Source organism: Rhizobium sp. ERR 942 (genome assembly GCF_007828395.1).
Taxonomy (GTDB): domain Bacteria; phylum Pseudomonadota; class Alphaproteobacteria; order Rhizobiales; family Rhizobiaceae; genus Rhizobium; species Rhizobium dioscoreae.
The window spans coordinates 1-55,867 of the sequence record NZ_VIUA01000009.1; the positions used below are offsets into that span (position 1 = coordinate 1).

General features: G+C 58.4%; 60 protein-coding genes (1 of these 60 cut by a window edge). 16 read left to right on the top strand and 44 right to left on the bottom strand.

Translation table 11 applies throughout. The annotated features are described in order from the left end of the window. Positions 1-152: 152 nt before the first annotated feature. The 6 genes from FBZ97_RS28915 to FBZ97_RS28940 form a co-directional block, all read right to left on the bottom strand. A complete protein-coding gene (locus tag FBZ97_RS28915) occupies positions 153-761 on the bottom strand; it encodes a general stress protein (RefSeq protein ID WP_145323080.1) in 609 nt (202 codons plus the stop codon). A gap of 25 nt (positions 762-786) precedes the next feature. Further along, entirely contained in the window at positions 787-1,065 is a 279-nt protein-coding gene (locus FBZ97_RS28920) for a PepSY domain-containing protein (RefSeq protein WP_145323264.1), read from the bottom strand. Between the two features lie 223 nt (positions 1,066-1,288). Beyond that, entirely contained in the window at positions 1,289-1,543 is a 255-nt protein-coding gene (locus tag FBZ97_RS28925) for a hypothetical protein (RefSeq protein WP_145323082.1), read from the bottom strand. 63 nt (positions 1,544-1,606) lie between these two features. Beyond that, entirely contained in the window at positions 1,607-2,107 is a 501-nt protein-coding gene (locus FBZ97_RS28930; RefSeq protein ID WP_113388654.1) for a ferritin-like domain-containing protein, read from the bottom strand. 65 nt (positions 2,108-2,172) lie between these two features. Beyond that, entirely contained in the window at positions 2,173-2,355 is a 183-nt protein-coding gene (locus FBZ97_RS28935; RefSeq protein WP_113353112.1) for a hypothetical protein, read from the bottom strand. Positions 2,356-2,441: 86 nt separating this feature from the next. After that, positions 2,442-3,740: a divalent metal cation transporter gene (locus FBZ97_RS28940; protein WP_246661893.1), complete on the bottom strand. Its 1,299-nt coding sequence runs from the start codon at positions 3,738-3,740 to the stop codon at positions 2,442-2,444. Positions 3,741-3,973: 233 nt separating this feature from the next. On the opposite strand from FBZ97_RS28940, the gene FBZ97_RS28945 reads away from it, so the two are divergent. Continuing rightward, positions 3,974-4,189: a hypothetical protein gene (locus FBZ97_RS28945; RefSeq protein ID WP_069614249.1), complete on the top strand. Its 216-nt coding sequence runs from the start codon at positions 3,974-3,976 to the stop codon at positions 4,187-4,189. A gap of 26 nt (positions 4,190-4,215) precedes the next feature. Here FBZ97_RS28945 and FBZ97_RS28950 read toward each other — a convergent pair whose 3' ends face one another. After that, the gene (locus FBZ97_RS28950; RefSeq protein ID WP_145323084.1) at positions 4,216-5,079 is read right to left on the bottom strand and encodes an alpha/beta hydrolase; all 864 of its coding nucleotides are present in this window, start codon (positions 5,077-5,079) and stop codon (positions 4,216-4,218) included. Between the two features lie 59 nt (positions 5,080-5,138). Beyond that, positions 5,139-6,221 carry a DNA topoisomerase IB gene (locus FBZ97_RS28955; protein ID WP_113353110.1) on the bottom strand — a complete coding sequence of 361 codons (1,083 nt, stop codon included), beginning with the start codon at positions 6,219-6,221 and terminating at the stop codon, positions 5,139-5,141. Between the two features lie 257 nt (positions 6,222-6,478). Here FBZ97_RS28955 and FBZ97_RS28960 point away from each other — a divergent pair, with 257 nt between their 5' ends. The 3 genes from FBZ97_RS28960 (at position 6,479) to FBZ97_RS28970 (ending at position 9,503) form a co-directional block, all read left to right on the top strand. Further along, positions 6,479-7,396 (top strand): hypothetical protein, encoded by a 918-nt coding sequence (locus FBZ97_RS28960; protein WP_113353109.1) that lies wholly within the window; start codon positions 6,479-6,481, stop codon positions 7,394-7,396. Positions 7,397-8,183: 787 nt separating this feature from the next. Beyond that, positions 8,184-8,549, top strand: coding sequence for a hypothetical protein (locus tag FBZ97_RS28965; protein WP_145323086.1), 366 nt, complete (start codon positions 8,184-8,186; stop codon positions 8,547-8,549). Positions 8,550-8,984: 435 nt separating this feature from the next. Beyond that, positions 8,985-9,503, top strand: a complete 519-nt coding sequence (locus tag FBZ97_RS28970; protein ID WP_113353107.1) for a sigma-70 family RNA polymerase sigma factor — start codon at positions 8,985-8,987, stop codon at positions 9,501-9,503. Between the two features lie 151 nt (positions 9,504-9,654). Here the strand turns inward: FBZ97_RS28970 and FBZ97_RS35140 are convergent, their stop codons facing one another. The 3 genes from FBZ97_RS35140 to FBZ97_RS28980 form a co-directional block, all read right to left on the bottom strand. Next, positions 9,655-9,990, bottom strand: a complete 336-nt coding sequence (locus tag FBZ97_RS35140; protein ID WP_348642383.1) for a DUF6714 family protein — start codon at positions 9,988-9,990, stop codon at positions 9,655-9,657. A gap of 189 nt (positions 9,991-10,179) precedes the next feature. Continuing rightward, positions 10,180-10,692 carry an NUDIX hydrolase gene (locus FBZ97_RS28975; protein ID WP_113421061.1) on the bottom strand — a complete coding sequence of 171 codons (513 nt, stop codon included), beginning with the start codon at positions 10,690-10,692 and terminating at the stop codon, positions 10,180-10,182. A 30-nt stretch (positions 10,693-10,722) separates the two neighbouring features. Then, complete coding sequence (locus FBZ97_RS28980; protein ID WP_113421062.1) at positions 10,723-11,733, bottom strand: LacI family DNA-binding transcriptional regulator; 1,011 nt, start codon at positions 11,731-11,733, stop codon at positions 10,723-10,725. A gap of 183 nt (positions 11,734-11,916) precedes the next feature. On the opposite strand from FBZ97_RS28980, the gene FBZ97_RS28985 reads away from it, so the two are divergent. The 10 genes from FBZ97_RS28985 to FBZ97_RS29030 all read left to right on the top strand — a co-directional run bounded on the left by FBZ97_RS28985 (position 11,917) and on the right by FBZ97_RS29030 (position 23,261). Continuing rightward, positions 11,917-12,945 (top strand): ABC transporter substrate-binding protein, encoded by a 1,029-nt coding sequence (locus FBZ97_RS28985; protein WP_113353103.1) that lies wholly within the window; start codon positions 11,917-11,919, stop codon positions 12,943-12,945. A gap of 90 nt (positions 12,946-13,035) precedes the next feature. Next, entirely contained in the window at positions 13,036-15,273 is a 2,238-nt protein-coding gene (locus FBZ97_RS28990) for an iron ABC transporter permease (protein ID WP_113388684.1), read from the top strand. After that, a complete protein-coding gene (locus FBZ97_RS28995) occupies positions 15,270-16,334 on the top strand; it encodes an ABC transporter ATP-binding protein (protein WP_113421063.1) in 1,065 nt (354 codons plus the stop codon). Before FBZ97_RS28990 ends, FBZ97_RS28995 begins: the two co-directional genes overlap by 4 nt. 37 nt (positions 16,335-16,371) lie before the next feature. Next, positions 16,372-17,172: an inositol monophosphatase family protein gene (locus FBZ97_RS29000; RefSeq protein WP_145323088.1), complete on the top strand. Its 801-nt coding sequence runs from the start codon at positions 16,372-16,374 to the stop codon at positions 17,170-17,172. Positions 17,173-17,316: 144 nt separating this feature from the next. Continuing rightward, a complete protein-coding gene (gene ugpB, locus FBZ97_RS29005; protein WP_145323090.1) occupies positions 17,317-18,639 on the top strand; it encodes a sn-glycerol-3-phosphate ABC transporter substrate-binding protein UgpB in 1,323 nt (440 codons plus the stop codon). Positions 18,640-18,706: 67 nt separating this feature from the next. After that, entirely contained in the window at positions 18,707-19,588 is an 882-nt protein-coding gene (gene ugpA / locus FBZ97_RS29010; protein ID WP_113353099.1) for a sn-glycerol-3-phosphate ABC transporter permease UgpA, read from the top strand. A 9-nt stretch (positions 19,589-19,597) separates the two neighbouring features. Continuing rightward, positions 19,598-20,446 carry a sn-glycerol-3-phosphate ABC transporter permease UgpE gene (ugpE, locus tag FBZ97_RS29015; RefSeq protein WP_113353098.1) on the top strand — a complete coding sequence of 283 codons (849 nt, stop codon included), beginning with the start codon at positions 19,598-19,600 and terminating at the stop codon, positions 20,444-20,446. Next, positions 20,446-21,498 (top strand): sn-glycerol-3-phosphate import ATP-binding protein UgpC, encoded by a 1,053-nt coding sequence (locus FBZ97_RS29020; protein WP_113421067.1) that lies wholly within the window; start codon positions 20,446-20,448, stop codon positions 21,496-21,498. Before ugpE ends, FBZ97_RS29020 begins: the two co-directional genes overlap by 1 nt. Positions 21,499-21,639: 141 nt before the next feature. Then, positions 21,640-22,257, top strand: coding sequence for a DUF47 family protein (locus FBZ97_RS29025; RefSeq protein WP_145323268.1), 618 nt, complete (start codon positions 21,640-21,642; stop codon positions 22,255-22,257). Then, a complete protein-coding gene (locus FBZ97_RS29030) occupies positions 22,257-23,261 on the top strand; it encodes an inorganic phosphate transporter (RefSeq protein WP_145323093.1) in 1,005 nt (334 codons plus the stop codon). The genes FBZ97_RS29025 and FBZ97_RS29030 overlap by 1 nt, the downstream gene beginning before the upstream one ends. A 32-nt stretch (positions 23,262-23,293) precedes the next feature. On the opposite strand, the gene FBZ97_RS29035 is transcribed toward FBZ97_RS29030, so the two are convergent. The 12 genes from FBZ97_RS29035 to FBZ97_RS29090 form a co-directional block, all read right to left on the bottom strand. Beyond that, positions 23,294-23,479: a hypothetical protein gene (locus FBZ97_RS29035; RefSeq protein WP_113353094.1), complete on the bottom strand. Its 186-nt coding sequence runs from the start codon at positions 23,477-23,479 to the stop codon at positions 23,294-23,296. A gap of 358 nt (positions 23,480-23,837) precedes the next feature. Then, entirely contained in the window at positions 23,838-24,221 is a 384-nt protein-coding gene (locus tag FBZ97_RS29040; protein ID WP_145323095.1) for a response regulator, read from the bottom strand. Continuing rightward, a complete protein-coding gene (locus FBZ97_RS29045; protein ID WP_145323097.1) occupies positions 24,218-25,204 on the bottom strand; it encodes a PAS domain-containing protein in 987 nt (328 codons plus the stop codon). Before FBZ97_RS29045 ends, FBZ97_RS29040 begins: the two co-directional genes overlap by 4 nt. Before the next feature lie 703 nt (positions 25,205-25,907). Beyond that, positions 25,908-28,187 carry a xanthine dehydrogenase family protein molybdopterin-binding subunit gene (locus FBZ97_RS29050; protein ID WP_145323099.1) on the bottom strand — a complete coding sequence of 760 codons (2,280 nt, stop codon included), beginning with the start codon at positions 28,185-28,187 and terminating at the stop codon, positions 25,908-25,910. 2 nt (positions 28,188-28,189) lie between these two features. Further along, the gene (locus tag FBZ97_RS29055; RefSeq protein ID WP_113353090.1) at positions 28,190-29,206 is read right to left on the bottom strand and encodes a xanthine dehydrogenase family protein subunit M; all 1,017 of its coding nucleotides are present in this window, start codon (positions 29,204-29,206) and stop codon (positions 28,190-28,192) included. Continuing rightward, positions 29,206-29,823, bottom strand: coding sequence for a (2Fe-2S)-binding protein (locus tag FBZ97_RS29060; protein WP_113421072.1), 618 nt, complete (start codon positions 29,821-29,823; stop codon positions 29,206-29,208). Before FBZ97_RS29060 ends, FBZ97_RS29055 begins: the two co-directional genes overlap by 1 nt. Before the next feature lie 128 nt (positions 29,824-29,951). Beyond that, positions 29,952-31,148 carry an epoxide hydrolase gene (locus FBZ97_RS29065; protein ID WP_145323101.1) on the bottom strand — a complete coding sequence of 399 codons (1,197 nt, stop codon included), beginning with the start codon at positions 31,146-31,148 and terminating at the stop codon, positions 29,952-29,954. A 108-nt stretch (positions 31,149-31,256) separates the two neighbouring features. Continuing rightward, complete coding sequence (locus FBZ97_RS29070) at positions 31,257-31,553, bottom strand: DUF982 domain-containing protein (protein ID WP_113421074.1); 297 nt, start codon at positions 31,551-31,553, stop codon at positions 31,257-31,259. A gap of 121 nt (positions 31,554-31,674) precedes the next feature. Further along, positions 31,675-33,666 (bottom strand): protein-L-isoaspartate(D-aspartate) O-methyltransferase, encoded by a 1,992-nt coding sequence (locus tag FBZ97_RS29075; RefSeq protein WP_145323103.1) that lies wholly within the window; start codon positions 33,664-33,666, stop codon positions 31,675-31,677. Positions 33,667-33,776: 110 nt separating this feature from the next. Beyond that, positions 33,777-34,028: a glycine zipper family protein gene (locus FBZ97_RS29080; protein ID WP_095437759.1), complete on the bottom strand. Its 252-nt coding sequence runs from the start codon at positions 34,026-34,028 to the stop codon at positions 33,777-33,779. A 35-nt stretch (positions 34,029-34,063) separates the two neighbouring features. Further along, positions 34,064-34,537, bottom strand: coding sequence for a hypothetical protein (locus tag FBZ97_RS29085; protein ID WP_113421077.1), 474 nt, complete (start codon positions 34,535-34,537; stop codon positions 34,064-34,066). A gap of 55 nt (positions 34,538-34,592) precedes the next feature. Continuing rightward, positions 34,593-35,198 (bottom strand): DUF892 family protein, encoded by a 606-nt coding sequence (locus tag FBZ97_RS29090; RefSeq protein WP_246661894.1) that lies wholly within the window; start codon positions 35,196-35,198, stop codon positions 34,593-34,595. 201 nt (positions 35,199-35,399) lie between these two features. Here FBZ97_RS29090 and FBZ97_RS29095 point away from each other — a divergent pair, with 201 nt between their 5' ends. Next, positions 35,400-36,281 carry an alpha/beta hydrolase gene (locus tag FBZ97_RS29095; RefSeq protein WP_145323105.1) on the top strand — a complete coding sequence of 294 codons (882 nt, stop codon included), beginning with the start codon at positions 35,400-35,402 and terminating at the stop codon, positions 36,279-36,281. A 168-nt stretch (positions 36,282-36,449) separates the two neighbouring features. Here the strand turns inward: FBZ97_RS29095 and FBZ97_RS34555 are convergent, their stop codons facing one another. The 13 genes from FBZ97_RS34555 to FBZ97_RS29155 form a co-directional block, all read right to left on the bottom strand. Next, positions 36,450-36,605: a hypothetical protein gene (locus FBZ97_RS34555; RefSeq protein ID WP_156090772.1), complete on the bottom strand. Its 156-nt coding sequence runs from the start codon at positions 36,603-36,605 to the stop codon at positions 36,450-36,452. 197 nt (positions 36,606-36,802) lie between these two features. Beyond that, a complete protein-coding gene (locus FBZ97_RS29100; protein WP_113388635.1) occupies positions 36,803-37,078 on the bottom strand; it encodes a cytochrome C oxidase subunit IV family protein in 276 nt (91 codons plus the stop codon). A gap of 7 nt (positions 37,079-37,085) precedes the next feature. Beyond that, positions 37,086-37,724: a cytochrome c oxidase subunit 3 gene (locus FBZ97_RS29105; RefSeq protein WP_113421078.1), complete on the bottom strand. Its 639-nt coding sequence runs from the start codon at positions 37,722-37,724 to the stop codon at positions 37,086-37,088. Then, positions 37,717-39,387 carry a cbb3-type cytochrome c oxidase subunit I gene (locus FBZ97_RS29110; RefSeq protein ID WP_145323107.1) on the bottom strand — a complete coding sequence of 557 codons (1,671 nt, stop codon included), beginning with the start codon at positions 39,385-39,387 and terminating at the stop codon, positions 37,717-37,719. Before FBZ97_RS29110 ends, FBZ97_RS29105 begins: the two co-directional genes overlap by 8 nt. Then, positions 39,384-40,325, bottom strand: a complete 942-nt coding sequence (gene coxB, locus FBZ97_RS29115) for a cytochrome c oxidase subunit II (protein ID WP_246661895.1) — start codon at positions 40,323-40,325, stop codon at positions 39,384-39,386. Before coxB ends, FBZ97_RS29110 begins: the two co-directional genes overlap by 4 nt. Next, positions 40,322-41,128: an SCO family protein gene (locus tag FBZ97_RS29120; protein WP_113388631.1), complete on the bottom strand. Its 807-nt coding sequence runs from the start codon at positions 41,126-41,128 to the stop codon at positions 40,322-40,324. The genes coxB and FBZ97_RS29120 overlap by 4 nt, the downstream gene beginning before the upstream one ends. Then, complete coding sequence (locus tag FBZ97_RS29125) at positions 41,125-41,526, bottom strand: hypothetical protein (protein WP_113388630.1); 402 nt, start codon at positions 41,524-41,526, stop codon at positions 41,125-41,127. Before FBZ97_RS29125 ends, FBZ97_RS29120 begins: the two co-directional genes overlap by 4 nt. Further along, positions 41,526-42,578 carry a hypothetical protein gene (locus tag FBZ97_RS29130; RefSeq protein ID WP_113421081.1) on the bottom strand — a complete coding sequence of 351 codons (1,053 nt, stop codon included), beginning with the start codon at positions 42,576-42,578 and terminating at the stop codon, positions 41,526-41,528. The genes FBZ97_RS29125 and FBZ97_RS29130 overlap by 1 nt, the downstream gene beginning before the upstream one ends. Further along, positions 42,575-43,108, bottom strand: a complete 534-nt coding sequence (locus FBZ97_RS29135) for a cytochrome c (protein WP_113421082.1) — start codon at positions 43,106-43,108, stop codon at positions 42,575-42,577. Before FBZ97_RS29135 ends, FBZ97_RS29130 begins: the two co-directional genes overlap by 4 nt. Further along, positions 43,105-43,665 (bottom strand): DUF3341 domain-containing protein, encoded by a 561-nt coding sequence (locus FBZ97_RS29140; RefSeq protein ID WP_113396536.1) that lies wholly within the window; start codon positions 43,663-43,665, stop codon positions 43,105-43,107. Before FBZ97_RS29140 ends, FBZ97_RS29135 begins: the two co-directional genes overlap by 4 nt. Next, positions 43,658-44,995 carry an NrfD/PsrC family molybdoenzyme membrane anchor subunit gene (gene nrfD, locus FBZ97_RS29145; protein ID WP_113396535.1) on the bottom strand — a complete coding sequence of 446 codons (1,338 nt, stop codon included), beginning with the start codon at positions 44,993-44,995 and terminating at the stop codon, positions 43,658-43,660. The genes FBZ97_RS29140 and nrfD overlap by 8 nt, the downstream gene beginning before the upstream one ends. After that, positions 44,992-47,943 carry a TAT-variant-translocated molybdopterin oxidoreductase gene (locus FBZ97_RS29150; protein ID WP_145323111.1) on the bottom strand — a complete coding sequence of 984 codons (2,952 nt, stop codon included), beginning with the start codon at positions 47,941-47,943 and terminating at the stop codon, positions 44,992-44,994. Before FBZ97_RS29150 ends, nrfD begins: the two co-directional genes overlap by 4 nt. 4 nt (positions 47,944-47,947) lie before the next feature. Then, positions 47,948-48,616, bottom strand: a complete 669-nt coding sequence (locus tag FBZ97_RS29155; protein WP_113396533.1) for a cytochrome c3 family protein — start codon at positions 48,614-48,616, stop codon at positions 47,948-47,950. Positions 48,617-48,815: 199 nt separating this feature from the next. On the opposite strand from FBZ97_RS29155, the gene FBZ97_RS29160 reads away from it, so the two are divergent. Then, positions 48,816-49,019, top strand: coding sequence for a hypothetical protein (locus FBZ97_RS29160; protein WP_069614275.1), 204 nt, complete (start codon positions 48,816-48,818; stop codon positions 49,017-49,019). A 169-nt stretch (positions 49,020-49,188) separates the two neighbouring features. Here the strand turns inward: FBZ97_RS29160 and FBZ97_RS29165 are convergent, their stop codons facing one another. The 8 genes from FBZ97_RS29165 to FBZ97_RS29200 form a co-directional block, all read right to left on the bottom strand. Further along, the gene (locus tag FBZ97_RS29165) at positions 49,189-49,686 is read right to left on the bottom strand and encodes an NUDIX hydrolase (protein WP_113396532.1); all 498 of its coding nucleotides are present in this window, start codon (positions 49,684-49,686) and stop codon (positions 49,189-49,191) included. A gap of 151 nt (positions 49,687-49,837) precedes the next feature. Continuing rightward, positions 49,838-50,338: a ferritin-like domain-containing protein gene (locus tag FBZ97_RS29170; RefSeq protein WP_145323113.1), complete on the bottom strand. Its 501-nt coding sequence runs from the start codon at positions 50,336-50,338 to the stop codon at positions 49,838-49,840. Positions 50,339-50,543: 205 nt separating this feature from the next. Further along, a complete protein-coding gene (locus FBZ97_RS29175; RefSeq protein ID WP_113421084.1) occupies positions 50,544-52,943 on the bottom strand; it encodes a membrane-bound PQQ-dependent dehydrogenase, glucose/quinate/shikimate family in 2,400 nt (799 codons plus the stop codon). 65 nt (positions 52,944-53,008) lie between these two features. Next, positions 53,009-53,287 (bottom strand): DUF2934 domain-containing protein, encoded by a 279-nt coding sequence (locus tag FBZ97_RS29180; protein ID WP_113388624.1) that lies wholly within the window; start codon positions 53,285-53,287, stop codon positions 53,009-53,011. Between the two features lie 160 nt (positions 53,288-53,447). Continuing rightward, a complete protein-coding gene (locus tag FBZ97_RS29185; RefSeq protein WP_145323116.1) occupies positions 53,448-54,020 on the bottom strand; it encodes a cysteine hydrolase in 573 nt (190 codons plus the stop codon). 27 nt (positions 54,021-54,047) lie between these two features. Then, complete coding sequence (locus tag FBZ97_RS29190) at positions 54,048-54,293, bottom strand: hypothetical protein (protein WP_113396529.1); 246 nt, start codon at positions 54,291-54,293, stop codon at positions 54,048-54,050. Between the two features lie 40 nt (positions 54,294-54,333). Continuing rightward, the gene (locus FBZ97_RS29195; protein ID WP_145323117.1) at positions 54,334-55,134 is read right to left on the bottom strand and encodes an SDR family NAD(P)-dependent oxidoreductase; all 801 of its coding nucleotides are present in this window, start codon (positions 55,132-55,134) and stop codon (positions 54,334-54,336) included. A gap of 14 nt (positions 55,135-55,148) precedes the next feature. Then, positions 55,149-55,867: the 3' portion of a zinc-dependent alcohol dehydrogenase gene (locus FBZ97_RS29200; protein ID WP_113421086.1), read on the bottom strand. It continues 451 nt past the right edge of the window; only the last 719 of its 1,170 coding nucleotides appear in the window; its start codon lies beyond the right edge, outside the window; its stop codon occupies positions 55,149-55,151.

Below are 55,867 nucleotides of genomic sequence, written 5' to 3' on the forward strand. Positions count from 1 at the left end.
CGCCCCTTGCGCCCGCCTGGCACAAACGGCTCGATCCGAGACCACTGTTCCGCACTGAGCCTATCGATATCCATGACCGACCTCCAAAAGTCAGCTTTGAATCTGATTTGCTCCTAATTGGGAATCCCAAACCCTTAATTCGTCACCACAGCCTAGAGGCGGTGCGCGCGATTGCGCTCGCGCTCGGCCAGGATCTGTTCCGACGTGTAAGGAGGTGCCGATTCGTCAAAGCCGGTCCATCCTTGCTCCACATAGCTCGCGCGCCGTTGTGCAATGTCGACCGGACGAGACGCGGCAAGGATCGATTGAGCCTGCGCTACGCGACTGTCTTCGACATGAGCAGCGACCAGCGATCCGCCGCGACGAATACCCTCTGCATAGAAATGCGCATCCTCTTCGGGAATGCCTTCCGTGATCATCGCGCCAATAATCCCCCCCACCGCTCCACCGGCCACAGCGCCCGCTATTGCACCGGCGGCCGTCGCAGCAAGCCAACCGGCTGCAACGACCGGTCCCACTCCGGGAATGGCGATCATGCCGAGACCGGCGAGCAGGCCCCCGGCTCCACCTGCAACGGCTCCGATGCCAGCACCGGTGCCGGCGCCTTCCGCGCCATAGCTGCCTTGCCCTTCGACATCGACGCCATCGGCCTTGTTCGTGATGATGCTGATCTCGTCAGACGCGACACCGGCATCCTCAAGGGTCTTTACGGCCGTGCGGGCATTATCATAGCTGTCATAAAGTCCAGTAACCGTCTGCATTGGATGCTTCTCCCTTTGTTGTGGATTATTTCGCCATTGTAACGTTACCCTGGAAATCCAGGGAGATGCCGACTGGTCTGCCATCCTTGTCGGCGCTTGCACGCCAGACGCCCTGGCTATCGAGCTTCAGATCACGAATATTCCTGTATCCGGCGTTTTCGAAGCGCGATTTCGCCTGCTTCTGACTGAAGCTGTTTTTGCCGGCGATCGGAGCCCCGGGATTGCGGTCAGTGTTGACGGCGGGCGTTGTCTGCGATGTGGTTGGTTTCTCACTTTGCGCGAACGATCCCGTCGCAAAAGCCATCGCGACAAATGTGATGCTGAGACAAATGTGATGCTGATAAGCTTGTTCATGTTCAAACCTTTCGTTACTGCCGATGCGAACCACGCGAAGGGCCCATTGTTCCCGCAATTCAGTGGGAGATGGATTTCAGGCAAAGAGCGGCGCGATTGCTCCTCGCCATGCACGGCAGGGCTGAAATAATCTGATTGCAACAACTGGCGACCAGCGGCTCGCCCGGATATAGTCAGGTTCCCTCATCCTTGAGAGCCAGGTACGTGATCTCCATTTTCAGAGTGAGCCGCACTACCGGAATCTTGTCACTCCTGGCGACTTCGACAGCAAGGCATTCGCCGTTCTTGTTCGGGATACCATCCAACGCCATCTCCGCCAGTATTCGCTTCGCCTCATCAACGGCTGATATGAGATCCGGGAGATCTTGGCCCTCGTCATCATCAAGCACTGTCTCGCAATCTTTCGTTGCGAAATAAAAGTTCGTCATGTTCGACCTCAGGCGGTGCGCTGCCAGGGGCAACGCACCGAAGAAGAAGTGCCGGCTGTAGTCCTATGCCGCCTTTTTGGCTTTTGCATTGGCCGCTGTTTCCGCCAGCTTCGTCAACTTCTGATCCGTCGCCTTTTCTTCCGCGAGCGTCTGCTGGAGAAGAGGTACCGCATCCTTCAGGCCGAGCTGCTTGGCCCATTCGATCAAAGTGCCATAGCGGGCGATCTCGTAATGCTCGACGGCCTGCGCCGAGGAGATCAGACCTGCATCGAGTGCCGGAGTTCCCTTGAACTCTTCGATGATTTCGTCAGCTTCCGCGATGATGCCCTGGATCGCTTCGCAGGTCTTGCCGCGCGCTGGCTTTCCAAGGAGCTCGAATACCTGTTCCAGGCGTTCGACGTGACCTTGGGTCTCATCGCGATGGTGGAGAAAGCCGTCCTTGCCTTCCTGCGCTTGCGCTGCGCGTGCCATCTTCGGCAGGGCCTTGAGGATTTGCTTTTCCGCGTAATAGATGTCTTTCAGCGTTTCCAGAAAGAGGTCGTTGAGTGTCTTTTCGGATGCCATGGATGTCCTCCATCGAATAAGGATTGAAAGGAAGTCCGCCATGCGGACCTCCCTAGCGAGCTCTATCAGGAATTCTTGTGGCTTTGCTGGCCAGCCTTCACATGCTGTTCGTGGCTACCGCCACGGGTGCCGCCCGACTGCTCGTTACGAGACGAAGCGTGCTTCGTGTTGGTATCCTTGTCGGCGTTCTTGTGGCTCTGCTGGCCGGCTTTGACGTGCTGTTCGTGGGACCCACCTTGGGAAGCCATGATGTTTCTCCTCTTGTTTGATTGCGAGACCTTCATTGGTCTCGCGGCTTCAAACAGGCTTTGGACATGTTGGTTCCCAGCAGCGATCAAAAAAACGCAGTTGCCGCCATTCCTATCACGGCAACGAACATCGCTAGACACGCCGCCCAGCCGACAGCACGCAGGGCCCTGCCGATGACGAACTGTTTCATGACATCGCGATTGGAAGCGATCAGCATGAGGATCACCATGACGGGAACGGCGACCACGCCGTTGATCACCGCACTCCAGAACAAGGCCTTCATCGGCGGGATGGGGGTGAAGTTCAAAAGCATGCCAACGATAGTCGCCAGACCGACGGTCGTGTAGAAAGCCTTGGCCTCGCTGGGGTCGCGAGATAGGCCGACTTTCCAACGAGCCGCCTCGCCAATCGCATACGCAGCTGAACCTGCAAGAACGGGCACTGCCAAAAGACCGGTCCCCATAATGCCTATTGCAAAGATGATCTTGGCAAACGGTCCGGCCAGTGGTTCGATCGCTTTCGCCGCGTCGACGGAGCTTTCGATATTCGTTGAGCCTGCTGTGTTAAGGGTCGCGGCGGTCGTCGTGATGATCGCGAGTGCGACGATATTGGAAGCGGCCATGCCAACGAGCGTATCCAGTGTGATCCGTGTATTTGCCTTCTCCGCCTCCGCCGGATGCTTGACGAGAGGTTCTTCACGAGGCTTCTCCTTGAGGTCCTCGGCTTCTTGAGATGCTTGCCAGAAGAAGAGATAGGGGCTGATGGTGGTTCCGAAGATCGCGACGATCATTGACCAGTAATTCGGATCCGCCTTGATGGTTGGGAGCAGGAGACCGCGGCTAAAGGCCAACCAGTCGACACGCACCACAAAGAGGGTCGCAATGTATGACAAGAGCGCCAGGCTCAACCATTTCAGGACGGCGACGTAACGCTTGTACTTCAGGAGGACCTGCAGAAGGATGCAGATCACGCCAAAAGCCGCGACGTAAATGAGCGAATTGCCATTCAACAGCAAATGTGCCGCATCCCCCATCGCGCCGAGATCGGCGCCGAGATTGATGACATTGGCAATCAGGAGCGGAACGGTGACACTGACGCCCACCCAGCGCGGATAACATTTCACCATGCTGCCCGCCAAACCTCGGCCCGTCGTTCGGCCAATGCGGGCACTGATCATCTGCACCGTCACCATCAGCGGATAGGTGAACACCAGCGTCCAACTCGCGAGGTAGCCGAACTGCGCTCCGGCCTGTGAGTAAGTCGCGATCCCGCTTGGGTCGTCGTCCGAGGCGCCGGTGACCAGGCCTGGTCCCAGGATTTCCAACAGACGTGGTTTTGAAGATTCGACGACAGAGCTTTTGTCGTCCATCTGATAGCCGCTCATGACTGCCTCCTGCAGAACCGGACCGCGCATCTTGTCGGTCGCGGTGCGAACAAACCGTGCTTATTGATCATTTGTTCCCGGACACGCAGCCCGCGCGAAAGCAATCCAATTTCAAAAGCTTGGAAGGGGCGGCACGATCAATTCCTGCTTGCTCCTCGCAATATCTTCTCCGCGCGGGAACCTTCTGCATCCAGATCGATTTGATCTACAACGCAACTAAGGAGACCGCGCATATGGAAAAGCAACGGCGCTTCGAGCGACGTCGACCGTTAAGAGGCTCAGCATATACGCTCACCGATTTTCAGAAAAAGTATGACCTCGACGACCGCAGCGCCGAAGATCTCTTCATCCGCTTCGGTCCATCCTCGATCGAACTTGACCTGCTGATGGCCGCAAAAGGGCGGAAGCCGTCTTTTGACGAGCTAACGAAAGAAATGCCGCAACAATAGATAAGGACCGGGCGGAAAATCCTACGTCAGGACGCCTTGAGGAAGTGCAGCAGCGCGCGTGCAAGATGCATGGGGTTCTCCTCCGCTACATGGTGTCCGCTCTCGATGCCATGACCCGAGACATTGGTCGCCCACGATCGCCAAATTTTTCTCGGATCGCCGAAGAAATACTCGAGATCGTCACGTGTCGACCATAAGCAAAGCAACGGGCATGCAATTTTTTTTCCGGCTTTGCGATCCTGCCATTCGTCTTCGCGATCGACTGTCAAGCCAGCCCTATAATCTTCGATCATTCCATGAACGACGGCCGGATCATGGATCGCCGCCATGAGATCCTGATAGGCTTCCTCCCCCATGAACTCAGGTGTGATCGCCTTGTACCAGCCTCTTGGATCGGCATTGATCGCCTGTTCCGGTTTGTCTGGTTGAGCAAAGAAGAACCAGTGATACCAATCGCGCGCGAACCGCCAATCCATCCGTTCGAGATGTTCGATAATGGGGATACTGTCGATCACGACGAGTTTCGTGATGATCTCGGGATAATCCATGGCGAGCCTGAAAGCGACGTAGCTTCCACGATCATGGCCCGCGACGGCAAAGCTGCGATGGCCCAATAGCTGCATCAAGCTGACGCAATCGAGCGCCTTTGCCCGCTTTGCCGAGTGCCGGCTATCGTCTGTGTCAGGTGGTTGAAAGGATTTCCCGAACCCTCGGAGATCGGGACAGACGACGGTGAAATTCGGCGACAGCAAGTCCGCCACCTGGCCCCACGTCATGTGCGTTCGCGGATGCCCGTGCAGCAGAAGCAGGGGCGGTCCATTGCCTCCATACCGAACCCGTAAACTGCCAGGTCCGACATTCACGGTCTCGACTGCCATACCGTCAAACAATTCTCGCCTCCCATGCTCAGTCCGCCGATCACCTCATCCAAGAGGATGCGGACTCCCTTTTAAAGGCTGACATCCCTCGCCGCCCGTCTTTGAAGCCACCGCAATACGCGGATCTCCTCCATGTCCATCCAATTTAAAAGCCGCTCACTGCGTGTTTGAATCTTAAGCACATCACCGAGGCGCTCATTCCGGAAATCCTCGAAGACCGCGGGATGAATATAGGATGTCTTACAAACCGCGCGCGTATTGACGAGCATTGCTGCGACAGCATCGACCACCTGATTAAGCTGCCGCGTGATCGCGCTTTCCGACGATTCGACCTTGAGAGGAGCCAGCGCCGAGACTGCCAAACAGGTCGCGCCCCACGTCCTGAATTGGCGCGAGGTGAAATCACTTCCCATGGTTTCCCTGATATACGTATTGACATCTTGCGACGAAATCTGGCGACAACCACCGTCATCGCAGACATACTGAAAAAGTTGCTGACCTGGCAGTTCCTGCAAACGTCGCACGACATTGGCGATACGCCGGTCGCTATGAACCAGATTCCATTCTTTACCTGATTTTCCCTTGAAGCGGAATTTGACCGTCCCGCCCTCCACCCGGACATGACGGCTCTTCAACGTCGTCACTCCATAGGACTGGTTCTCTTCGGCATAGGCGGTGTTGCCGATGCGAATATAGAGGTTATCGAGTATCCAGATCACCGTGGCCAAAGCCTTTTCCATCGTCAAGCCGCGCGAGCGCAGATCGACGTCGACGCGCTGGCGAATTTCGGGAAGGGTATCGCCGAAATCGGCGAGACGATCGAACTTCGCGCGGGCACGCTCGGACTGCCATTCCGGATGATAGCGATATTGTTTGCGACCCCGGGCATCGAAACCGACAGCCTGAAGATGAGACAACGGATTGGTTGAGATCACAACATCCGTATAGGCGGGAGGAATGGCCAAGGCATTCAGGCGAGCGATCTCATCTCGATCCCTAATCCTTATTCCGTTTGGAAGGTAATAGACGAATCCGTTCCTTCCGGGCTTTCGGGTGATGCCGTCTTCGAGATTGCCAATGTAGATCAGTCCGGAATGGAGCTTTGCTTCGGCAGCCGCGGCAGCGGCTTCGACTTTGGCGACTATCTGGTTCATGGGCCGTTAACTCCCATCCGGCGTCGCGGTTCCCGGAGCGCCTTATGTCGTGACGGGAAACTGCATCGATCCCGGAGAAAATCCATCAAACGGGTGAGTGATCATCTGGAACAAACAATGTCGACCGCCGTTGCAATAGGCGTGAGTTTCACGTTTGGAGGATATTCAACATGGGTCGAGGTATTCTGCTCTGGCTTCTCGGCATCCCGCTGCCAATCGTCATTCTTCTCGTTCTCTTCACGCGATAGGAGGTGCGGATGTCCTCTGTCGAAGAAGTACCCGCGGGAACCGTCCCAGTCGAGTCGTCCAAGCCGGCCATCGTCTGGGGCCCGATCATCGGTGGCGCGCTCGCAGCGACCGGCATTGCTCTTATCCTTCTTCTCCTCGGATCCGGGGTCGGCTTGACGATGGTTTCACCGTGGTCCAGCCAAACCAGCTCAGCGGCGACGGTTGGTATAACCGCCGCGATCTGGCTGATAGTGGTTCAATGGCTATCATCCGCGATCGGCGGTTACATCACTGGCAGGCTGCGTACGAAATGGGTGGAGATACACTCCGATGAGGTCTTTTTCCGTGACACGGCGCATGGATTTCTAAGTTGGGCGCTGGCAACAGTGTTCGTGGCTGGATTTCTAGCGTCTTCGCTAACATCGCTGGCGGGCGCGTCAGTCGATGCCGCGGGTAAGGTCGCGCAGACCGCGGCGGATGTTAGTGCCTCTGCTGCACCAGCGACGAAGACGGACGCGACAGCTTACTTTACCGACGCCCTGCTTCGGCCCGCAAAGGTTTCAGACCGTGCCCAATCCGATGATCGCGCAGCAGCGGCAGAAATCTCACGCATCCTCCTGCAAGGGGCGGCCAGTGGAGAAATTCCCGATAGCGATAAGTCCTATATGGCAGCAATTATCTCCGCGCGTGCTGGCCTTTCTGAGGCCGATGCGCGCAACCGCGTCGATACCGTGCTTAAACAGATCGATGACGCGAAGTCAGCTGCGAAAGAAGCGGCTGACAAGGCTAGGAAGGCGGGCGCGACGACCGCACTGGTCGGTTCTCTTTCGCTCCTGGTGGGCGCTTTCATCGCCTCCGCAGCTTCGGCCCTCGGCGGCCGGCAGCGTGACGAAGAAGAAGACCTGGTCGTTACAACCCGCGGCCGGGTCTCTGAAGTAAAACGGTAAGTTAACACGTACCTAATGAACAAGGTTCATTACGGTCAAACAAGTCGATCGCCACGAACGGAGCCTGAGATGCCCAAACGGAACGATTCTCCTGCAGTTCAATCCCTCTCGAACGAACGCGAGGAGCAGCAGCAGCAAGCAACGCAAAACGAACTCGAAAGGGGCCTTGAGGACACATTCCCGGCGTCCGATCCTGTTTCTGCGACCCATACAGCAGTCTTACCGAAGCATGCCTCCTCAGAAGCCTCCGAAAGAGGCAGGGCGCGGCATCATGTTGATGCATTTGAAGACAGACTTCCTATCACTTCAGACGGGCACGTAACGACAGGCGACGGAGCCGGTGACAAAGGTGCCGCAAAAACCGAGGTTCGTGCGCTTTACCGAGCAGCGCGCCAAGCGAGTCGAACTGATCCGGCGCCAACTGCGCGTGACGCTTCCGTCCCTTTGCCAGATGGCGCCGGTCTGCTAAGCGAGTTCAAGCATAGGATTCGCGAGCGACCGATCGCGACAATAGTTGCGGCCGCGGTGATAGGGTTTGCGTGTGGCATGACACGCTAACCAATTCGATCATCAATAACGCCGCCGAGATACCGGTGGATTGAGGATGACGCGCAATAACTGAGGTGCCTCAGGTGAATGGGTCTGGCTGGAAGAAGTAAGTGCCATCAATGTCGCCAAGCTGATTAGGGATTTGCTCGATCCTATCACCGGCACTCCGGTGTTCGTCGACGTTGGGCAAGGACTGTTGCGGTAGCAGAGTCTTATTTGCCACAAGGGAGAGTACCAGATGAATCAGAATGACAGCCTCGAGGATACAGCTAAACTCGAAACCCATCACCAGGCAGAGATCGGCCCTCGCGAGAAGCTCCAGCTGCGATTGCTGGAGCTACGAACCGAAATTGCAATCGTGCGAATTCGACTGCTGACGATTAAATATCGGGCAAGGAATGTCGCCTGGAGTGGAATCCGATTGGTTGATGCCTCTGCGCATGACCAACTTGGAGCTTATCCATGGCTGAAGTTATCCGCAGCATCACTGGCGGCCTTCATAACAGGGCGCGTCCTTCGACGGCTACCTCTCAGCCTCATGATGATCGCGGCAAGACCGCTCCTTGCGACAGCCGTTGGGTCTGCTTCGAGGCATATCCGCTAAGCGGATTAGCGCCTACATTACCGATCGTCTCATTTCGCTTTCGGATCATTCGTAGATGAATTGACAATTATAAAGCCCGCCATTGCGATCGAAACAAGACCAAAGTCACAATCGAATATATCTTGTGAAGACAACTCGCGAAGCAGATTCGCCATATCTTCAAGTCAGCGAATAATGCTGATTGACCACCAAGAACAAGGCGATGCTGCGGCGATTCCTATCGTCTTTCTAGCTGCAAATACGATGATGCGATGTCTTTTGTGAACACTGCACTGATATCAAACCTAGATGGGAAAACATGCTGGGTCGTGATCGGAAAGGACAAGCTCTCTGTAATTATCCGAACATAGTTTTGTCTGCTTGCGTACGGAAAATATGAAAGGGGAACAAGCTAGGCGAGTAAGCATTGCAGATTTATCCAGGAGGATAAATCAAATGCTCATAACCGCATGTTCCACATTGCAGGACGAAGTTGTCGCCCTGCTGCCAGCCTTGCGCAACTTTGCCCGACGGTTCGTTTTTAGCGAGACCGATGTCGACGACCTCACGCAGGAGACTGTCGGCAAAATGCTTGCCCATCTCGATAGCTTCACTCCGGGAACCAAGCTCAGGAGCTGGGCATTCACCATTATGCGAAACACCTACATGACCGAATACAAGCGCCAAAAACGGGTCCAGCTTCGTAATAGTGATGATGGACTTTTCGAAATTCCAGTAGCAGGCCGCCAGCAGCTCTGCATTTATACGGCCGACGTCCGTTCTGCCTTAGCTCGCCTTCCCACATATCAACGAGACGCACTTCTTATGATTGTCGATGGTTTGTCATATGACGATGCGGCGAGACTTTCCGGGTGCGAGATCGGGACGATTAAAAGCCGCGTGTCACGCGCACGCGCGACCTTGGTTAAAATCCTCGGCGAGAATTCGATACGTAGTGCCGCCTCGATCCAGTAAGATCCTTTGTGACCTGCGCGCGAATGGAGCTTGGGTTCACCTCCGGAGACTGAGAGAACCGAGCGCGATGTCTGGACAGTCCGTCGTGTCGACAACAGCACATTTGCTGGATGGTTCCGCCTGTCTCTAGAAAGGAGGGGGCAGAGATTGGCTATGGGCTACGACCAGGCGCATGAGGCAAGGAATATGCTTCCTGATACGCGGGCAAATGACATCGCATCCCCTTGGCATCGAAAAACGACGGGCTGCTGGAGTGCTTGTTGAGAATCTCTGGGGCGATCGCGGTCCAGCCGCCCTTCTCATCATCGGCCCGACATGCGGCACGAACCTCGTTGCTCGCGTAATCGTCAAGCGCCTGCATCTTACCAGGGCCCTTGTCCAAGGTGGCTCCCGCAAACGCATCTCTTATGGCGGCTCTCACCTTCTTTGGGAGATCAGACACCGGTTTGATCAAAGGAGGCGCCCGTTCAATGGTGCGCTCCGTCACCGTGCGATGTTGGCCAAGCTCCGCGTTCGGTGCCCTCAAACTGGAGCCCGGTCAACGAACCTTCCGGCCTCCGCGAACCTGAACACTAGAAATCGTTCAGGTTGATTGCGGGCGAGAACAGTCCGAAGTCTATGTGATCAGGTGTTGGCCAGGACCTGTGGTTCTGAAGTTTCTGATTTCCAACGTTTATTATCGCTGAGGCCTAAAGTTGATGAGCAGAGATTTGAGCTCAATTTCACGTACGCGTCTAGCCGCCTCGTCGAGGCTGACCCAATCGATCCGCCGCTGGCCTCGCTCCTTGAACTCATTCCGGATTTCTTTCACTTCCACTTGAAACAGGTCAACGACGCATGGCACGACTTTTCCGTCGTCAAGTTCTTTCAGATAGGTGTATCGGCCGATCGGCGCTCTTCTCACCTTGCCGCGGACACCAGCTTCCTCCCATGCTTCGATGGCGGCTGCCTCGTGAGGCTCCTTGCCTTTCATGGGCCAGCCTTTCGGCACGATCCAGCGCCCGCTTTCACGCGAGGTAATCACCAGAACTTCGATCTCGTCACCGCCCTCCTTGTAGCGAAAACAAAGCGCGCCATATTGGTTTCGAAACGCACTGGAAAACAGCCGTTCCGGCGTGCGTGCCAGCTGTTGCAGCAGGTGCTTTGATTTGGGGAATGTTGGCTTGCCGCTGTCTTTTTTTGATGTCATATCATTCAACTTATCAGCCTATCCAGCGCCCTATCCTCCTCTAACCGAGCCTCGCCACGCCAATTCGGCGTGCAATGTTACGGAATGGCCCTCGAGCCTGTCCGATGACGGGCTCTCGCCCAGCCATGTCACAGCCTGTCGTGCGATTGCCACGACGGGCTGAGCAAAGGTCGTCAAATCATAGGACGACCATGAGGCCTGCTCAATATCGTCGAAGCCGACGACGCAGAGCTGATCCGGGATCGAAAGCGAAAACTGGTGCCGTGCCGCGTCCATGAGGCCGCAGGCCAGCAGATCGGTTGCACAAAACACCGCGTCCGGTCGTTCGCTTAGGGTCAGCAGCCGCTGCGCGACGACCTTGCCAGCCTCGTATCCGGTCCAGCCATATCGTTCGACGATCACATCCAGTCCATGGGCCTTCGCCGCCGCGATGAAACCGGCCTCACGCGCCATCAAACTCGGCGTGCCGGCTTCCGAGTTCGCGAACGCCAGCCTGGTGCAGCCGGCGCGAACGAAAGCGGTCACAACGCGCCCTGCCGCCTCGCGATCGTCGAGATTGATCCGCAACGGTCCCGGTTGATCGTCGTCTCTGTTGATCAGAACGAGGCGCTGGCCGTTTCTCAGGCAGAGCTGGGTGATCGACTTGTCGGGCAGGCCTGAGAGAATGATCGATGCATCCGCCCTATATCGGATCGCCTGCTGAAGCGCGCGATCGACGCTGCCGTCGGAGCGGTCGGTATTGACGAGCATGGCGACCTTGCCGACGATCTGCAGCTGCTGTGTCAGCTCGCGCAGCAATGCAGACCGATAAGGTGTCGCCACCTCCGAGACAATCAGACAGACGATGCCGCTTTCATTGCGCATCAGCCCGCGGGCGAGATGATTGACGTGATATCCAAGCTCCTCCGCCGCCCGCAGAACCTTTTGGCGGGTGGCCTCCGAAACGCTCGCCCCTGGCGTGAATGCGCGAGAAACCGCCGAGCGCGAAACACCCGCCCGCCGCGCAACTTCCTCGGCACTGACAAAATCTCGTTGCGACACACCGCCTCTCCTCTTCCATCCAAACTCCATCATAGTTTGCAATCGCGTGCAATATGGTGATCTCGGTGGTTTTGTGAAACTTTTATGACAGCGGTAGTTGACAGTGTGAGATAACCAATGCAGCATTTGCACGCGCTTGCAAAAAGCGCTCGGCGTGGAGGCGCCGTAAAGTAGGAGGACATCATGCGATTGGTCAACATGGCCGCGACAGCCCTTGCCGCGGGAATTTCGCTTATTGCCTGGTCGGCGCATGCCGCGGGCGATTTGAACGTGATCTGCTCGGCGGATCCCGAAGTTTGCGACCTGATGAAGGGGCTCTTCGAGAAGCAAAGCGACATCAAGGTCAATATGGTTCGGCTTTCGGCCGGCGAAACCTACGCCAAGATCCGCGCCGAGGCGCGCAATCCGAAGACGGATATCTGGTGGGCGGGAACCGGTGACCCCCATTTGCAAGCCGCGGCCGAGGGCCTGACGCTGGAATATAAATCACCGCTTTTCGACCAGCTTCAGGATTGGGCGAAGAAGCAGGCCGAAAGCGCCAATTTCCGCACGGTCGGCGTTTATGCGGGAGCGCTTGGCTGGGGCTATAACACGGATATCTTGAGGAAGAAGGGCTTGAAGGAGCCTAAATGCTGGGCCGACCTTCTTGACCCCTCCTTTAAGGGCGAGATCCAGATTGCCAATCCGAACTCGTCGGGAACGTCCTACAATACTTTGGCGACACTCGTGCAGATCATGGGCGAGGACAAGGCCTTCGATTATCTTTCGAAGCTCAATGCCAATGTCTCGCAATATACCAAGTCGGGCTCCGCCCCGGTGAAAGCGGCAGCGCGCGGGGAATCGACGATCGGCATCGTTTTCATGCATGACGCGGTTGCACAGACCGTCGAAGGCTTTCCCATCAAGGCGGTGGCACCGTGCGAGGGCACGGGTTACGAGATCGGCTCCATGTCGATCATCAAGGGCGCCAGAAATCTCGACAACGCCAAGAAGTGGTACGACTGGGCACTCAGCGCCGAGGCACAATCGCATATGAAGGATGCCAAGTCCTACCAGCTTCCCTCCAACAAGTCGGCCGAGGTGCCGAAGGAGGCCCCGAAATTCGAGGAGATAAAGCTGATCGACTACGACTTCAAGAAATACGGCGATCCCACGATCCGTAAGGCGCTGCTTGCCCGATGGGACAGGGAAATCGGCGCCAAGGCCAACTGACGGCTTTTTCGATTGCCCTCGCAGGCCGGCTCCTCGTGCAACCGGCCTGCGTCATCTCTGATTTTTGCTGAACGGGATGCGAATCCGACCATGACCAATAGCAAACGCCGGCTGGATGTTACGCTGATCTTCGGCATTGCCGCCCTGATACTACTCCCATGGTATCGCATAGAGGGCGGCTTCTTCGGCCTTGGCTGGCTGAGCGGCTTTCCCGGCGACCCCTCCACAGCGCCTGGAATCCTGCAAATCGTCAGTCACGGTCGATGGTGGCTCGCGATCGCCGCCGGGCTCCTTATGCTCGGTGGCATCGCGCGCTTCATCTCCAAAGCGATGCCGCGCGGTGCGCTGATGGCGCTCGCCGGTGCGTTGGGTTTTGCCTTTTTGTCGCTGCAGGGACTAGCGATCACACCGTCGGGCTGGAGTTGGTCGATCTTCGAGACCATCTTCGGTGCGCTGGCGGACGGCCAGCCAGCGATGGGTGCCGGCGCCATTATCCTTGGCATCGTCTTCGTCCTGTTCTTTTCCTTCGGCCTTGCCGAACGCGGCGCGATGAAGGGAGATGCCTTCGTCGTCAGCGCCATTACCATGCTGATCGTCCTTGTCGCGATCTTCGTCTTTTATCCCGTCGGCAGCATGTTCGTCGGAGCCTTCCAGTCGTTCGACGGATCCTTCGATCCCAGCGGCTTCACGACGAACATCCAGGACCCGTCGATCTGGAGCCTCAGCTGCATTGTCGGCGGCGACCGCTGCGGCGTCGCCTGGCGCACGCTTTGGCTTGCTATCCTGACGGCTAGCGCGTCGACCTTGCTCGGGCTCTGCTTTGCGCTTGTCGCCACCCGCACCCGCTTTCCCTTCAAGAAGGGACTGAGGCTTCTCACGATCCTGCCGATTATCACGCCGCCCTTCGTGGTCGGTCTCGCGCTGACCCTGCTGTTCGGACGGGCCGGCGTCGTGACACAGGCCGCGGCTTCGATCTTCGGAACGGAACCCAGCCGCTGGCTCTATGGCCTGACCGGCATTTGGATCGCGCAGGTTCTCTCCTTCACGCCGATTTCCTTTCTTGTCCTCATCGGCGTGGTCGAAGGCGTCAGCCCGTCGATGGAAGAGGCTTCTCAAACTTTACGCGCCAATCGTTGGCGCACCTTCTGGCGGGTGTCCCTGCCGCTGATGAAACCAGGCCTCGCAAACGCCTTCCTGATCGGCTTCATCGAAAGCATGGCCGATTTCGGCAATCCGATGGTTCTCGGCGGCAGCCATGGAGTTCTGTCGACGGAGATTTTCTTCAGTGTCGTCGGCGCACAGAACGATCCTTCACGCGCGGCGGTCCTTGCCATGATCCTGCTCGTCTTCACACTGAGCGCCTTCCTCGCGCAACGCCTGTGGCTACAGGGCAAGAGCTTTGCGACGGTGACAGGCAAGGGAGATTCAGGCGCTCATGGCGCCCTGCCCCGCGGCCTCTCCATCGCCGTCCATGCGCTCGTCATCCCTTGGATGATCTTTACCGTCGTCGTCTACCTCATGATCCTCTTCGGCGGCTTTGTCCGCACTTGGGGTCTCGACAACACGCTGACGGTGGAACATTACGTCAAGGCCTTCTCGATCGGCCTGCGCGACGATGGCGGTCTTGCCTGGACCGGCGTTGCATGGAACTCCTTTTGGACGACGATGGAGATCGCCCTGATCTCCGCGCCCTTGACGGCTGCCGTCGGCCTGCTGACGGCTTATCTGATCGTGCGCCAGAAATTCGTCGGTCGCGGCCTGTTCGAATTCGCGCTGATGATGAGCTTTGCCATCCCCGGCACGGTCATCGGCATTAGCTACATCATGGCCTTTAACCTGCCGCCCCTGGAGATGACCGGAACGGCGCTGATTCTCGTTGCCTGCTTCGTGTTTCGTAACATGCCGGTTGGTGTGCGCGGTGGCGTTGCCGCCATGAGCCAGCTCGACAAAAGCCTCGATGAAGCATCGCTGACATTGCGAGCCGACAGCCTGCGCACCATTCGGAAGGTGATCCTGCCGCTGCTGCGGCCGGCGATCACCGCGGCGCTGGTCTATTCCTTTGTACGGGCCATCACCTCGATCAGCGCAGTTATTTTCCTCGTCAGCGCCCAGTACAACATGTCCACTGCCTATATCGTCGGTCTGGTCGAAAACGGCGAATATGGCGTCGCGATCGCTTATTCCTCCGCGCTTATCGTCGTCATGATATCAGTCATCGCCGGGTTCCAGCTGCTCGTCGGAGAAAGGCGGCTACGGCGCGTGAACCGTGTCGCGATAATACCGTCGCCGACCGCGCCTACATCCCTCGTTCAGGAGAAAACCGCATGAATCCGAAGGCTCCCGGTTCCGTCGTCTTCGAGAATGTTCGAAAAACCTTCGGAGCGTTCACGGCCATTCCCGATCTCTCGCTCACCATCGAGCCCGGCACGCTCGTCACCCTGCTCGGCCCCTCCGGCTGCGGCAAGACGACGACGCTTCGCATGCTGGCGGGGCTGGAACATCCCTCCTCCGGCCGTATTCTGATCGGCGGCAAGGATGTCACCATGCTTCCGGCAAACGAGCGTGACGTCTCGATGGTCTTCCAAAGTTATGCCTTGTTTCCGCATATGACGGCGCTCGACAATGTCGCCTATGGATTGGAATCCTCCGGCATGAAACGCAGGCAAGCGCGCGAGAAGGCGGAGGGTGCGCTTGGTCTTGTCGGCCTTGCCGGCATGGGCTCGCGTCTTCCGGCCGAGCTCTCCGGTGGCCAGCAGCAGCGCGTCGCCGTGGCCCGTGCGCTCGTCGTTGAGCCGCAGGTTCTGCTTCTCGATGAGCCGCTTTCCAATCTTGATGCCCGGCTGCGCCGGCGCGTGCGGACGGATATTCGCGAATTGCAGCAACGGCTTGGCTTTACCGCCGTCTATGTGACCCATGACCAGGACGAAGCGCTCGCCGTTTCCGATCGCATCATCGTCATGAAGGATGGCGGTATCGCGCAGCAAGGTGCGCCGCGCGAACTCTACGATGCCCCGGCGTCCGCCTTTATCGCCGACTTCATGGGCGAGGCCAATGTCATGCCGTGCGACGTTGTCGAAACCGACAACGATGGTGTCACAATCGCCATCGAAGGACTTCGCCACAGGATCAGCAACCGTTCAGTCAAACACGGCCCCGCCCAGCTTGCCGTCCGGCCGAACGCGATCATTCTGACGCCAAGGACAGGCAACGGCCAGTTCCATGGCCAGATCACTCATTCCGCATACCTCGGCGATCATGTCGAGTATGAGGTAAAGACCGATCGCGGATCGCTCTTCGTTGTCGATGCCACGGTCGATTCCGCTCTTCCTCCCAGTACCGATGTCACGATCGCTTTCAAGGATCGCGGCATTGCCGTCATCAGCGGCTGATTGCCGTCAAACATCAGACGATTAAGGACATAATTGCATGACCTCCGCTCCCCTCGCCGATCTCGAAGCACGTCTCGCCCTTGCCGAGACCATCGCCCGTGAGGCCGGCAAGCTCGCGCTCGACTATTTCAAGCGCCGCGAGACCCTGATCATCGAAACCAAGCGCGACCCGCAGGATGTCGTTTCGATCGCCGACCGGGAGGTTGAAAATCTCATCCGTGGACGCATCCATGAAGCGCACCCGCAAGATAGCATTCTCGGCGAGGAATATGGTCTGGAAACGGGCAGCTCCGGCTACACCTGGGTCGTCGATCCGATCGATGGCACAAGTCCCTTCGTCAGCGGCATGCCGAACTGGTGCGTTTCCATCGCGGTATTGCATGACGGCATTCCCGTGATCGGCGTCATCTCCGCACCATGCCACGATGAGCTTTACGTCGCCGCGCACGGCAAGGGTGCCACCTTGAACGGCAAGAGCCTCAAGCTGGATGTATCGCGCAACATCCGTAACGCCGTGACCGGCATCGGCGCCAACAACCATGTCTCACCGGCCTTTGTCGCGAAGATGGTCGAGCAGGTTCTCGAAGCCGGCGGCAATTTCATCCGCAACGGCTCGGGCGCCTTGATGCTCGCCTATGTCGCCGCCGGCCGCTTGGTCGGCTATTACGAACCCTATATGCATGCCTGGGATTGCCTGGCCGGCTATTGCCTCGTGAAGGAAGCCGGCGGCTGGTACCATCCCTTTCCGACGGAAGGTGAACGTCTGACCAAGGGATCGGTGGTTCTGGGTGCTGCCCCGGGTGCGATCGATGATATTAAAAAGATAGCTGGCTTATAAGTTTTCCCGGTAGACAACAGCCGAGTAGGCATTAGTTTAAATGAACGCGCTTGCAAATCTGCCGCCAAATCGGGTGGCCACGCTGCGCAAAGCGGACTGGCTGATCAAGGAGGGTTAGCCAATCGTTTCATGGAAGGGATCATAATGGGAGGAAAAATGCCTAATCGCCTCGCGTGGAGCTGCCTTGTAGCGGCTGCCATTTCATTCGGAGGGACGTCGCACGCGCTTGCAGTGACCGAACTGCAATGGTGGCATGCCATGTCGGGTGCGAACAACGAAGTCGTCGAGCAACTGGCCAAGGAATTCAACGACGGCCAGAAGGACTATAAGATTGTTCCGGTGTTCAAGGGCACCTATCCGGAAGCGCTGAATGCCGGTATTGCGGCGTTTCGCGCCAAGCAGGCGCCGGCGATCCTGCAGGTCTTCGACGCCGGCAGTGGCGTGATGATGGGTGCGGAAGGCGCGATCATGCCGGCGGCTGAAGTTCTGAAAAAGGGCGGCTATACATTCGACAAGTCGCTCTACCTGCCCGGTATCGTTTCCTACTATTCCAAGCCGGATGGCACGATGCTGTCCTTCCCCTATAATTCGTCTTCACCGATCCTCTATTACAACAAGGATACCTTTAGGAAGGCCGGGCTCGACCCCGAGCACCCGCCGAAAACCTGGCCGGAGGTTTTCGACGCCGCCAAGAAGATCAAGTCGAGCGGGGCATCGGCCTGCGGCCTCACCTCGACCTGGCTGACCTGGATTCAGACCGAGAATTTCGCCGCCTGGAACAATATCAGCTATGGCTCCAACGAAAATGGTCTCGGAGGCACCGACGTCAAGCTGGCGTTGAATACGCCTCTCTTCATCCAGCATTTCCAGTCGATCGCCGATCTCGCCAAGGATGGCACCTTCCGCTATGGCGGCCGCACATCGGAGGCAAAGCAGCTCTTTACCTCGGGAGAATGCGGCATTCTGACGGAATCGTCGGGAGGCCTCGGCGACATCATCAAGAGCGGCATGAATTACGGTATTGGCCAATTACCTTACTACGAAGGCGAAGGCCGCCCACAGAATACCATTCCCGGCGGCGCCAGCCTCTGGGTGTTTGCCGGCAAGAGCGACACAGAATACAAGGGCATTGCCGAATTCTTCCATTTCCTGTCTCAGACCAAGATCCAGGCACGCCTGCATCAGGTTTCCGGATACCTGCCGGTGACGATGGCCGCCTATGAGGAAACAAAAAAATCCGGCTTCTATGACAAGAATCCCGGCCGCGAAACGCCGATCCTGCAAATGCTCGGCAAGGCGCCGACGGCCAACTCCAAGGGCGTTCGCCTCGTCAACCTGCCGCAGGTACGCGATATCATGAACGAGGAGTTCGAGGCGATGCTGGCCGGCAAGGAAGATGCCAAGACGGCGCTCGACAAGGCTGTCCAGCGTGGCGATGCCGCTATCCAGCAAGCCATTGGCAATTGATGGGCTGATGCGATTTGACCCGCGGCCGACAAGGCTGCGGGCCGTTTTCTCGTCCTAGGAGATCGCCGTGCAGCGCGTTGTCTTTCCCAACAAGATCCTACCCTATTTCCTCGTCGCGCCACAAATCGTCCTGACGATCGTGTTCTTCTTCTGGCCGGCAAGCCAGGCGCTTTATCAATCGACGCAGCGCGAAGACCCTTTCGGACTGAAGAGCGGCTTCGTAGGGCTTGCGAATTTTCGCACCATCTTATCCGACGAGACCTACCTGCATTCCCTCCAGGTGACGGTGATCTTCAGTATCGCGACGGCGCTGCTGTCGATGAGCGTCGCGCTCGCGCTTGCAACCGCCGCCGACAAGGTGGTGCGCGGCCAGACACTCTATCGAACGCTGCTGATTTGGCCTTATGCCGTCGCACCCGCCGTCGCCGGCATGCTCTGGCTCTTCATGTTCAATCCTGCAATGGGTACCTTGGCCTATATCCTGCGTCGCAACGGACTTGCCTGGGACCCCCTGCTGAACGGCAATCAGGCCATGGTGCTGGTCATCATCGCCGCCGCCTGGAAGCAGATTAGCTATAATTTCCTGTTCTTCGTTGCCGGACTGCAGGCAATCCCAAAATCGTTGCTGGAAGCCGCATCCATCGACGGCGCCCGCGGCAACCGGCGCTTCTGGACGATCGTCTTTCCCCTGCTTGCGCCGACGACCTTCTTTCTCCTGGTGGTCAACACGGTCTACGCCTTCTTCGACACCTTCGGCATCATCCATGCCGTCACCGGCGGCGGGCCGGCGAAGGCGACGGAGACCCTCGTCTACAAGGTCTACAATGACGGCTTCGTCAATCTCAACCTCGGCTCTTCCGCGGCTCAGTCCGTCATCCTCATGGTGATTGTCATAGCGCTGACGGCATTCCAATTCCGCTTCGTCGAGAAGCGTGTGCATTATGCGTGAGGATTACCGATGATCGAAAAGCGTCCCGTCGCCAATCTCATCGGCCATCTGATGCTGGTCATCGGCATTATCATCGTCGCCTTCCCGATCTATTACACCTTCGTTGCCTCGACGATGACGTCGGCCGAGATTTTGCGGCCGCCGATCTTCCTGCTGCCCGGCGGCCATTTCGTCGAGAACTATGGCGAGGCGCTGAACGGCGGTGTCGAGCGCGTGGTCGGCGTCAGCCTTGAACGGATGCTCTGGAACACGTTTGTTGTCGCTGTCATCATCGCCGCCGGCAAGATCGCGATCTCCTTTCTCTCGGCCTTCGCCATTGTCTTCTTCCGCTTTCCGCTGCGGATGGTGTTCTTCTGGATGATCTTCGTCACGTTGATGCTGCCGGTGGAAGTACGCATCCTGCCGACCTACAAGGTCATCGTGGATCTCGGCATGATCGACACTTATGCCGGCCTGACCCTGCCGCTGATGGCATCAGCGACCGCGACGTTCCTGTTTCGGCAGTTCTTCTTGACGGTGCCGGGTGAACTCCTTGAAGCCGCCCGCATCGACAATGCCGGCCCATTCCGCTTCATGCGCGATATCCTGTTGCCACTATCGAAAACCAATATCGCCGCCCTGTTCGTGATCCTCTTCATCTATGGCTGGACGCAATATTTGTGGCCACTATTGGTCACGAATGACGCGAAGATGTCGACGATCATCATCGGGCTCCGGAAGATGGTGGATTTCGCCGACGCGGCGACACCGTGGAATTTTGTGATGGTAACGGCGATCTTGGCGATCATTCCGCCCATCCTCGTCGTGGTGCTGATGCAGCGCTGGTTCGTCAAAGGTCTGGTGGAGACGGAGAAATAATGGCCGGGATCACTCTCAAGGACGTCCGCAAAAGTTACGGCGGCAACGTCGACGCGATCAAGGGCGTGTCGCTCGATATCGCCGATGGCGAACTTATCGTCCTGGTCGGGCCTTCCGGCTGCGGCAAGTCCACGCTCCTGCGCATGATCGCAGGCCTTGAAGCCATCACCTCAGGCGAAATCAACATAGGCAGTCGTATCGTCAATCGTCTGGAACCCTCGGAGCGCGACATCGCGATGGTCTTTCAGAACTATGCGCTTTATCCGCACATGACGGTGCGACAGAATTTGGCATATGGCCTGAAGAACAGGAATGTCCCAGCAGCCGAAATAGACCAGCGCATCCAATCAGCGGCACGATCGCTTGAAATCGAACCCCTCCTTGAGCGCAGACCACGTCAACTCTCCGGCGGTCAGCGGCAACGCGTAGCGATGGGTCGTGCCATCGTGCGCGAGCCGGCGGCGTTTCTGTTCGACGAGCCGCTTTCCAATCTCGATGCCAAGCTGCGGGTGCAAATGCGTGTCGAGATCAAACGGCTGCAACGATCTCTCGCGACCACGAGCGTCTATGTCACCCATGACCAGATGGAGGCCATGACGCTGGCCGATCGCCTGGTCGTCTTGAATGGCGGACGGATCGAGCAGGTCGGCACACCCATCGAGCTCTATGAACGACCGGCCACGACCTTCGTTGCGACCTTCATAGGCTCGCCTTCGATGAATCTTCTGAAACCTACCGAAAACAGCACAATTGTGCTTTCGCCTGACAGCCGCCTTGGCGCCGCTGACATGACGGTCGGCGTCCGGCCCGAGGATCTTCACCTGGCCGGCGGTGCGAGCGATGCGGCTTTCAGCGCGAAAGTGCGTATCCAGGCGGTGGAGCTCGTCGGGGCGGAGAGCTATGTCTACGGCACCCTGGCGGACGGCCAAACCGTCGTCTTTCGAGTTTCGGGGCGGTCCCGGCTCGCAATGGACACAGAATGCCTGGTTACCGCTTCCGCCGAGAGCCTGCATTTCTTCGACGGTCACGGGAACCGACTAGACCGCGCATAAGCAGTTCAAATCTTGTGATGAGGCTGTCAGAGAGCGCCGTTTTGCGGATGTCTCGGCTTTCCATGTCGGGCCTCCTCATTTATGACGGATTTATGACAACGCCTGTTTGGAGTGCGGAAAGTGAACTGGTTTCGTAGACTGATGCCGAGAGAAGACCGGTTTTTTGATCTTTTCTCTCGACATTCGCGCACGATCGTCAGCGCGGCGGAAGCTCTGAACGAATTGCTGGCCGGCAAAGACACGGAGCAGCACTGCCAGCGCATTGTTGAGCTCGAGAACGAGGCCGATGACATCACGCGCGAAGTTCTGCTTGCCACTCGGCGCAGTTTCATCACGCCCTTTGACCGTGGCGACATCAAGGATCTCATCATGTCAATGGACGATGCGATCGACATGATGCACAAGACGGTCAAGACGATCCGGCTATTCGAACAGGACAGCTTTGATCCCGGTATGCAGGAAATGGGCAAGGCGATCGTCGAGGCCGCAAAACTGGTAGCCGAGGCAATCCCTCTCCTTGATCGCATGAGTGCCAACTCTTCTCGCCTCAGCGCGCTCACCGAAGAGGTCGTAAAGGTCGAAGGTCGCTCCGATGAGCTACATGATCAAGGTCTAAAAGATCTCTTTCGCCGATATAGCGGCACCAATCCAATGGCATACATCATCGGCAGCGAGATCTTTGGTGAATTGGAGAAGGTCGTCGACCGTTTCGAAGATGTCGCCAATGAAATCAACGGCATCGTAATCGAGAACGTCTGATGGAGGCCACTCTCGCTTTCCCATTGCTGGTGGGCCTCATCGCGGTGGCATTGTTCTTCGATTTTTTGAATGGGCTGCACGACGCAGCCAACTCAATTGCCACCATCGTCTCGACCCGGGTCCTGCGACCGCAATACGCCGTGTTATGGGCCGCATTCTTCAATTTCATCGCTTTCCTGTTCTTCGGGCTCCACGTCGCCGAAACCCTCGGCACCGGCATTATCGATCCCAACATAGTCACGCCACAGGTCATCTTCGCCGCCCTGATGGGGGCGATCATATGGAATATCGTGACTTGGGTACTGGGCATCCCATCAAGCTCGTCGCATGCTCTGGTCGGTGGCCTCGTAGGTGCCGGCGTGGCGAAGATTGGCATGGATGCCATTGTTTGGTCCGGCCTGCTTAAGACGGCCGGTGCCATCGTCATGTCGCCACTGCTTGGCTTCGTGCTCGCGCTCTTCCTCGTGCTATGCGTGACATGGATATTCGTTCGCCAGACGCCTTTCGCCGTCGACAGCACCTTCCGCGTCCTGCAATTCGTCTCCGCTTCTCTCTACTCCCTCGGCCATGGCGGAAACGACGCCCAGAAGACCATGGGCATCATCGCCGTACTGCTCTACTCCCAAGGTCATACCGGAGCGGAGTTCCACGTGCCCCTGTGGGTGGTGTTATCCTGTCAGTCCGCGATGGCGCTCGGAACACTGTTTGGCGGTTGGCGGATCGTGCACACGATGGGCTCGAAGATCACGAGGCTCAATCCAATGCAGGGCTTTTGCGCTGAGACCGGTGGCGCCTTGACCTTGTTCGCCGCGACATGGCTTGGCATCCCGGTCTCGACGACCCATACGATCACGGGCGCAATCGTCGGTGTCGGCGCCGCGCGGCGGATCTCGGCGGTTCGATGGGGATTGGCGAGCAATATCGTCGTCGCATGGATAATAACCCTGCCCGCGGCGGCGGCCATCTCGGCAATAGCCTACTGGATCACGAACTGGGTGGGATAAAGCCGCCAAGCCCTATTGCGCAACCGCGAGATTCAGTCCCCTTCCCCGCCGGTATCGTCCTTGTGCTTGCTTTTCTTGGAAGACGGCTTCTCTCCCTTTTTCATGACCGGTGGGATGGCCGGCCTTTCGATCGCACCGGTCGCGCCCTCGGTTTCCTCATATTTCGCTGGTCGCGAGCGAGGGGGATCCGTCATCTCTTCATGTTTCCGCTTCTTCATGACAGCCCTTTCCAGGTGGTCATCCGCCGGACGGAACTATTGCGCGTTGAGATGGTTCCCAAGCATCGTCTGGATGATCGAAAGGCTTGCATTTTGGATCTCGAATAATGTCGTTTTTCCGACGATATTGCTGCCCCACCTCGACGAATAATTGTGCTTAAGAAGATCTGAACCATCTACCTTCGGTCGTTCGATTGTTAACCAGCCCGCGGCGGAAGCGCTGACACTGAGCCAGGGATGGCGTGTCGCTGGTGTCATCCCATTCGCTGGTATTCCAGATCGCCTCAAAGGAGTAGCATGCCAATCGACGCGGTCACGTTCGCGGCGTTCACTTGACGGATCGCCGCTTTATCCATCGTCAGCGGCTAAAGAAGGATTGAACGACGTCCACAAGACGTTTCATGTCGGTGGGCTTCCCGAGATTGAGTGCCTTGGCCAAAACATCATGCCGGGCAAGTTCCGCCGCATCGCTTGCACTGGCGAGGACGAACGGGACATCCCATGATTTTAAAAGGAAAGCGACCGGAGTAACGTTCTCGCTGCCGAGAGTGACGTCCAGAACAGCGGCATCCGGACGTTGGCTCCTCAGCAGGTCGAGGGCTTGCCCGACCGAGCTCGCCGGGCCCAGGACCTCGAATCCGCTACTGGTCAACACGCTTTCCAGCTCCAGGGCGATAAGGAACTCGTCTTCAACCACAAGAACGATCCTGCCAAGAGCCTTGTCATTTTCAGGTTCGCTCATGAACGTTTCCAAGGGAGCTTGATGATGGCAGTCAAACCTTTTGGATTGAAGTTAAGTTCCACCGTTCCACCAAGATGTCGGCAAGTGCCTTCGATCAGCTCGGTACCGTAGCCTCTTCTCGTCGGCGGCATGATCGCGGGGCCGCCCGTTTCGCGCCACCGGCATACGAAATAAGAGCGGCTCTCCGGCACTTCCTCCAGTGACCATTCGACATGCAAGGCACCGCTTGGGGCGGATAGCGCGCCGTACTTCAACGCATTCGTTGCCAGCTCATGGAACATCATGCTGACTGGCACGATCTCCGAGCCCCGAATCTGCACTCTTGGCCCCTGGCAATGGAGACGATCCATTCCAGGCTCGCTGACCGATTGCCTCAGCAGGGTTTCAAAATCGGTCGTTTCATTGATGGCCGCGATCTCCTGGGCATGAAGAGTGACCTCGAGGCGTCCCAGGAAACGATCACGGTAGTCAACGGCCGTCAGATCTTCCGCATTCATCTGCATCGCTAGCGATCGCACGACCGCGAAAAGGTTCTTCATCCGATGGCGTGTTTCCGAAATGATGAAATCCCTTTCGGCGTCGTGCCGCTGCCTTTCCGTCACATCGTCGAAGAGGACAAGGATGTTGGTGCTATTGTCATCCGGGTGCACAAGGCGGCGCGCATCGAGGAGGAACGTACGCCGGCCGATAGTTGGAAAATCATGCGCGACTTCGTACCCAATGACAGCGGCTGCTTTTGGGATGACCGCGGCGATCAGCTGTCGGAGCTCGGTAACATCCCACTGACCGTTGCCGAGATCAAAGAAACTCTCCCCCAGAATATCGTCCCGCTCGACCTCGAACGTTTTCAAGAATGCATTGTTTGCGGTCGCGACGCACAAGTTCTGATCAAGAACGACAATCGGCTGCGTCATCGTATCGACCACTCCCTGCGCCTGGACATGTCCGGTTCGCAAAAGGCGGTATAGATCTTCCAGCATCATTCCCCTTGCTCCAGCAGATGCACCCGACATATGTCACAGGTTTCCTAGTAAAAGTAATGGCCGCCCGAGCCTTGGCAAGACCGGCAACGAAGGCGATGCCGTCGAGGTAATTCGATCGCCTCCCCGCCTTCCTCGCTGCGCGATCCTCAATGAAGAGACATTTCGTTAGAATGCGGTGAAGCCGAAGAGGTGCACACCTTTCTAACCAGGCCCTGAAAAGCTATCAGCACATGCTAAATCCGAACAGACGACGTTCATTGCGAAGAATATTCATCCGGTTCTCAAGTGTCCCAGCGATCCTGTTTCTTTGCCAACGCTATGTCCGCAATTCAGTTCCCCGATGCTTGTCGACCTACCGGTTTGGGAACCAGTAGGCGCTCCGCACTTAGCGGCCGGCCTCGAATGATGGAAACATGACAAGCGCTGCGGCGCGCCGAGGGGGCTGGGAGGGAGAACATTAAATCTTCGAATGGCTGGTATCGACCATCGTGCCGACGTGGGGCGTCACTGGCGGGGGCGCGACGACGCACCCAAAAGCGACCGCTGTAATCCGCACCTTCATGAGCATTGGCATGCCCGCCGGTGGCGGAGGCGGAACAGGCCGGCAAGAACGGCTTGCCGACATAAGAGAGCTGTGGCCCGATCCGGGTGCCTGCCAATGGGAACAAGCACGTCTTGGCGCGAGAAAGCGCCTGCGTTGACATTAGCCAATCAGGTTATCGATGCGGATCGGAAGTTTGCGGATACGCTTGCCGGTAGCGTGGTAGACCGCACTGGTGATCGCGGCCGCCGTTCCGACGTTGCCGAGTTCGCCAAGCCCCTTGACGCCTGCCGGGTTGACGTCCGGATCGGTCTCCGACACAAGGATGACTTTTACGTCCTGGATGTCTGCATTCACCGGCACGAGATAGTCCTGCAGATCCCGATTGACGACGCGGGCATCGCGCCGGTCGAATTCGGTCGCTTCGTGAAGGGCCGACGAAATTCCCCAGATCATCCCGCCCATGAGCTGGCTGCGCGCCGTCCGGGTATTCATGATCCGGCCAGCTCCAAAGGCGCCGACGATCCGAGGGACGCGGATTTCCCGGGTTCTTCGATGAACCCGGACCTCGACGAATTCAGCACCGAAGGCATATTTTACCTTCTTGCCTTGATCACCGCTCACCATTTCCAGTTTGCCCTTGTATAGGTTGGAAACGGCTTCCTCGGAAGCAGTGTCAGGACGAAATTCGCTATATTGCTCGATGACGCCGGCTCCCAACTGCTTGAAAGCGTCTTTGAGGCCCTGCGAGCTCTCGCCGATGACGAGCTTACCCTCTCTGAGCATGATCGAGTTCGGATCGCGGCCGGCGAGTGGCCCGTCATTTGATGTCACCGCCGCGCGGGCGAGCTTTTCGCGGATTTCCCCACAGGCTTTGATGATCGCTGAAGAGACGCTGGCCGTCGTATTCGAGCCGCCGGCAACGGGCGCCGGCGGAAGCCGCGTATCGCCCATCTCGACCTCGACGGCGCTTACGTCGAGCCCCAATTGTTCCGCCGCGAGCTGGGCGGCAATCGTGCGCACTCCGGTGCCGATTTCATGGGAGGCGGTCTGGACCCGTGCCCGCCCATCATCGGTCAGGGTGACGCGAACTGCGCAAGGCGCGATATTGGTTGGATAGATCGCCGTCGCGCAGCCCATGCCGACCAGCCAGTCGCCATCCCGCATGCTGCCTACATCCGGATTTCGCTTCGACCAGCCAAATTCGCGGGCCGCCTCATCGTAGCATTCCATCAGCGAGCGGCTGGAGAAGGGGCGGCCTTCGATCGGCTCCTTCACGGCATCGTTGACGCGCCTGAACTCTACCGGATCCATGTTAAGAGCAACCGCCATCTCGTCCATCGCGCTTTCCAGTGCATAGACATAGGGGGTTTCCGGTGGGGAACGCATGTAGCTCGGCGTCGGCCTGTCCGCCTTGACTAGGAAAACCTTGGTCAGTACCGATCCATAATCATACATGAGGCCGGTCGTCTTCGTTCCGCCGACCACATAAGGATCCGGGCGGGACGTCACCTCCCAGCCCTCGTGCTTTAGAGCAGTTATCTTGCCGTCCCGCGTCGCGCCAATCTGGATATGGTGGCGCGTTTCGGCACGGTAGGTCTGCGTGGTGAACGCCTGTGGTCGGGTCACGACACACCGCACCGGCCTGCCAAGCCTGCGTGCGGCAAACGCCACGATGGCCGTTCGCGGCGTGATCGGCCCCTTCGATCCGAAGGCACCCCCGATGTAGGGACTGACCACCCTTACTTGATCAGGTTTGATCTTCAGCTGCCGCGCGATCTCGACTTTCCAGCCGTAGACATTCTGGCTCGGTTCATGAACAACGAGTTCATCCCCTCGCCAATAAGCAGTCGTGGAGAACAGTTCGATCGGATTGTGATGTTGCGTCGGCATCTCGTATTCGGCGTCGATCTTGACGTCCGCGGCAGCAAAGGCGGCATTGAAATCGCCCGCCTTGACGTCTTCCTTGAACTGCTTGCTCGCTTCTGCCGCAGCCACGGTTTCCGTGCCCTCCGACCCGAAGCCCGTGCTCGGCTTCTCCGCCTCGTAATCGGCGGTGATGCGCATGGCGCCTTCGCGGGCGGCCTCGATGGTCTCGGCCAAAACCACCGCGATGATCTGGCCGTCATGCCAAATCTTCGTATCGTGGAGAGGCCCGATGGACGTCGATCCCGATGTCCCGAATTCGGGGGTTTCCAGCTCATCTCGGATGCTCTCATGAGTAATGATGTCAATTACACCTGGCACGGCCCGCGCCTGGTCCAGATGCAGCGATGTCAAGCGACCCCGCGCTACAGCACTCGTCACCAGCATCGCATGCGCGAGATTGTTGACCGGAATGTCGGCGGGATAGGATGCCTTTCCCGTAACCTTGAGGCGGGCATCGATCCGCGGCAGTGGCTCACCCATGTTTTCCTTTGCAGGTGGTGCGGCCTCGTTCATGGTCATATCCTCATATCCCGAACCTCGAGCAAGGCCCGTATCAATGTCTGTTTTCCAAGCTCGATCTTGAAGGCGTTATGCTCGCGCGGCCGGGCGTCCGTAAACGCGGCCTGTGCCGCGATTGACGCGCTTTCCTCCGTGAGGGGCTTGTTCCGGAGCGCCTCCTCGGCCGCCGTGGCGCGCCAAGGAACGGTAGCCAGCCCGCCAAGACCGATACGCGCATCGCGCACGATATCTCCATCGAGGTTGATTGCGACGGCTATGGAAGCGAGGGCGAAGGCATAGGACTGACGGTCGCGTATCTTGAGGTAACGAGATCGTGCAGCCCAGGCGGGGACATTCACCGCGATGGCCGTAATGATCTCGCCTGGCCGCAGCGTCGTTTCGACATCCGGCCGATCGCCCGGCTGGCGATGCAGTTCTGCAAAGCGGATACGCCGTCTGCCGGATTGGCCTGATATGTCGACGGAGGCATCGAGAGCAATCAGCGCCTGGGCAAAGTCTCCATGATAGGTCGCTATACAGGAGTCGCTAGTTCCGAGCACCGCATGCTGCCGGTTGAAGCCTTCGATGGCAGCGCAGCCGGAGCCGGGATCGCGCTTGTTGCAAGGCCATGAAATCTCGCGGAAATATTCGCAGCGCGTCCGCTGCAGCACATTGCCGCCAAGGCTTGCCATATTGCGGATCTGTCGGCTGGCCGCGAGTTTCAGGCTTTCGGCAAGCATCGGGCATCTTCGGTTGATTTCCGGATGGTCCTCGACCTCGCTCATGCGGACCAGAGCGCCGAGACGAATATCGGGATCACCGATCTCGATCGTCTTCAATGATCGATCCTCGATGCAGTTGATATCCACCAGACGCGACGGCCGATTGACGCCGAGCCGCATGTAGTCGGACATGTTCGTGCCACCGGCGATGAACTGTGACGGCGCGGCGGTTGGAGGAATTTCCTTTGCTTCGCTCGCCTCCGCGATGGCCCTGCCGACATCACGAGCAGTTTGATAACTGAAAGGTAGCATCAGAGCTTCTCCATCTCGTCGCGGGCCTGTTTCACGGCAGCGAGGATGTTGGGGTAAGCCGCGCATCGACAGATATTGCCGCTCATGTATTCGCGAATGTCGGCATCGTTACCGGCATGTCCTTCGTGCACGCAGGCAACCGCGGACAGGATCTGACCGGGCGTGCAGTAACCGCATTGGAAGGCGTCATGGTCGATAAACGCCTGCTGCATCGGATGCAGACGCCCATTAACCGACGAAAGACCTTCGATCGTGGTGATCTTGTGCCCGTCATTCATCGCCGCGAAACTCATGCAGGACAAGGTCCGCTTTCCATCGGTGAGCACCGTGCACGCTCCACATTGCCCGTGGTCGCAGCCCTTTTTTGTACCCGTCAGGCCCGCATGGTCACGAAGGAGATCCAGGAGCGATGTGCGCGGGTCAACGCTGAACTGATAGGGTTGGCCATTGATCTTCATCTTTATCGGGACCGTGGACTGCGTCGACACCGCAGCGAGCCGCGCTTCTTGCTCTTTCGAGGCAGCACCGACTGAAATGGCCGTTGCAGACGTGATTGTCCCGGCCAGGAGTGTGCGCCTCGTGACCCCCGAGGCCGGGGCTTCTTCTGGATTAGACATCCGATACCCTTTCCGATGTCGATTTCAGCAGGAAGACCACACGGTCCGAAGGACCGCCGTGAGCACGCCTAACCATGAATTCGCCACAGGGTTCCCGGCGACTTCGCCACGAAATTGTCCTCGCTCAGTCAGTCGCCCTTTTTCTCAGCGTCGACGATACCATCGACCTTCCGGTGGATATTGGCCAAAGACGCCGCCCAATCCCGGAGATCGGCGACGACGAGATCCGGCACCTCCATGCTGGCGAAATGCCCGCCGCGATCGTGTTCTCGCCAATGAACGACGTCGTAACCCTTTTCGACCCAGCTCCGTGGCGGCCGCGGATGACGCGGATCGGGGAAGCTCGCGAACCCCGCCGGGACGGGGACCCGACATCCTTCCGGCAGGTGTCGTGCACCCTCTGATTCTGCACCGGCATACATCCAGGTCGCCGATCCGAAGCTATCGGTCATGACGGTCAGCATGAGGTTAGTGATGAGGGTATCGAGACCGAAGACCTCATCGATCGCACGCCCACGCAGATCCGCCCAGTCATGGAAGCGCTCGAGAATCCAGGCCGCCTGTGCGACGGGATTACCCGCCGCCAGGAAGGCGAGCGACTGCGGCCGCGTCGCGTGGAGCCGGCTGTATGCACCGAGCCGGTTTTCGGCCGCTTCGAATGCCTCGAGATAAGCGCGTTCCGCGTCGGTCGTCGGCGCCGCCGCGGGTTGCGCGCCGGGATAATCGATGTGGATGCCGCGTACGTCTTCGCGGTGATCGAGAGCGAGCCAGGCGGCGATGACGACACCCCAGTCGGTCCCCGCCACCAGATAATCTTGATAGCCAAGCGCGTCGCGCATTAGGCGCGCAAGCCACCCGGCGGTGACGCGCGGGCCGACTGGCGTGGCCGGCTTATCCGAATAGCCGTAGCCGGGCAGCGAAGGGATGACGAGGTCGAATGCATCCATCGGCGTGCCGCCGAAGCGTGACGGAAAAGCCAGTGCATCGATGACCGGCCAGAACTGGTAGACCGAACCCGGCCAACCGTGGATCAGCAGGAGCGGACGCCGCCCCTGCGCCTCGCCGCGTACATGAACGACGTGCAGCCGCATCCCCGGCGCGACTTCGGCGAGCAGCTGCGGATAACGGTTGAGTATGCCCTCGCCGGCTTCGATATCATAGCTGTCTGCCCAATGACGGCAAAAACGGCGCAGGAAATCGGGATCACAGCCATAACGCCATCCGCTGTCCGCAGCGTTGTACGGCCATTCAAAGCCGCGAATGCGCGACCGCAACAATGCGAGCGCGGATGCATCCCAGCGTATATGAAAGTCATTGTCCGGCATCTACAGGAAACACTCAGCGGCCATTGAAGTTCCGCATGAGAGACCCTCACGACAAGCCGGGATGCGGGCGGGTAAGCAGGGCGATCTCGTCGGCGATGCACGAAAACGTCAAACGCCACCGATGTCGCGATCGCCGGCGCTCTGCTGACGAAATGGAAACTCCTCGATCGATGCCAACATATCGTTCTTCTTCAGGAACCGCTCGAAGTTCTTCCTCACGGCACTCAATGGAAACTGATCGACTACCGCATCTCTGCAGGCCCGCAGCATGACGACATGCGCGACGTCGCGTTTCTCCTCCGGCCATTCCTCAAGGAAATCAATGATGTCGTCGAGGCAGCATATTTCCTGAATGAAGTGCTTCCCTCTCACGAAAAGAGGGCGGTCAAACACGTGACTTGTCATTGTTTCCTCCCTTTACCTGGTGTGCCGATGGCCGAAAAATTTAGAAAGCGCATTTTTCTCCGCAAGAGGTGAAGCTCGCAACGAGCTTGGCCAGGACACGATCAATGTCGCGAAGCATCGTCTATTCACCAAAGGGATAGGTTTCCGGCATGCCGCGATGGTGCTCAATCCCAAGCGGCTCCACTGCCTGCGTCTCATCGAACCAGACATAGGCATCGAATTGCTCGGTAAGGATCGCCTGGCTGTAATGGCTCCACAGTTCGGTGTCGGGCCGATAGATGACGCCGATGAAGCGCTCCAGTCGTGGCTCGGAAAGGCGGCGCCGGAGTGGCTCGTGCTTGCCAGGCGACAGGTCGAGCAGGAAGCTGTCCCCTCCCGCATCATGACAGATCCGCTCGTAGCTGTCAGGTCGGGAGGGATTCACATGCATGACTTCCATGTCTCCATCCCAGTCATGCGCGGCGGCCACCGTGCCAGTATGGGTGCCGAAACCGATGAGAGCCGCCTCGCCTCCGAAAGCCTCTCGACAAAGCTGGCCGATGTTAAGCTCATCACGCGTAGCACCCATATCGGTAAAGCGTGCGTCACCGATATGACTGTTGTGCGCCCAGACGATCGCCCTGGCATCCGGTCCCTTCGCGTCAAGCAGGCGTTGCAGCGTTTCGAACATATGGGTGTCACGCAGGTTCCAGCTTTCCGTTCCACCATAATACATGATGCGGTAGTAGCGCTCCGCGGAGGCGATGAGCCGGGCATTCTGGGCGGCATCGAGGAAAGCGTCGCCGTCGTGCCTGGCATAATCCAGCCGCCTGCGTAAAAGATCCCGGCATTGGTCGATCACCGCCTGCTCACATTCCGCGTAACCGCGACTGAGCGCCGCCCGGCCATAGGTCGCGGGGTTTTTCTGCCAAGGCGTCAGGCAGCCGTAGCGCTCCCGAGCGATCGCTGCCGCCTGCGGGTCGACCGTATCAAGATAGTCAAGCACTGCACCGATCGAGCCGGACATGTTGTAGATGTCGAGCCCGTAGAAGCCGGTGCGGTCCTCTGCGTCGATAGCTGCGTTATGCTTGCGCATCCATTCGATCAGCGCTTGGATCTCTGTGTTGCGCCACATCCAGGTTGGAAACCGTTGGAATGGTGTCTCCTCACGCCCTGAGGCCGACCGATGTCTGACATATCGATCTACTTTCGCCGCGTCCGGCCAATCCGCTTCGACCGCAACAATTGTGTATCCTCGACGGGTGATCAGGTAGCGCGTGATCGCAGCCCGGGCACGATAGAATTCGGCGGTTCCGTGGCTCGCCTCCCCGAGCAAAACGACGCGCCGGTCGCCGAAGCGGTCGAAAAGATGCCCGAAGGCAGGATCATCGAAGTTCGGTAGGTCTTCCGCTGCTTCGGCAATCATTTCCGGCAGGCTCTGCTTTCGAGACGCACCCGGCTTATGATTGCTTGCCGCGCGCCGGCCATCCTCGGACCAGCCTTGCTCGCCGATCAGGGGCACAAACATCACAGCACCGAGATCCGTCTCCTCATAGCGTACCGCCGTGCGCCGAACGATCTTGCACAACCTCTGACCGAACTCCTCGCCCACGGGGATTACAAGCCGCCCGCCAATCGCGAGCTGTTCCTTCAGCGCCTCCGGCACGGCAGGGCCGCCCGCAGCCACCAGAATGGCGTTGAATGGCGCCTGGTCGGGAAATCCACGCGTACCGTCGCCGGCAAATATCTCCACATTGTCATAGCCGAGGTCGGACACGCGCCGTCTCGCCGGCACCGCCAAGGCTTCATGGCGCTCGATCGCATAGACATTCGCCGCGATCTGGCCGATCACCGCGGCCGCGTAGCCCGAGCCGGCTCCCACCTCGAGCACGCGATCGCCCGGGCGCACCTCCGCCGCCTCGATCATCAAAGCCACGATATAGGGCTGGGAAATGGTCTGTCCCTCCCCGAGGGCGAGAGGCGCATCCTCATAGGCGAACTCGGCCATGCCCTCGGCGACGAAGCGTTCTCTTGGTACGGCACGCATCGCATTGAGAACATACTCGTCGCGTATCCCGCGCCGCTTAATGTGCGCCTCGATCATGTGATCGCGCATGCGCTGGTAGTCGGCCATCTTGGCCTCCTTGCCCTTTCCTCACCGTTCCAGCGACGTTCGGGCGTGGTGTAAGGGCGAATCCGCTCCTATGGATTGTTCAAGAACGACACCGACCACGTCTGCTAAGCTCAACAGCGATCGACATAGCGGTTCCCGTTGCGGTCGCGGTAGTAGCAGCGGCCGGGCTGTCCTGCGACGTTCCCGATCAAGGCGCCGGACACTCCGCCCACGGCCGCACCGACCGCGGCGCCGCGAACATTGCCTGTTGCTACGCCGCCAACGACGGCGCCCGTGGCGGCGCCGATCCCGGCGCCTTGCTCTGTCGAAGAGCAAGCCGTGAGACACAACGCTACGCTGGTAACAATGATAAACGTTTTCATTTGAACCTCCATTTCAGTTCGTTCCAGCCGGCGTATCAACAACGACGATCAAGTAAGCGGATCTTCTCGCCGAACATATTACGCAGCCTGGTCAAAATGCCCGGCCGATCGCCTGCAGCAATGATCGCACGAACGTTATGCGCGGCCGTCGATGCACCCACCGTTGGCCCGAAGTGGCAATGACAGAGAAGCCTATGCAATTGATTGTCACTCAGTTCGAAGAATCGCTTGGCTTCGCCGTAGCTGTCGTCTTTCAGGCCCGCTTCATGCATGCGCTGGTCGGCAAACGCTACTGACAGAGGCGAGTTGTCCGCGCGCATGACCGCGCGTTCCCTCGCAGGCTGAAATTCTGTCTCCTCCAGGGTTGAAAGTGCTTGATGCCCACAGTCATCGAGAAGATTCGCCCAGCGTTCGAGGCGTTCGCGCCTGGTCATCGTAGGCAGCCGGTGCGGATATCCGAGAGTGACATTGGCAACGGTCTGAATGTCTTGAAGGGCATGGTGTTTCATTGAATGCTCCTTTCAGATAGAGCTCGCAGCCGGCTATATTCACGATAGTGGTCCGTCAGTCAGACGGCAGCGCATCTCGATTTATTTCGCCTTTGGCCAATCGGGTCAGCAGGATGTCCGTCTGCTTCTCCTCTTCGAGGCTCCGGTGCAGCACCTCCTGATCTTCCCGCAGGTCCAGCTGACCGGCCAGAGCGGCAGCCGTGCCGTATGCCGCGATCTCGTAATGTTCGAGCCTCTGAGCGGAAGCGATGAGACCAGCATCACGCAGGTCATTTCCCTTCAGCATGGAAGCCATTTTTTCGGTCTCATGGATCAGAGCCTGCATTGCCTGATCCGTATGGGCTGCCGGGGCGGCTCCATGCTTCTGCAGGAGTGACACGAGGCGGTCCTTTTGCACCTCGGTTTGCGCGCGATGGTGGACCAGTGCATCCTTTAATGACGGATGTGCTGCGACCTCAGCCATTCGCAGCAACGAATCGGCGAGTTGACTTTCGACACTGACAAGCTCCTGAAGCTCGGCGAGATACATGTCCTTGAAACTGCTGATCTGCATCACAGCAATCCTTTCACCGCTTTGGTCGGGTAATGAGCTTCCTAACCGGAGCAATGACCAAATGTTCCGATCAAATTCCAAAGCGGGTTTGAGCTGGAAGCCTCCCATTGGGCTGCTGCTTGGCTCAATACCGCGTTCCACGCCAACAAGGCTTTCGCCTCCCTCGCCCTTTCATAATCCCGCATTCCAGCTGTCTGACCCGACCATCAGCCTTGGAACAATAGGCATGCGCTATGGTTAGTCGTGTGACCATTTCATCCGCCTCGAGCCTGAGGCCAAGGAAGTGATTAATCGATCATGGACATGCCGATGACGAAACATATTAGAACACGCGATCTCGATATCGCCTATGAGGAAGCCGGTGACCCGCGCGGGAAGCCCATCGTGCTTGTCCATGGTTGGCCCGACGATGTCCGTTGTTGGGATAAGATCGTTCCTGCTTTAGTGGATGGCGGTCATCGCGTCATTGCTCCATATCTGCGCGGCACCGGTCCTACGACCTTTCTCTCGGCAGACACGATGAGGAGTGGCGCGGTCGCGGCGCTAACCGAGGACTTAGCCGAATTCCTCGAAGCGCTCGACCTGAGTGACGTGGTGATCTGCGGTTATGATTGGGGTGCGCGTGCCGGGTATGGCGTGGCGGCACTCTTTCCCGCGCGTCTGCGCGGCCTGGTGGCAATGGCTGCGGGTTACGCTACCTCCCAGCCCATCAAGGAGATAAGCTACGACCTGGCAAAGGCATATTGGTACGAGTGGGTAGTTGCACTCAAGCAGGGACAGGAGGCAATGGACAAAGACCGGCTCCGCCTTGCCAGATTTCTCTGGGCGACCTGGTCTCCCGATTGGCCGACGAAATGGCAGGATTTCGACGAGATGGCACCCTCGCTTCAGAACGACGATTGGGCGCCGATCAGCATTCATGCTTATCTGCAGCGTTGGAAAGAGACACCCGGCGCCCCCGAGCACGAGGATGTCGAGCGCGGGCTTGCCGAAAACCCGGCGATCCAAGTTGCGACCCTGGTACTGCACGGCGCTTCCGACGGGTGTAATCTCGTTGATACCTCGGCTGGCAAGGACCAGTATTTCGCGGCACGATATGAACGCGTCGTTCTCGACGCGATCGGCCATTTCATTCCGCAGGAGGCACCGAAGCAGACCCTTGATGCGATCTTGCGCCTCATCTCCCGTTGACGAGCACCTTCGGCGTTCGCCTCCGGGCCAACGGCATCGCCGGCGCGGTCTAAAATCGTTGGGCACACATCCTCGACAGGATGACCAGGAAATCAGGCGCGCCGTCTCGATCAGGCGATGCTGATTTACCTGCCGCTTTTCGCATGCGCACACATCATTACGCCGCCGTCATTTGACCTGGGACGACACCGCCCCCGCGGTCGGCGGAACCGGCTCGCCGGGATGAAGTGCAAAGGCAAAATAGACAGCGATGAGGCAGGCAAGAACGAAAATCGTCACGACGAAAATCATCATGCGACGGCGTGCATCTGAGTGGTGGTCCATGTGGTCTCCTCGCGAGCTACTAACGCATGCTTGTCCGTTCGGCATCTCTCGTCGACCAGAGTAGAACCATACCCGGCCGACAATGTTCCGAGGAGGTTTTTTCACGGGCGCGTATATCTCCATCGCTTGCCACGATCGCGCGTGATGATCCGCCGGCGAACGTTGCGCGTTTTTTGCCCGAGAGGGCTCGCATGTGGCTAGACGAGCGCGCGGGTCCAGTAATCGACGCCGAGAAAGCCGAGCAGGATCAGCAGCCAGAGACCGGCGGCAAGCGCGGCAATGCGGTTAAGCGGCGTCTCCTCGTTCAGATGCATATAGCGCCAATAGATCATCGCGGATTTGATCGCCGCGATCGAAAGGCTGACGACGAGGCCCACCGGCCCGCTCAGCACGAAGCTTGCCGCGATAGTGGCACTTAGCAAAACCAGCAAGATTGCCCAGATAACAACGAGAGGATTTACGAGGCGCGGCATCTAAGGTTCACCTCGCAAGATAGAACACAGGATAGAGGAACACCCAGATCACATCGACCAGGTGCCAATAGAGGCCAACGGTGACGAGAACGATCGCCCGTTCCGGTAGCTTGATCGAGCCGAGCGTCAAGCGAAACGATAGCGCGATCAAAAGCACGATGCCGATGGACAGATGCACCGCATGCAGGCTGGTGGCGATGAGATAGAGGTTCATGAAAAGATGCTGAACGTCGTCCACATAGCGGGAATGCACGCCCTCTATCGGAAGCAGCCCTTCTGTAAACTCCATCCAATACTCGTAGGCTTTCATCACAAGGAACACCAAGCCGAGGGCAGCGGCCCCAACGAGCCAGCCGGACGCGATTTTGGCGCGGCCCTCCTTGGCGCTCTCCACGCCCAGGGCGACAAAAAGGCTTGAGGTCAGCAAGATCGCCGTGTTTATTCCGCCGATACCGGAATGTAATGCATGGGAGGCGCGGACAATCTCGGGCGCATGCGCCAGACGCACGGCGGCGGCAATGCAGAACAAGCCGCCGAAGAGCATTATTTCACTACCGAGAAAGACGTACATCCCCATCATCGCGGCACGATGCTGCTGGAGGGGATCCGTGAATGGCTCGGCGACGGAGGGCCTTGCGTCAGACATGCTCGTCCCTCATCTCGATCTCATAGTCGTAAGGCGGGCGATCGACGACTGGCAGCGTTTCGAAATTATGCTTCGGCGGCGGCGATGGCGTCGTCCATTCCAGTCCGGTCGCATCCCATGGGTCGTTGGCTGCCGGCTTGCCATAGCGCATCGAATAGATCAGATAAATCAATGGCATGAGGTAGGCGATCCCAAGAACGGCGGCGCCGCCGGTTGAAACGACGTTCAGCACCTGAAATTCCGGCGGATAGACATGATAGCGCCTCGGCATGCCAAGATAGCCGAGCAGAAATTGCGGAAAGAATGTCAGGTTGAATCCAATGAAAAAGAAGATCGCAGTGACCCGCCCCCAGGCCAGGGAATACATGCGCCCGACGATCTTCGGCCACCAATAATGCAGCGCGCCGAAGAAGGCCGATATCGTTCCTCCGACCATGATGTAGTGGAAATGCGCGATCACGAAATAGGTGTCGTGCACGTGGACGTCGATTGCAAGCATCGCCAGCATCAGCCCGGTCAATCCGCCGAAGACGAAAAGGCCGATGAAGGTCATGGCGAAGAGAAACGGCGGATCGAGCGAGATGTGACCTTTGAACAGCGTTGCCGTCCAGTTATAAACTTTCACGCCGGAGGGGATCGCCACCGCGATGCTGAGAAAGGAAAATGCGGCACTTGCATAAAGCGATTGCCCCGAAACGAACATGTGGTGGCCCCAAACGAAGAAACCGAGGGCCGCGATCGCGATCGAAGAGCCGGCCACGAACTGATAGCCAAAGATGGGTTTATGGGCACCAGCCGCGACAAGTTCGCTGACGACCCCAAGCGCGGGCAAGACCATGATGTAGACGGCCGGATGGCTGTAAAACCAGAAGAGATGCTGGAATAGCAGCGGATCGCCGCCAATCGCGGGGTTGAATATACCGAGACCGAACAGCCGTTCCAGCGAGATGAGCACGAGCGTGATCGCCAGCACCGGTGTCGCCAGTACCAGGATCAGCGATGTCGCATAGAGCGACCAGACGAAAAGCGGCAGTCTGCCCCAGGTCATGCCGGAACAGCGCAGGGTATGAACCGTGACGATGAAGTTCAACCCCGTGAGGATCGAGGAAAAGCCGACGATGAACACCGCGGTTGCGGCCAGGATCACGTTGCCATTGGCATACATTGTCGAAAGCGGCGTATAGAACGTCCATCCCGTATCGACGCCGCCCGCGATCAGGATGAATACCGTAAACAGCCCGGCGAGCATGTAGATATACCAGCTCAGCAGGTTCAGCTTGGGAAAGGCAAGATCCTTGGCGCCGATCATCAACGGGATCAGGAAATTGCCGAAGGTGTTGGGGATGGATGGAATGAGAAAGAACCAGACCATGACGACGCCATGGATCGTGAAGGCGCGATTATAGCCTTCATTGGTTAGAAGGTCTCCTGCCGGCGTCAGCAGATCGAGCCGGATCAGCGCGGCCGCGGCCGCACCGATGAAGAAGAAAAACGTGATGGAGAGTGTATAGAGAACACCGATGCGCTTGTGGTCCGTCGTCAGCAGCCAAGACTTGAGACTATGTCCGGCGCGCAGGTAGCTGACACGCTGCGCCGTGGTTTCCGTTGAGCCGCCTCCGCCGACATTGGCCTCTTCAAGCTTGGGATCAGCGACATCGGTCATTGTGTGCCCCCCGCCTGCCCTAGTGATTTGACATAGGCGACGAGCTTCATGACATCCTCCTCGCTCAGAAGGTTCTGAAAGGTCGGCATTATCGGCTGATAGCCGGCAACGACCTGCGATTGCGGCAGCAGGATGCTGTCGCGAATATATTGATCGTCCGCAGTGACGATCTCTCCAGATTGAAGCGGCACTGGATTGCCATAGATGCCAACCAGTGAAGGCGCTCGCACCGACGCCCCCGGATCGTGACAGCCGCTACAGCCACGGCTGCGAAAGAGTGTCGCCCCTTCCGCGGCGAGGCTCACGTCATTCGAGGACAGGGACAGCCATTTGGCATAGTCGGTGGGGTTCATGACGATAAAACTGCCGGTCATCTCTGAATGATTGCTGCCGCAATATTGCGAGCAGGCAATGCGATAGGTGCCTGGCTTGTCGGCCACGAACCAACTCGACGTATATCGCCCAGGCACGACATCCTGCTTGATGCGCAGGGCCGGGATGAAGAGGCTATGAATGACATCCTGCGACGCCATTGTGAGCTTGACCGGCTGACCGGACGGTACATGCAGTTCGTTGATTTCGGCCTGTCCTTCGGGATGCTGGAATTTCCACATCCATTGCTTGGCAACGACGTCGATCTGCATGGCGTCGGCAGGCGGATGATAAAGCCTGGCGAAGAGATCCGTCGACCAGACATAAAAGCCGAGCAAGGCAAGAAACGGGACGATGGTCCAGGAAAGCTCCAGGGGAATGTTGCGGTTCGGCGCATGCCTGCGATCGGCCTCCTTGCCCCGCCGATATTTGACAATGAAGACGAGGAGCAGGACGAACACCGGCGCCGACAGCGCCACGATCAGCACGGTGAAGGCAATGACGAGCAAATCGATCTGATGACTGTAAGCGGACGCGCCGGAGGGCCAGAGCGGAATGAAATTCACGGCAGCCTCCTTCCGGCATCTTTCGAACGACACTCGCGAAGGAGCAAGATGACAAGCACACCGATGCCGAGGATCGCGACGAGGCCGCATGCGACACGAAGCGCAATCAGAATAAGGGACGAATATCGCCCGGTAAGCGGATCATAATGATAGCACAGCAACAAAAGCTGGTCCTGCCAGCTACCGATGCGCCCCTCACCGGCCTCGGTGAGCGCAAGTTTCAGGTCTCCGCTGGTCGGCGCAAGTCCGTAGAGCCACCGGCTTAACCGCCCGTCCGGCGTTAAGACAGCGACAGCGGCATCGTGGGCATATTGGCCAATGTCGGGATCCCAGGCATAACGATAGCCGAGAGCATCGGTGACGCTATGAATGGCGGCCACCTCGCCCGTCAGCGCATGCACGCCGTCGTTTGTGAGTGAGGGAAAGCGGCGCTTCAGCTGTTTGAGCGAAGCCGAAGCCTCTTTGGGACCCTCGCCTGCATCTATGCCAAAGGCGACAATTGTAAAATCGGTAGCCGGCCGAAATGACTGTCCCTCTATCGCCTCCATCAGCCCCGACAAGGTGACACCACAGATATTGGGACAATTATGCAGGACGGGCGCCAGCACGATCGGCTTGCCGCCCCCAAGCTGGCGAAGGGTCACGACGCGATCGGCCTCATCATGGAAAGGCAGATCGAGGGGGATGAAGGCATCCGGCTTCTGATCGATTCCGGTCACCGAGAATGGATCGAAGGCGGCTGCGCGTGCCTCGCCGGCGCAGACAAGCAAGGCAAGAGCCAGCGTGAATGCGGCCGTCCTCATCGCGCTTCCTCCCGTTCATCGTGATCCGGCCAGCCGCGCGCCGCCAGGATGACCATGGCCCTGTCGATCGGAATATGCGCCGCCCCGACTTGGCGATCGATCCAGCCGTAACCCTGAAGACGCTGTTCCGCCTGCCGCTGAAGCAGCTCGCGATTGGCGGATGGTGACACTTCGAGGCGTGGGCCTAGCTCCGCCTGCTTAGACCCGAACTTCGTCCGCGGCGGCGCGGCGTTCGGGCCAATCCACCACAAAATGCCAAAGACAAGGAGAACCGAAAGACCCATGCCGAGGAAGAGGCCAAGCGTCACCCAGAGCACCAGCCGGGGAGAGACATCCTTCGGTTCGAATAGTGGCGACGCTTTCTGCCGCCGCGGCTTCCTGGAAAGCGAGGCAGCCATCACGAAGCCTCCGCCGTCGTGGTCGTCGCCAGCCGGCGCGCGACCTTGCTCGCGCGGGAAAGAATGGCAAGCGTGATCTGCGCGAGACCGGCAAGCGACAAGCCATAGGCTATGATGGCGTAGCCCAGATGCGCTGTCAGCCTCGGCAGGACGAGCCAGGCGTATTCCAGCAACCGCCCGGCGAGGATGATCGATACCAGACCCACCAACCACCGTCTGGATCGGCGGATCGGTGGAAAGAACAGAAGGAAAAGTGGCGTCAGATGCAGGAAGGTAATCGAGACCTCGACCAACGACCAAATGCCCGTACCACGGCGCTGAAACCAGAGGGCGCCTTGAGCAAGATTGCCCGACCAGATGATGAAATATTGCATGAACGCCAAATAGGCCCAACAGAGGATGGCGGTGATCAACAGCGAACCGACAACGCTCGGCTTGGCGACACCACCCTCCCCCAGGCTCATGAGCACCAGCAAGGCAAGCGCGGTCAGCATCTGGCCGGCGAGTACATAGAGCGCGAAACCGGAGGAATGAAAGTGGGGATCGAGCGACATCAGCCAATCGGTCGCAAGGATTTCCTGCAGGAGGATGAAACCGATGAGTCCACTGATCGCAATCGATCGAGATTGGCTGCGCAACAGTGCCTGCGCAAGCAGATAAGCGGCGGCGAGAATGAAGAGGGTTCTGAGGTCAAAGAATAACGGCGTCAGGTAGATCGCCTTGAACGGTTCCATTGGAGGCTGCCGAACCCATTCATAGACGGATGACAGGCCGAACAGGATCGGCAGCCAGGCGATCAGCACGAGCGGCAGCAGCGACAGCGACGATCTCGCCGCATGATCGAGATCGTGCCGCCAGATTCCGGGAATTATGCGCATCATCATGACCAGACAAAGCGCACCCAGCGGGAGCGCGCTTACGAAGACCAGCGCCGAAAGCCAACCGAGCAAGGCAGACGCGGGCGCGACGAGCGCCAGGGAAAGAGCCGCGAGGCAGAAGATCACGCCGCTCAGCGCCAGCAAGCGGGTCGGCAGGGCTTCGACCCGGCTCATGATCCCGTCCTCTTCAGCTGCGCCTGATCCTCCGGCGGCAGGCTCGCGACACTGGCGCCCTGACTTAGCTGTAGCGCCCGGATATAGGCTGCGATCGCCCAGCGATCCCCTGGAGAAACGCGGTCCGCATAGGAATACATCACGCCGTGGCCCTTGGAGATCACCTCGACGAAATAACGGGATGGCGCCTGTCGCAGTCGGTCGATGTGAAAACTCGGCGGATGGGGAAAGCCTCGCGCCGGCACCGTGCCATTGCCGTAGCCGGCGTTGTCATGACAAGGCGTGCAATAGATGCCGAATTCCTGCTGCCCGCGCTGGAGAAGCTCGATATTCATCGCTGGACGATCGGCAAGCGCCCGCGCATTCTGAAGATCGTCCCGCGCGACCGTTCCATCCGGCGGCGCCTGCAGGGCTTTGCCATCGGCAAAGAGCCGGCTCTTTTCATAGGAATCATAGCGCGGCTGATGGCTCATGTCATCGCAGCCGGCAAGCAGAAGCATCGGCGCAAGAATGAGAAGACCGCACCTCATTCCGGTTGCTCCGTATGCTCGACGGCTTCCACGCTGATTGGCTCGAGCATGCCGAGAAAGGCGCGTGTGCGCTTCGCATGGAAGCGCTGGTCGTTACTCAGAATGATGAGAAAGAACTTGTCGGACTGCCCGAGCTGGAACGCCTCGATGTCGAATAGCGGGTGATGCAGTCGCGGCAAGCGGTTCAGAAGCAGCATGCCGAAAATTGCTGAAAGTACGGCAAAAAGAACCGTGAGTTCGAAGGTGATGAGCATGAAGGACTGCCAGGCAAAGAGGGGCCGACCGCCGATTTCGATCGGATAGGCGTAGTTGGTGTAGAGTTGCAGCCCGTAGCCGAGCACCGCGCCGAAGAGACCGCCGGCCAAAGTCAGCCACGGAATGATGTTCTCCTCGAAGCCGAGCGCCTCCGTCAGTTCTTCGACCGGATACGGAGAATATGCCTCCATGGCGGTAAAGCCCGCCTTGCGCGCGCGTTTCACCGCCTCGACCAGTCGCTCTGGCCTGTCGAATTCGGCCAGCAGCCCAAACAGATCTCCTCCGGGACGCGGCTCACGCATGCCTCAAATCCCCCGTCTCGCGTAAAGCCTCCTCCACTTCAAACGTGGAGATCACGGGCAGGAAGCGCACGAAGAGAAGGAACGGTGTCAGGAAGACGCCGAGCATCCCGGCATAAAGGCCCCATTCCCAAACGCTCGGATGATATTGGCCCCAGGAGGAAACCAGATAGTCGCGATAGAGCGATGTCGTCAGCAACATGTAACGCTCGAACCACATGCCGATCGTGACGGACAGGCCGATCAGGAAGAGCACGGGCGGCTGGCGTCTGACGCTTTCGAACCATAACAGCTGCAGCGGTAGGAAATTCAAAATGACGGCGCCCCAATAGCTGAAGGCATAGGCGCCGGCCAGCCGGTCCATCAGCGTTCCCACATCCTGCAATTCACCGCCGTAAAGGCTGTCGAACACTTCCGCGACATAACCGTAGGCCGTCATCAGGCCGGTTGCGAGCAGGAAGCGTCCGAGCAGGTCGAGATGGCGGTCGGTGACCAGCATGCCAAGACCGAGGGCATGGCGCAGCACGACCGCGATCATGGCGACGACGGCGAAACCGGAAAAGGCCGCCCCAAGCACGAAATAGGGCGGGAAGACCGTGGAGGTCCAGCCCGGTATCGGACCGGCGGCGAAGAGAAGCGAAATTTCCGAATGAACCGAGACCACCAGCGGAACGGCGATCGCTGCCGTCAGCCTGTAGGCCTGGTTCCAGCGTGCCCAGTGCCGGGCGGATCCCCGCCAGCCGAGCGCCGCGAGCCCGTAAATCACCTGCTGCCAGCGTCGCCTGGCGCGGTCGCGTACCGCCGCTAGATCCGGGATAATGCCGATATACCAAAACAGTATGGAAACAGTGAGATAGGTCAGGACGGCGAAGAAATCCCAGCTCAGCGGGCTCTTGAACTGCGGCGAAATCGTCATCGTATTGGGATAGGGCGCGATCCAGTAGAAGAACCATGGCCGGCCAAGATGCAGGATGGGATATAGCCCGGCGCAAATGACGGCAAACAGCGTCATCGCTTCGGCGAAGCGGTTGAGCGAATTGCGCCAGTGGGCACCCAATAGAAGCAACATTGCCGAGATCAACGTCCCGGCGTGCCCGATGCCCAGGAACCAGATGTAGTTGGCGATCGCCAGACCCCAATTGACGGGAATATTGTTGCCCCAGACGCCGACTCCCGAAATGAGAAGCACCGTCGCCGAAACCACAAAGGATAAAAGCAGCAGCAGGGAAAATGCGAAGCATATCCACCATGCGACGGGTGCCGGATATTTCAACGGGATCCGCGTGATCCGCTCCGCGGCCGCGGCGTCCTGATCGCGAATTTTCCCGCTCATCCCGCTGCCTCCGTCTTTGCAAGGGACGGATCTTCGATCCGGGCGAGATAGGTTGTTCGGGGCCGGGTGTTTGCTTCCTCGAGCAGGCTATAGTCACGCAAACCTGCCTTGAGTCGACTGACGCCGGAATTGGGGTCCGCGACATTGCCGAAAGTAATTGCCTGCGTCGGGCAAACTTGCTGGCAGGCTGTAACGATCTCGCCATCGTGCATCGGCCGGCCCTCCTTGTCGGCTACGATCCGTGCCTCAGCGATGCGCTGGACGCAGTAGGTGCACTTTTCCATGACACCGCGGCTGCGCACCGTTACATCCGGATTGCGCATGGCCTGGATCTGCTCGGCATCGTCGCCCGTGAAGTCGAACCAGTTGAAACGGCGCACCTTATAGGGACAGTAGGACGAGCAAGTGCGTGTGCCGATGCAGCGATTATAGATCTGCAGGTTCAAGCCATCGATGCTATGGACCGCGGCATTGACGGGACAGCCCATCTCGCAAGGCGCCTGCTCGCAATGCATGCAGGGGACCGGCTGAAAATAGGACTTCGGCGCCGTCACATCCCCTTCATGGTAATGATCGATCCGCAGCCAATGCATTTGCCGCCCTTCGGCAACAAGTTCCTTGCCGACCACCGGAATGTTGTTTTCAGCCTGGCAGGCGGTCACGCAGGCATTGCAGCCGATGCAAAGATCGAGATCGATCGACATGCCCCAGGAGGGATCCGATATCGGCCTGTCCGGATAGAGCGATGGCGGCTTTTGCTTTTGATCCGGCCGGGAGTGTGGATCAAGCTGCCCGACTTCGACCGTCCGGATGAAGTCGAAGCCGTCGATCGCCTGGTGTAATTGTGTCGTTGCCACCTGCAGCATTTTGTCCGTCGGCTCGATGGTGACGCCGGCTATATGCCAAGGTGTTGCCGATCGCCGCAGGCCGTAGGCGTCATAGCCAAGACCATCCGCGATCGAATCCTTCAGCTTGCGTCCATAACCGAGCGTGATGGCGATTGTATTGGCTTCCTGACCTGGCATGATCCAGACAGGCCCGTGAATGGAAGCGTCCCCCGCCGTCAATTTGACCTCGGCGCCATTTTCCAGCTTCCGTTCAGATGCAAGTTGCGGGCTAATGAGAATCACGTTGCCCCATGTGATCTTGGTCAGAGGCCGTGGCGTCTCCTGCGCCCAGGCATTCTCCGAGAGGGTACCGTCCCAGACGCCGGCATCCGGACGAATGACTAGGGACAGGCCGGAAGAGGCGTCCGGCGCAGCCTGCGGGACGACGCGGTCCAGAATGGTCGGGATGAGCGACGGTGCGGCACTGTCCGAAACGAAGCCGCGATAAAGCGCGTCGCGCCAGCGCTCGTCGAACTCTCCATCCCAGGCCGCGCGCCAGGTCTGCTGCAGCAGATCCCTATCGCTCGATGCGCGGCCCATCATTGCTTCAAGCACGACATGCGCTGCGCGCACCGCATAGAACGGCCGGACCAATGGCTGGATCAATGTCACGCTGCCGTCCACAGCACGCGCGTCACTCCAGCTTTCAAGATCATGTTGAAGCGGCACATGCCAATGCGAAAGAGAAGCCGTTTCATCGACATAGAGCCCGGCGTGAACGCGGAGCTTCACCTTCTGCAAAGCATCGCGAAACGCGAGATCGCCCGGCGCAAAATAGGCGGGATCGCTACCGATAACCGTCAGTGTCGACACCTTGCCGTCGTTCATGTCGGTTACAAGCACGTCGAGCGATCGCGGGCCGTCCGGCGCTTGGGCATTGACCGGCTCGGAGAAGTGAAGCGTGTTTCCGAGACTTCCCAATCTCTCATTGATCAGCAAGGCAAGCGCCTGAAGATCGTCTCCATGATGGACGCCGACCAGCACCAAGGCATTGGCCTTAGATGCCTGGAGAGCGGTTGAGGCGCCGATCACCCATTGTCGCTCGTGATCAGCGAGGCTGACATCCCCCAGGCCCTTGAGACCAATCCGCGCGCCTATGGCGCGCAGCAGGCGATCCATCCCAGAATGCGATGCAACGAGGTGCATATCCGCAACCGCCCCAGTGGCCGAAGGTGTCGGTTCGGCCACGAAGAGCCTGCTCGCCCCTTGCATGTGTTGGCGCAACCGCCGGCGATCGGCGAAGGCACGGGCATATGACGTCTGCCGAGGACCAGGGCCGAGGAAATCGTCGTCGAGACTGACGATGGTTTCGGCGGCGGCGAATGCTGGCTGAAACTCCAGCGGGCGACCGAAAATGTGCTGCGTGGCGTTCCATCGGCCGGTCTCAGGCAATGGATCGCAGATATGCCACCGTGCCCTTGGCCACCGCTGCATCATCGCCTCGATCTGGCGGCGCAAGGTCGGCGAACTAAAAGGTGCGGTCAGCAGCCGAAACCCTTCCCCTCCAGTATTGTCCAGTTCATCAGCTTTCGCCGCCATCTCGGCATCGAATGCGTTCCAATCGGCGGGCTTGCCCAGGTGCAGCGGCGTTTGCGAGCGACCGGGATCGTAAAGCCCGAGGAGTGAGGCCTGCGTGAAAGCATCGGTGGCCCCGCCGCATACGGGATGATCGGGATTGCCTTCCAGCTTGACCGGTCTGCCGGTGAAGGTCTTGCCGAGGATAGGCTGCGCGTAGCCGCCAAAGGTCGCGGCTGTGGCAAACCACTTGGCGACGCCGACGCTCACGCGCTCGGGCGCCTGGACGTATGGGAGCGCCTCCTCGTCCTCCTCGCCCTTGCAGGCCGAAAGGCCTGATAGCGCAAGCGATGCCGCCATGATCTTGAGGAGGGTACGGCGGTCGAAGGTGATACCGCCTCTGTGCATCATCGGAAATTCACGCCTGGAGAACCGGTGAAACTCCTCCGTATCGGCGAGCTCCTCCAGTGCCCGCCAGAAATGCCTCCCCGTCTTGCCGATCAGCCGCTCGTGGACCGTGTCTTTTTGAACCGGACGATCTATCATCGGATCACCTGTGACAGATGTTGCATTGGATGAGTTTCCTAGGTTCGATGCCATAGGCTTTCACCACCTGCGCGCCGAAATCCTTGTGCTGCTCGGGATTGGCGTCCCAGTCGGACCAGTCCATGCGCGTCACCTGATTGGGCGGGCGCAGATTGGGCGCCGGATTTCGGTGGCAATCCAGGCACCACTGCATCTGGAAGGGCTGCGTGCGCGACATCAACGGCATCCGATCAACCCGCCCGTGGCACGTCACGCAGGCAACGCCGCGAGCGACATGAATCGAATGGTTGAAGTAGACATAGTCGGGTAACCGGCTGACGCGGTTCCATGTGAGCGGCACGTTGGCCGCGAGGCTGTGTCGGACCGGCGCCAGCATGCTGGCACCGGTCCAGATTTGCGAGTGGCAGCTCATGCAGATATGTGTCGCCGGCAGTCCTGCGCGGGCGCTTGTCTCGACGGAGGTGTGACAATACCGACAGTCGATACCGAGACCTCCGACGTGATGCTCATGGCTGAAGGGAACCGGCTGATCCTGCACCCAGCCGACCAGGGTGCCATAGCTGGAACTCGCGTATCCGCCGACAAACAGGACGATCAGGAATATCAGGATGGCGGCAACGAGCAGAGATGCGCGCAGCCTCGTATCAGCCGATGCCGTAAAGATCTGCGCCACGGAATTCCCCTGAATTCGCCCTCGCAATGGGGTCAAACGAAAACCGGGGTTGAAAGTTCCACCATCTGTAGTGTCGGCCGTAGATGGTGCATTCCATCCCGTTTGCCTGGAACAATGCGGGATACCGGCAGTTTTTAAGACCAAGGCGGATCGTCTTTGGCGCTATCGCCGCAAAATACATCCCAGAGGAGGCCCCGCTATGAAACATCAGCAACCTCGTGAAGGCGCGCCAGGAACAACGGATCAATCGCCGCGATGGGAAGGACCGGCTGGATCAAAGCCAGCTGGATACCTACCGGCCAAGGATGGCGGTGAAAAAGCGCGCGATGCCCACGGCGAAAATATCGATCATCCACGCAAGCGTCGCGTATCCGACGCCCTGAAACAAAAAGGCGATGATTGACGATGCCGCCAGGCCATGGCGCCGCCACGAAAATTGCCAAGAAGTGGCGCAAGCTTGCGATTGGTCGCGATGAGGAGGAGAAGGATTGACCTCGGCCTGAACCAAGGCGCATTAGATTGGCCCACGGTGAAATTGCATGGTCGCGTGAGACGATGCGCACGGCTATTGCTTAATCCGTCTCCGTAGGCCTTGTTTCCTCCAGCACAAAGCGCATCAATAGCCCCTTCAGTTCAGGTTCGCGCACACGGCGGGCTGCCTCTTCCGGCATCATCCATTCGATTGTCCGCTGCCCACTTTCAGGAAACTTTCCACATTGTTTTTGGACTTCAAGCAGGTGAACTTCGACCACTGACGGTATCGTCTGCCTGTCAGCCAGCATCTTCAAATATGTGAAATATCCGAATATCCCCTTTTTGACCTTGCCCTTGACGCCTGCCTCTTCCCAGGCTTCGCGTCGCGCCACCTGACCACCATCAAGCCCTTTAATCGGCCATCCCTTCGGGATCATCCATCGTTTGGTCTCCCGTGTGGTGATAAGCAGCACTTCACGCGAATTATCGTCGCGATGCCGAAAGCATAACGCGCCGTATTGCTCGGCCATCTCTCCGGCGGCGATGGTCTCTATATGCGCGGCAAGTCGCGCAAGATGGGGTCGGCGGTTTGACATGACACCTCTAACTTACCGGCTCATGGGTCGGCATGATATCGAAACCGACAAGCTCCCTTCAACGCTGTCGCACGAAGCATATTCGTGACCAGGGCGTCCCCTGACGGTGCGCTGCTTCCGCAACGCACCAAAGATCAAAGGCAACCATGTTTCATGCGGCCTTTCTGGCCTTCGCATTGGCCGCCGTCTCGGCGAGTTTCGTTAGTTTCTGATCCGTCGCCCTTTCTTCCTCCAGCGTCTGCTGCAGGAGAGTGACGGCATCCTTCAGACCGAGTTGCTTGGCCCATTCAATGAGCGTGCCGTAGCGGGCAATTTCGTAGTGCTCGACGGCCTGCGCCGAAGAGATAAGACCGGCATCGAGCGCCGGCGTGCCCTTGAATTCCTCGATAATCTCGTCGGCCTCGGCGATAATGCCCTGGATTGCTTCGCAGGTCTTTCCGCGCGCTGGCTTTCCAAGCAGCTCGAATACCTGCTCCAAGCGTTCCACGTGGCCCTGGGTTTCGTAGCGGTGATGAAGGAAACCTTGTTTGCCCTCCTCGGCCTGTGCCGCGCGTGCCATCTTTGGCAATGCCCTTAGAATCTGCTTCTCGGCATAGTAGATGTCTTTCAATGTTTCCAGAAAGAGATCATTCAAAGTCTTCTCGGATGCCATTTGGAGTCCTCCAACATTTTGAGAAAAGATCATTTTGAAGCAGCGCGCCGATGTGCCGGTCTTTTGCGCGTGATGTTTTCTCCTCTGGCTTCTTCTTGAGATCTTCCTTGGTCTCCTCCCGAACGGACGGCCTGAAGATTGGTTCCCGTCTCATTCCAGGAAAAATGCTGTCAGCACCGCCCTGAACGGAAAATTGCTTACTGACCTAGCGATGCGGCAACGTAAAAGCCACGATGTCGTCACCGTTGCGCGACTGCAAGCCGCCGTGCCCACCAGCTGCAACGACGACATATTGTCTTCCGTCCGAGCCGAGATAGGTCAAGGGGGTGGCGTTTCCACCTGCCGGCAGGTGAAACTGCCAGACGACCTTTCCCGTCTTGCCATCGAGCGCGCGGATATATTGATCCGTCGTCGCGGCGATGAAGATCAAGCCGCTACGTGTCGCAACACTCCCGCCCATGCTGAATATTCCCGTGGGCAGACCAAAGGGCAGGCGCAGTCCAAACGGCCCCATATCCTCTGTCGTTCCAAGGGGACGCTGCCATGCGACCTTTCTTGTCAACAAATCGATCGCCTGCATCTGACCCCAAGGCGGGCGGGTACAAGGAATGTCAAGCACACCGAGCCAAGCTTTGACGACAATGGAAAAAGGCGTGCCATGCTCGGGATTATTTTGGAAGTCAGGCTGCGGATATGGCTGCTTCCATCCGCCCCATGGCGCGAAGAGCCCTTTGGCGAGAGCAGACGCATAGGGCAGCATCTGCAGTTGAAACGGCATGAATGTCGTATTGATAAACAAGAGTTTGCGTTCCGGATCGACCGTCGCGCCATACCAATCGGAGGTCCCGTCGAAGGCTGGCCAGCCGATTGTCGGTTTCAATCCTGGCGGCGTAAACAAACCGTCGTCCCGCATCCGCCGAAAGGAGATCCGGCAGAGAAGCTGATCGATGGGAGTTGCACCCCACATATCCGCTTCTCGAAGCTTGGGCGCGAGCAATTGCGGCATGCCGGTCGAGAAGGGTTGTGTGGGCGAATAGCGTTCGCCCGGTATATCGCCCGGCGGTACCGGCCGCTCGTCGACCTGGGCCAAAGGATGGCCATCGCGGCGGTCAAGAAGAAAAAGCTGGCCTTGTTTGCTGGTTTGAACAAGCGCCGGGATACTGCCGCCCCTATCGTCGGGGAGATCGACAAGCGATGGCCCCACGGGAAGATCGAAGTCCCAGAGATCATGATGCACGGTTTGAAAATGCCACCTCTCCTGCCCGGTGGTAAGGTCCAGCGCCACCAGCGAGCTTGAGTAGTGGTCGTCGAAAGATCTGCGCTGCCCTCCGAAATAGTCCGGAGTTGCGTTACCCAGGGGCACGAAGACGAGATTGAGCTTTGGATCGGCCGTATAGACGCCCCAGCCGTTCGGCGTTCCACGTGTATAGGTTTCATCTGCACCCAACGGCCTGTTAGCGGGATTCTTCCCCATGTCCCAAGACCATGCAAGTCGCCCCGTGTTTGCGTCAAAGGCGCGTATCACGCCCGAAGGCTCGCCGACGGTCTGATTGTCATAGACCCATCCTCCCAGAACTATACGCCCGTTCAGGACAAGCGGCGGCGACGAAATGAAATGAAACCCTGGCGGAACCGGCCCCATGTGATCGCGCAAATCGACCGTCCCCCGCTCACCGAACTGTTCGCAGGGCTTGCCCGTATCGGCATCAAGTTCGAACAGCCTTGGAAGATCCGATGCCGTCGAGATTATGCGGTGCGCGCATGGTCCCGCGGATGCCACGGACGAGGCGTCGTAATATGAAACCCCGCGGCAAGCTTGATAGACATTGTGCGACATGTCGCCGCCCGGATCATAACGCCATTTCAGCTGTCCCGTCGTTGCATCGAGCGCGATAACCTCGCGATGCGGCGTGCAGAAATAAAGGCTATTTTCAACCTTTATCGGGGTCGCTTCAAAGCTGAACTCCCTGCCTTTGGAATTCTCACCCGGCCTCGGCTTGTCGCCCGTCGAAAACGACCAAGCCTGTTGCAAGAGATTGACATTGTCAGGCGTGATTTTGTCGAGAGACGAATACCGGTCTCCCGCTGGCGTGCCTCCGTAGTAGGCCCAATCGCCTGCTGAACCAGCATCGCTGTGATCTCCATCCATGACCTTCCAGCGGGCGGGATCGCCGAAACTGATGGTCCTGGCTTCGCTGATCCGATAACCAGAGCCAAAGACGAAGATCAGGATCGCCAATGAAAAAACGAGATTGGTGACGAGGATCATTCTTGCCCTTGCCAAGCGCTCGATGCGACCGGCAATCCAAGGGGACCAGATCCATAAGCCAAGAACCGCCGGAGCGACCAGTCTCGGGATAAGCGCCCAGCCATCAAAAACGGATTCGGTCAGAGCCCATGCCAGCGTCCCGATCAGCAATAACGTGTAAAGCCATGGACCGAAGACGCTTCCCCTGGACAACAGCACCGCAATACACAAAAGGATGATACCAGCTATCAGATAATAGGAAGTGCCGCCGAGTACGAATAGCCATGCGCCAAGGCACGCAAGGGTGATGCCGATTAGCCCGACGAGACAGGCCGTAAACATGAAAAGAACGCGCATCAAGGCTCCTCTCGTTGGCGCGAAGCACGGTCAAGCGTTCGACCGATTAGAAGAAGTAAGCCATCTCACTTGTTCTCGGAGGCAAGCTCTCCTGGCTTGAATCTCCCTGGCTTGGCTTCTTGTGAGGGAATGGCATCCGACGACGTGGGAGCTGGGCGGGTTTCATCCTCCGACTCCGGCACCACGCCGGCATGATGGTCATCAGACGATGTTTTCGGGAGATCTTCGTCGCGGGCCCTTAGCTCACGTTCCGCATCCAACCAATGGCGCAATTCCTGCCCATTCGGCTTTCCTTCCATTTCCCACCTGGCATAGGCAGCCTTTCTGATGTCCTCTTTTGTCATCGGAGAGCCCTTTCACAGATACCGACATCCAACTGCGCCGGAGCCGCGGAGTTCCCGAATGGACCAGGCCCTCAATGAATCCGGTCGGCGATCGATCATGGGAGATCCTTCTGTATTTACGCTGGCTCATGCGCGGGGGGCGAGCTAACCATCGCCGTTATCATTCCGCAGACAGAAACTCTTCGACCGTCACAATTTTCGCCTGTACCGAAAATCGCCTTTCAAACAGCGTAAGCGCTGCGTCGTGCGCATCGTCATCACCACTGCATACGGCATCCCTCAGGATGATAACGCCATAACCGAGATCGATGGCGCCAAGTACCGCGGCCAGGACGCAGACGTCCGTCTCTCCCCCGCTTATGACCAGAGTGTCGATGCCTTGGCGGGACAATATCTGATGGAGACGACCATCCACCCACGGCGAATAGGTGAATTTGTCAAATATGCGCGCTGGCGGCGTCAAGGCTCGAAAGACTGGAAGCACGTCCATCAACTCTTGAGGCAGCTTGCTGGCGGTCATCATGTTCCATTTCTCGTAATAGGCCCGCCATTTGCCTGGCATGATGTCCGGCTGTGCTGGTGGCATGAAGCGCGTGAAAATCGTCCGCTCAGGAAATCGCCCCACCACCTCCACAACCTGATCCAGCGTCCGGGCCATCCAGGGCACCTGCCAGGGTGTCGGTTCAAAGAACATGCATTGCATGTCGATGCACAAATGCAGCCAGGTTTTCATCCCGCCATCATCCAGCCAAACAGGAATTCAGCCGCGATATTTGCCCTCGTTCATGTCACGCGGATCATAGTTGAGATCCCAGTCCTTTTCGGGTTCTGCCGATCCTGGTGGGGTCTTGTTCACGGTTGCATCGCTGGAACCGGTAATGACCCTTGGCTTGGCGCTCGCGACACCGTCACTCTGACTGCCATGCAACAGCTTTCGATACTGACCTTTGGCGTCCTGAGTGGGATCTCCCCTCTTCTTTCCGCCTGGATTGTTCGACTTGACCATTACGATACCTCGCTTGCTTGTCGGACCTCACGGACGCTGATTAATTTTCGGCCGAGCCCGGGCGGGCCGTTTTTGCATGCTGGTGCGCCAAGATGCTGGCCGGTGTTATGTTCGCCACCGCGGCTTGGAGCTTGTTCTTCCAGCCGCTCACGACATCCGCTTCACCATCCATCATCGCATCGAAGCCGATCCGGGCGACTTCCGCGGGATTATCCTTGTTGGCTTGGCCAATTTCCGTGTCCATCAAGCCGGCCCGCTTGAAGAAATTCGTGTCCGTTGCCCCAGGCATCAGGCAACTGACCGACACGCCGGTACCCTTCAATTCTTCGCGCAGAGCGAAGGAGAAGCTATTGATAAAGGCCTTGGTTCCATTGTAGATCGCCTGGTAAGCGCCCGGCAGGAACCCGGCAATCGAGCCGGTCAGCAGAATGCGGCCATTGCCGCGGCTTCTCATCTGATTTCCGATGTGCTGGATCAGATACACGGTTCCGACGATATTGGTATCAATGACCTTTCTGGCGCGGGTAAAATCTTGATCGAGAAATTGCCGGCCCAACCCCTGTCCGGCATTTGCCATGAGCAAATCGACGGGCCGACCGGCCGCGGCGATGTTCGCCAAAAGCGTGTCGACCCCGGATGGTGTCGAAAGATCGGTCTGCACCGCTTGCACCTCGCCGCCAAACTTTCTGAGCTGCGCGGCCGCGGTTTCGATCTCGCTCTCGTCGGCCGCCACGATGAGATTGTAACCTTCCGCGGCGGCGCAGGCCGCCAGTTCATAACCGATGCCGCTAGAGGCGCCAGTGATGACAGCCAGTCCTTTTTCCAAAGCCCGCTTGGCCATAAGCCTGCTCCTTCTCAAGGTTTGAGCACGACTTTCACGCAACCGTCCTGTTTGTCGCGAAAAAGCTTGTAAAGGTCGGGCCCGTCTTCGAGGGTCCCGCGGTGGGTAACGACGAAGGAAGGATCGATTTCGCCCTTTTCGATACGTTCCATCAACATGGGCAGGTAATGTTGCACCGGCGTCTGCGCCATCTTGAAGGTCAGGCCTCTATTGATCGCCGACCCCATCGGAATCTTGTCGAGATATCCGCCATAAACGCCGACGATCGATACGGTGCCGAAGTTGCGGCAACAATGGATGGCCTGGCGCAAGACGTGGGGCCGGTCCGTACCCATGAAGGTCGCCACCTTGATGCGATCCCATCTGGAATCCCAACTGGCGGAAGCCTCGGCCTCGGTTCCCACCGCGTCAATACATGCATCGGCACCACGTCCTCGGGTCATTTCCATGATGCGGTCATAGACATCTTCTTCCAGGAAATTGACCGTCTCGGCGCCGCCAGCTTCTGCCAGCAAAAGACGCGCTGGAACGGTATCGATGGCGATAACGCGTTCAGCACCTAGCAGGAAAGCCGATCGAATGGCCATTTGACCTACCGGGCCACATCCCCAGATCGCGATCGTATCGCCTTGCTGAATACTGCAGAATTCCGCCGCCATATAACCGGTCGGGAAGATATCGGAGAGAAACAGGACCTGTTCGTCGTCCAGCCCATTTGGAACCTTGGCTGGCC

Coding starts and splice junctions, on each gene's coding strand:
- FBZ97_RS29085 (WP_113421077.1), bottom strand. CDS start 34,537: ATGAAACACCATGCCCTTCAAGACATTCAGACCGTTGCCAATGTCACT.
- FBZ97_RS28990 (WP_113388684.1), top strand. CDS start 13,036: ATGACCAATAGCAAACGCCGGCTGGATGTTACGCTGATCTTCGGCATT.
- FBZ97_RS29080 (WP_095437759.1), bottom strand. CDS start 34,028: ATGAAAACGTTTATCATTGTTACCAGCGTAGCGTTGTGTCTCACGGCT.
- FBZ97_RS29150 (WP_145323111.1), bottom strand. CDS start 47,943: ATGATAGATCGTCCGGTTCAAAAAGACACGGTCCACGAGCGGCTGATC.
- FBZ97_RS29090 (WP_246661894.1), bottom strand. CDS start 35,198: ATGGGAGGCTTCCAGCTCAAACCCGCTTTGGAATTTGATCGGAACATT.
- FBZ97_RS29045 (WP_145323097.1), bottom strand. CDS start 25,204: ATGATGCTGGAAGATCTATACCGCCTTTTGCGAACCGGACATGTCCAG.
- FBZ97_RS28975 (WP_113421061.1), bottom strand. CDS start 10,692: ATGACATCAAAAAAAGACAGCGGCAAGCCAACATTCCCCAAATCAAAG.
- FBZ97_RS29020 (WP_113421067.1), top strand. CDS start 20,446: ATGGCCGGGATCACTCTCAAGGACGTCCGCAAAAGTTACGGCGGCAAC.
- FBZ97_RS28985 (WP_113353103.1), top strand. CDS start 11,917: ATGCGATTGGTCAACATGGCCGCGACAGCCCTTGCCGCGGGAATTTCG.
- nrfD (WP_113396535.1), bottom strand. CDS start 44,995: ATGAGCGGGAAAATTCGCGATCAGGACGCCGCGGCCGCGGAGCGGATC.
- FBZ97_RS29105 (WP_113421078.1), bottom strand. CDS start 37,724: ATGTCTGACGCAAGGCCCTCCGTCGCCGAGCCATTCACGGATCCCCTC.
- FBZ97_RS28945 (WP_069614249.1), top strand. CDS start 3,974: ATGGAAAAGCAACGGCGCTTCGAGCGACGTCGACCGTTAAGAGGCTCA.
- FBZ97_RS29110 (WP_145323107.1), bottom strand. CDS start 39,387: ATGACCGATGTCGCTGATCCCAAGCTTGAAGAGGCCAATGTCGGCGGA.
- FBZ97_RS29030 (WP_145323093.1), top strand. CDS start 22,257: ATGGAGGCCACTCTCGCTTTCCCATTGCTGGTGGGCCTCATCGCGGTG.
- FBZ97_RS29070 (WP_113421074.1), bottom strand. CDS start 31,553: ATGACAAGTCACGTGTTTGACCGCCCTCTTTTCGTGAGAGGGAAGCAC.
- FBZ97_RS29195 (WP_145323117.1), bottom strand. CDS start 55,134: ATGGCCAAGCGGGCTTTGGAAAAAGGACTGGCTGTCATCACTGGCGCC.
- FBZ97_RS29095 (WP_145323105.1), top strand. CDS start 35,400: ATGACGAAACATATTAGAACACGCGATCTCGATATCGCCTATGAGGAA.
- FBZ97_RS29160 (WP_069614275.1), top strand. CDS start 48,816: ATGAAACATCAGCAACCTCGTGAAGGCGCGCCAGGAACAACGGATCAA.
- FBZ97_RS29130 (WP_113421081.1), bottom strand. CDS start 42,578: ATGAGCCGGGTCGAAGCCCTGCCGACCCGCTTGCTGGCGCTGAGCGGC.
- FBZ97_RS29060 (WP_113421072.1), bottom strand. CDS start 29,823: ATGTCTAATCCAGAAGAAGCCCCGGCCTCGGGGGTCACGAGGCGCACA.
- FBZ97_RS29050 (WP_145323099.1), bottom strand. CDS start 28,187: ATGAACGAGGCCGCACCACCTGCAAAGGAAAACATGGGTGAGCCACTG.
- ugpB (WP_145323090.1), top strand. CDS start 17,317: ATGGGAGGAAAAATGCCTAATCGCCTCGCGTGGAGCTGCCTTGTAGCG.
- FBZ97_RS29065 (WP_145323101.1), bottom strand. CDS start 31,148: ATGCCGGACAATGACTTTCATATACGCTGGGATGCATCCGCGCTCGCA.
- FBZ97_RS28970 (WP_113353107.1), top strand. CDS start 8,985: ATGCTCATAACCGCATGTTCCACATTGCAGGACGAAGTTGTCGCCCTG.
- FBZ97_RS29040 (WP_145323095.1), bottom strand. CDS start 24,221: ATGAGCGAACCTGAAAATGACAAGGCTCTTGGCAGGATCGTTCTTGTG.
- FBZ97_RS28925 (WP_145323082.1), bottom strand. CDS start 1,543: ATGACGAACTTTTATTTCGCAACGAAAGATTGCGAGACAGTGCTTGAT.
- FBZ97_RS29140 (WP_113396536.1), bottom strand. CDS start 43,665: ATGCGTGAGCCGCGTCCCGGAGGAGATCTGTTTGGGCTGCTGGCCGAA.
- FBZ97_RS28920 (WP_145323264.1), bottom strand. CDS start 1,065: ATGGCTTTTGCGACGGGATCGTTCGCGCAAAGTGAGAAACCAACCACA.
- FBZ97_RS29055 (WP_113353090.1), bottom strand. CDS start 29,206: ATGCTACCTTTCAGTTATCAAACTGCTCGTGATGTCGGCAGGGCCATC.
- FBZ97_RS28955 (WP_113353110.1), bottom strand. CDS start 6,221: ATGAACCAGATAGTCGCCAAAGTCGAAGCCGCTGCCGCGGCTGCCGAA.
- FBZ97_RS29000 (WP_145323088.1), top strand. CDS start 16,372: ATGACCTCCGCTCCCCTCGCCGATCTCGAAGCACGTCTCGCCCTTGCC.
- FBZ97_RS34555 (WP_156090772.1), bottom strand. CDS start 36,605: ATGGACCACCACTCAGATGCACGCCGTCGCATGATGATTTTCGTCGTG.
- FBZ97_RS28930 (WP_113388654.1), bottom strand. CDS start 2,107: ATGGCATCCGAAAAGACACTCAACGACCTCTTTCTGGAAACGCTGAAA.
- FBZ97_RS29135 (WP_113421082.1), bottom strand. CDS start 43,108: ATGAGGTGCGGTCTTCTCATTCTTGCGCCGATGCTTCTGCTTGCCGGC.
- FBZ97_RS29100 (WP_113388635.1), bottom strand. CDS start 37,078: ATGCCGCGCCTCGTAAATCCTCTCGTTGTTATCTGGGCAATCTTGCTG.
- FBZ97_RS29035 (WP_113353094.1), bottom strand. CDS start 23,479: ATGAAGAAGCGGAAACATGAAGAGATGACGGATCCCCCTCGCTCGCGA.
- FBZ97_RS28940 (WP_246661893.1), bottom strand. CDS start 3,740: ATGAGCGGCTATCAGATGGACGACAAAAGCTCTGTCGTCGAATCTTCA.
- FBZ97_RS29125 (WP_113388630.1), bottom strand. CDS start 41,526: ATGGCTGCCTCGCTTTCCAGGAAGCCGCGGCGGCAGAAAGCGTCGCCA.
- FBZ97_RS28960 (WP_113353109.1), top strand. CDS start 6,479: ATGTCCTCTGTCGAAGAAGTACCCGCGGGAACCGTCCCAGTCGAGTCG.
- FBZ97_RS29075 (WP_145323103.1), bottom strand. CDS start 33,666: ATGGCCGACTACCAGCGCATGCGCGATCACATGATCGAGGCGCACATT.
- FBZ97_RS29185 (WP_145323116.1), bottom strand. CDS start 54,020: ATGAAAACCTGGCTGCATTTGTGCATCGACATGCAATGCATGTTCTTT.
- FBZ97_RS29165 (WP_113396532.1), bottom strand. CDS start 49,686: ATGTCAAACCGCCGACCCCATCTTGCGCGACTTGCCGCGCATATAGAG.
- FBZ97_RS29190 (WP_113396529.1), bottom strand. CDS start 54,293: ATGGTCAAGTCGAACAATCCAGGCGGAAAGAAGAGGGGAGATCCCACT.
- FBZ97_RS28915 (WP_145323080.1), bottom strand. CDS start 761: ATGCAGACGGTTACTGGACTTTATGACAGCTATGATAATGCCCGCACG.
- FBZ97_RS29175 (WP_113421084.1), bottom strand. CDS start 52,943: ATGCGCGTTCTTTTCATGTTTACGGCCTGTCTCGTCGGGCTAATCGGC.
- ugpE (WP_113353098.1), top strand. CDS start 19,598: ATGATCGAAAAGCGTCCCGTCGCCAATCTCATCGGCCATCTGATGCTG.
- FBZ97_RS29170 (WP_145323113.1), bottom strand. CDS start 50,338: ATGGCATCCGAGAAGACTTTGAATGATCTCTTTCTGGAAACATTGAAA.
- FBZ97_RS29180 (WP_113388624.1), bottom strand. CDS start 53,287: ATGACAAAAGAGGACATCAGAAAGGCTGCCTATGCCAGGTGGGAAATG.
- FBZ97_RS28995 (WP_113421063.1), top strand. CDS start 15,270: ATGAATCCGAAGGCTCCCGGTTCCGTCGTCTTCGAGAATGTTCGAAAA.
- FBZ97_RS28965 (WP_145323086.1), top strand. CDS start 8,184: ATGAATCAGAATGACAGCCTCGAGGATACAGCTAAACTCGAAACCCAT.
- FBZ97_RS29120 (WP_113388631.1), bottom strand. CDS start 41,128: ATGAGGACGGCCGCATTCACGCTGGCTCTTGCCTTGCTTGTCTGCGCC.
- FBZ97_RS28935 (WP_113353112.1), bottom strand. CDS start 2,355: ATGGCTTCCCAAGGTGGGTCCCACGAACAGCACGTCAAAGCCGGCCAG.
- FBZ97_RS29025 (WP_145323268.1), top strand. CDS start 21,640: ATGCCGAGAGAAGACCGGTTTTTTGATCTTTTCTCTCGACATTCGCGC.